The sequence below is a fragment of the Mycobacterium sp. NPDC004974 genome, assembly GCF_053600815.1.
The window spans coordinates 114,089-168,626 of record NZ_JBSGAQ010000009.1 but is presented as its reverse complement, the minus strand read 5'-3'; the positions used below and the strand labels follow the sequence as shown (position 1 = coordinate 168,626).

The 54,538-nt window shown below is 66.5% G+C and carries 60 protein-coding genes (2 of these 60 cut by a window edge); 28 read left to right on the top strand and 32 right to left on the bottom strand.

Annotation, left to right across the window (positions count from 1 at the left end; genetic code table 11):
* Positions 1–340: the 3' end of a DMT family transporter gene (locus tag ACWEFV_RS20770; protein ID WP_450071530.1), read on the top strand. The gene continues 587 nt to the left of window position 1, outside the view; only the last 340 of its 927 coding nucleotides appear in the window; its start codon lies off the left edge, out of view; the stop codon is at positions 338–340.
* A 9-nt stretch (positions 341–349) separates the two neighbouring features.
* Here ACWEFV_RS20770 and ACWEFV_RS20765 read toward each other — a convergent pair whose 3' ends face one another.
* The 3 genes from ACWEFV_RS20765 to ACWEFV_RS20755 all read right to left on the bottom strand — a co-directional run bounded on the left by ACWEFV_RS20765 (position 350) and on the right by ACWEFV_RS20755 (position 3,059).
* On the bottom strand, positions 350–1,501 hold the full coding sequence (locus ACWEFV_RS20765; protein WP_135460346.1) for an MCE family protein: 1,152 nt from the start codon (positions 1,499–1,501) through the stop codon (positions 350–352).
* Between the two features lie 232 nt (positions 1,502–1,733).
* The gene (locus ACWEFV_RS20760; RefSeq protein ID WP_450071529.1) at positions 1,734–2,441 is read right to left on the bottom strand and encodes an SDR family NAD(P)-dependent oxidoreductase; all 708 of its coding nucleotides are present in this window, start codon (positions 2,439–2,441) and stop codon (positions 1,734–1,736) included.
* A 42-nt stretch (positions 2,442–2,483) separates the two neighbouring features.
* The gene (locus ACWEFV_RS20755; protein WP_450071528.1) at positions 2,484–3,059 is read right to left on the bottom strand and encodes a TetR/AcrR family transcriptional regulator; all 576 of its coding nucleotides are present in this window, start codon (positions 3,057–3,059) and stop codon (positions 2,484–2,486) included.
* A 106-nt stretch (positions 3,060–3,165) separates the two neighbouring features.
* Between ACWEFV_RS20755 and ACWEFV_RS20750 the strand changes: the two genes are divergently transcribed.
* The 3 genes from ACWEFV_RS20750 to ACWEFV_RS20740 are packed head-to-tail and all read left to right on the top strand — an operon-like array spanning position 3,166 to position 5,187.
* On the top strand, positions 3,166–3,726 hold the full coding sequence (locus ACWEFV_RS20750; protein ID WP_450071527.1) for a carboxymuconolactone decarboxylase family protein: 561 nt from the start codon (positions 3,166–3,168) through the stop codon (positions 3,724–3,726).
* Position 3,727: 1 nt separating this feature from the next.
* Positions 3,728–5,002, top strand: coding sequence for a cytochrome P450 (locus ACWEFV_RS20745; RefSeq protein ID WP_450071526.1), 1,275 nt, complete (start codon positions 3,728–3,730; stop codon positions 5,000–5,002).
* Positions 4,999–5,187: a ferredoxin gene (locus ACWEFV_RS20740; protein WP_450071525.1), complete on the top strand. Its 189-nt coding sequence runs from the start codon at positions 4,999–5,001 to the stop codon at positions 5,185–5,187. Before ACWEFV_RS20745 ends, ACWEFV_RS20740 begins: the two co-directional genes overlap by 4 nt.
* Here the strand turns inward: ACWEFV_RS20740 and ACWEFV_RS20735 are convergent.
* Entirely contained in the window at positions 5,184–7,343 is a 2,160-nt protein-coding gene (locus tag ACWEFV_RS20735; protein ID WP_450071524.1) for an elongation factor G-like protein EF-G2, read from the bottom strand. The two genes, ACWEFV_RS20740 and ACWEFV_RS20735, sit on opposite strands and share 4 nt — an antisense overlap.
* Before the next feature lie 184 nt (positions 7,344–7,527).
* Here ACWEFV_RS20735 and ACWEFV_RS20730 point away from each other — a divergent pair, with 184 nt between their 5' ends.
* Positions 7,528–8,259: a hypothetical protein gene (locus tag ACWEFV_RS20730; protein WP_450071594.1), complete on the top strand. Its 732-nt coding sequence runs from the start codon at positions 7,528–7,530 to the stop codon at positions 8,257–8,259.
* A 48-nt stretch (positions 8,260–8,307) separates the two neighbouring features.
* Here the strand turns inward: ACWEFV_RS20730 and ACWEFV_RS20725 are convergent, their stop codons facing one another.
* The 5 genes from ACWEFV_RS20725 to ACWEFV_RS20705 form a co-directional block, all read right to left on the bottom strand.
* Positions 8,308–9,057 carry a hypothetical protein gene (locus ACWEFV_RS20725; RefSeq protein ID WP_450071523.1) on the bottom strand — a complete coding sequence of 250 codons (750 nt, stop codon included), beginning with the start codon at positions 9,055–9,057 and terminating at the stop codon, positions 8,308–8,310.
* Positions 9,054–10,211: a hypothetical protein gene (locus ACWEFV_RS20720; protein ID WP_450071522.1), complete on the bottom strand. Its 1,158-nt coding sequence runs from the start codon at positions 10,209–10,211 to the stop codon at positions 9,054–9,056. The genes ACWEFV_RS20725 and ACWEFV_RS20720 overlap by 4 nt, the downstream gene beginning before the upstream one ends.
* 132 nt (positions 10,212–10,343) lie before the next feature.
* Positions 10,344–10,628, bottom strand: a complete 285-nt coding sequence (locus ACWEFV_RS20715) for a WXG100 family type VII secretion target (RefSeq protein ID WP_450071521.1) — start codon at positions 10,626–10,628, stop codon at positions 10,344–10,346.
* Positions 10,629–10,725: 97 nt separating this feature from the next.
* Positions 10,726–11,154 (bottom strand): TIGR03668 family PPOX class F420-dependent oxidoreductase, encoded by a 429-nt coding sequence (locus ACWEFV_RS20710; protein WP_450071520.1) that lies wholly within the window; start codon positions 11,152–11,154, stop codon positions 10,726–10,728.
* A 34-nt stretch (positions 11,155–11,188) separates the two neighbouring features.
* On the bottom strand, positions 11,189–11,602 hold the full coding sequence (locus ACWEFV_RS20705; RefSeq protein ID WP_450071519.1) for a hypothetical protein: 414 nt from the start codon (positions 11,600–11,602) through the stop codon (positions 11,189–11,191).
* Positions 11,603–11,756: 154 nt separating this feature from the next.
* On the opposite strand from ACWEFV_RS20705, the gene ACWEFV_RS20700 reads away from it, so the two are divergent.
* Genes ACWEFV_RS20700 through ACWEFV_RS20685 form a run of 4 tightly spaced genes read left to right on the top strand, consistent with a single transcriptional unit; the run spans position 11,757 to position 15,584 of the window.
* The gene (locus ACWEFV_RS20700; RefSeq protein WP_135459520.1) at positions 11,757–12,896 is read left to right on the top strand and encodes an ABC transporter substrate-binding protein; all 1,140 of its coding nucleotides are present in this window, start codon (positions 11,757–11,759) and stop codon (positions 12,894–12,896) included.
* A gap of 8 nt (positions 12,897–12,904) precedes the next feature.
* Positions 12,905–13,777, top strand: a complete 873-nt coding sequence (locus ACWEFV_RS20695; protein ID WP_135459519.1) for an ABC transporter permease — start codon at positions 12,905–12,907, stop codon at positions 13,775–13,777.
* On the top strand, positions 13,774–14,547 hold the full coding sequence (locus tag ACWEFV_RS20690; RefSeq protein ID WP_135459518.1) for an ABC transporter permease: 774 nt from the start codon (positions 13,774–13,776) through the stop codon (positions 14,545–14,547). The genes ACWEFV_RS20695 and ACWEFV_RS20690 overlap by 4 nt, the downstream gene beginning before the upstream one ends.
* Positions 14,544–15,584, top strand: a complete 1,041-nt coding sequence (locus ACWEFV_RS20685; RefSeq protein ID WP_135459517.1) for an ABC transporter ATP-binding protein — start codon at positions 14,544–14,546, stop codon at positions 15,582–15,584. Before ACWEFV_RS20690 ends, ACWEFV_RS20685 begins: the two co-directional genes overlap by 4 nt.
* 105 nt (positions 15,585–15,689) lie before the next feature.
* Here the strand turns inward: ACWEFV_RS20685 and pyrE are convergent, their stop codons facing one another.
* Genes pyrE through ACWEFV_RS20670 form a run of 3 tightly spaced genes read right to left on the bottom strand, consistent with a single transcriptional unit; the run spans position 15,690 to position 17,512 of the window.
* Positions 15,690–16,259 (bottom strand): orotate phosphoribosyltransferase, encoded by a 570-nt coding sequence (pyrE, locus tag ACWEFV_RS20680; protein ID WP_135459516.1) that lies wholly within the window; start codon positions 16,257–16,259, stop codon positions 15,690–15,692.
* A 33-nt stretch (positions 16,260–16,292) separates the two neighbouring features.
* Entirely contained in the window at positions 16,293–17,090 is a 798-nt protein-coding gene (locus tag ACWEFV_RS20675; protein WP_450071518.1) for a HugZ family pyridoxamine 5'-phosphate oxidase, read from the bottom strand.
* A 32-nt stretch (positions 17,091–17,122) separates the two neighbouring features.
* Positions 17,123–17,512 carry a hypothetical protein gene (locus ACWEFV_RS20670; protein ID WP_135460345.1) on the bottom strand — a complete coding sequence of 130 codons (390 nt, stop codon included), beginning with the start codon at positions 17,510–17,512 and terminating at the stop codon, positions 17,123–17,125.
* A gap of 296 nt (positions 17,513–17,808) precedes the next feature.
* On the opposite strand from ACWEFV_RS20670, the gene treS reads away from it, so the two are divergent.
* From treS to ACWEFV_RS20655, 3 genes are read left to right on the top strand one after another with little or no spacing between them, the layout of a single operon-like run.
* Positions 17,809–19,557 carry a maltose alpha-D-glucosyltransferase gene (treS, locus tag ACWEFV_RS20665; protein ID WP_135459514.1) on the top strand — a complete coding sequence of 583 codons (1,749 nt, stop codon included), beginning with the start codon at positions 17,809–17,811 and terminating at the stop codon, positions 19,555–19,557.
* Complete coding sequence (locus tag ACWEFV_RS20660; protein WP_135459513.1) at positions 19,554–20,876, top strand: maltokinase N-terminal cap-like domain-containing protein; 1,323 nt, start codon at positions 19,554–19,556, stop codon at positions 20,874–20,876. Before treS ends, ACWEFV_RS20660 begins: the two co-directional genes overlap by 4 nt.
* 18 nt (positions 20,877–20,894) lie before the next feature.
* Positions 20,895–22,379 carry an MFS transporter gene (locus ACWEFV_RS20655; protein ID WP_450071517.1) on the top strand — a complete coding sequence of 495 codons (1,485 nt, stop codon included), beginning with the start codon at positions 20,895–20,897 and terminating at the stop codon, positions 22,377–22,379.
* Here ACWEFV_RS20655 and ACWEFV_RS20650 read toward each other — a convergent pair.
* The 6 genes from ACWEFV_RS20650 to glgX form a co-directional block, all read right to left on the bottom strand.
* Positions 22,329–23,429 (bottom strand): acyl-CoA dehydrogenase family protein, encoded by a 1,101-nt coding sequence (locus ACWEFV_RS20650; protein WP_450071516.1) that lies wholly within the window; start codon positions 23,427–23,429, stop codon positions 22,329–22,331. The genes ACWEFV_RS20655 and ACWEFV_RS20650 overlap by 51 nt on opposite strands.
* A gap of 8 nt (positions 23,430–23,437) precedes the next feature.
* Positions 23,438–24,595 carry an acyl-CoA dehydrogenase family protein gene (locus ACWEFV_RS20645; RefSeq protein WP_135459510.1) on the bottom strand — a complete coding sequence of 386 codons (1,158 nt, stop codon included), beginning with the start codon at positions 24,593–24,595 and terminating at the stop codon, positions 23,438–23,440.
* Between the two features lie 71 nt (positions 24,596–24,666).
* Positions 24,667–25,452, bottom strand: coding sequence for an ABC transporter permease (locus tag ACWEFV_RS20640; RefSeq protein ID WP_450071593.1), 786 nt, complete (start codon positions 25,450–25,452; stop codon positions 24,667–24,669).
* A 10-nt stretch (positions 25,453–25,462) separates the two neighbouring features.
* Positions 25,463–26,296 carry an ATP-binding cassette domain-containing protein gene (locus ACWEFV_RS20635; protein WP_450071515.1) on the bottom strand — a complete coding sequence of 278 codons (834 nt, stop codon included), beginning with the start codon at positions 26,294–26,296 and terminating at the stop codon, positions 25,463–25,465.
* Positions 26,293–26,754 (bottom strand): MarR family winged helix-turn-helix transcriptional regulator, encoded by a 462-nt coding sequence (locus tag ACWEFV_RS20630; RefSeq protein WP_450071514.1) that lies wholly within the window; start codon positions 26,752–26,754, stop codon positions 26,293–26,295. Before ACWEFV_RS20630 ends, ACWEFV_RS20635 begins: the two co-directional genes overlap by 4 nt.
* A gap of 301 nt (positions 26,755–27,055) precedes the next feature.
* Positions 27,056–29,173 (bottom strand): glycogen debranching protein GlgX, encoded by a 2,118-nt coding sequence (glgX, locus tag ACWEFV_RS20625; protein ID WP_450071592.1) that lies wholly within the window; start codon positions 29,171–29,173, stop codon positions 27,056–27,058.
* A gap of 70 nt (positions 29,174–29,243) precedes the next feature.
* Between glgX and ACWEFV_RS20620 the strand changes: the two genes are divergently transcribed.
* Positions 29,244–30,059: an enoyl-CoA hydratase/isomerase family protein gene (locus tag ACWEFV_RS20620; RefSeq protein WP_450071513.1), complete on the top strand. Its 816-nt coding sequence runs from the start codon at positions 29,244–29,246 to the stop codon at positions 30,057–30,059.
* On the opposite strand, the gene ACWEFV_RS20615 is transcribed toward ACWEFV_RS20620, so the two are convergent.
* From ACWEFV_RS20615 to ACWEFV_RS20585, 7 genes are all read right to left on the bottom strand, one after another.
* Positions 30,052–30,621: an isochorismatase family protein gene (locus tag ACWEFV_RS20615; protein WP_286175213.1), complete on the bottom strand. Its 570-nt coding sequence runs from the start codon at positions 30,619–30,621 to the stop codon at positions 30,052–30,054. The two genes, ACWEFV_RS20620 and ACWEFV_RS20615, sit on opposite strands and share 8 nt — an antisense overlap.
* A 10-nt stretch (positions 30,622–30,631) precedes the next feature.
* Entirely contained in the window at positions 30,632–31,918 is a 1,287-nt protein-coding gene (locus ACWEFV_RS20610; RefSeq protein ID WP_450071512.1) for a hypothetical protein, read from the bottom strand.
* Complete coding sequence (locus ACWEFV_RS20605) at positions 31,915–32,355, bottom strand: hypothetical protein (RefSeq protein WP_450071511.1); 441 nt, start codon at positions 32,353–32,355, stop codon at positions 31,915–31,917. Before ACWEFV_RS20605 ends, ACWEFV_RS20610 begins: the two co-directional genes overlap by 4 nt.
* Positions 32,352–32,537, bottom strand: a complete 186-nt coding sequence (locus ACWEFV_RS20600) for a hypothetical protein (RefSeq protein WP_135459504.1) — start codon at positions 32,535–32,537, stop codon at positions 32,352–32,354. The genes ACWEFV_RS20605 and ACWEFV_RS20600 overlap by 4 nt, the downstream gene beginning before the upstream one ends.
* Positions 32,534–34,363: a hypothetical protein gene (locus ACWEFV_RS20595; RefSeq protein WP_450071510.1), complete on the bottom strand. Its 1,830-nt coding sequence runs from the start codon at positions 34,361–34,363 to the stop codon at positions 32,534–32,536. The genes ACWEFV_RS20600 and ACWEFV_RS20595 overlap by 4 nt, the downstream gene beginning before the upstream one ends.
* 76 nt (positions 34,364–34,439) lie before the next feature.
* Positions 34,440–35,234 carry a DUF427 domain-containing protein gene (locus ACWEFV_RS20590; protein ID WP_450071509.1) on the bottom strand — a complete coding sequence of 265 codons (795 nt, stop codon included), beginning with the start codon at positions 35,232–35,234 and terminating at the stop codon, positions 34,440–34,442.
* Positions 35,235–35,270: 36 nt separating this feature from the next.
* On the bottom strand, positions 35,271–35,549 hold the full coding sequence (locus tag ACWEFV_RS20585) for a hypothetical protein (protein WP_450071591.1): 279 nt from the start codon (positions 35,547–35,549) through the stop codon (positions 35,271–35,273).
* Positions 35,550–35,730: 181 nt separating this feature from the next.
* Here ACWEFV_RS20585 and ACWEFV_RS20580 point away from each other — a divergent pair, with 181 nt between their 5' ends.
* The 4 genes from ACWEFV_RS20580 to ACWEFV_RS20565 all read left to right on the top strand — a co-directional run bounded on the left by ACWEFV_RS20580 (position 35,731) and on the right by ACWEFV_RS20565 (position 39,387).
* Complete coding sequence (locus ACWEFV_RS20580; RefSeq protein ID WP_135459501.1) at positions 35,731–36,186, top strand: PPOX class F420-dependent oxidoreductase; 456 nt, start codon at positions 35,731–35,733, stop codon at positions 36,184–36,186.
* A gap of 130 nt (positions 36,187–36,316) precedes the next feature.
* On the top strand, positions 36,317–37,564 hold the full coding sequence (locus tag ACWEFV_RS20575; RefSeq protein ID WP_450071508.1) for a glycosyltransferase family 4 protein: 1,248 nt from the start codon (positions 36,317–36,319) through the stop codon (positions 37,562–37,564).
* The gene (locus ACWEFV_RS20570) at positions 37,558–38,295 is read left to right on the top strand and encodes a class I SAM-dependent methyltransferase (RefSeq protein WP_450071507.1); all 738 of its coding nucleotides are present in this window, start codon (positions 37,558–37,560) and stop codon (positions 38,293–38,295) included. Before ACWEFV_RS20575 ends, ACWEFV_RS20570 begins: the two co-directional genes overlap by 7 nt.
* A gap of 33 nt (positions 38,296–38,328) precedes the next feature.
* Positions 38,329–39,387 carry a prenyltransferase gene (locus ACWEFV_RS20565; protein ID WP_450071506.1) on the top strand — a complete coding sequence of 353 codons (1,059 nt, stop codon included), beginning with the start codon at positions 38,329–38,331 and terminating at the stop codon, positions 39,385–39,387.
* Here the strand turns inward: ACWEFV_RS20565 and ACWEFV_RS20560 are convergent.
* Positions 39,384–40,055 (bottom strand): class I SAM-dependent methyltransferase, encoded by a 672-nt coding sequence (locus tag ACWEFV_RS20560; protein ID WP_450071505.1) that lies wholly within the window; start codon positions 40,053–40,055, stop codon positions 39,384–39,386. The two genes, ACWEFV_RS20565 and ACWEFV_RS20560, sit on opposite strands and share 4 nt — an antisense overlap.
* Before the next feature lie 54 nt (positions 40,056–40,109).
* On the opposite strand from ACWEFV_RS20560, the gene ACWEFV_RS20555 reads away from it, so the two are divergent.
* Positions 40,110–40,679: a TetR/AcrR family transcriptional regulator gene (locus ACWEFV_RS20555; protein WP_450071504.1), complete on the top strand. Its 570-nt coding sequence runs from the start codon at positions 40,110–40,112 to the stop codon at positions 40,677–40,679.
* Here the strand turns inward: ACWEFV_RS20555 and ACWEFV_RS20550 are convergent.
* Positions 40,666–41,277, bottom strand: a complete 612-nt coding sequence (locus tag ACWEFV_RS20550; RefSeq protein WP_450071503.1) for a TetR/AcrR family transcriptional regulator — start codon at positions 41,275–41,277, stop codon at positions 40,666–40,668. The two genes, ACWEFV_RS20555 and ACWEFV_RS20550, sit on opposite strands and share 14 nt — an antisense overlap.
* Before the next feature lie 92 nt (positions 41,278–41,369).
* Between ACWEFV_RS20550 and ACWEFV_RS20545 the strand changes: the two genes are divergently transcribed.
* Complete coding sequence (locus ACWEFV_RS20545) at positions 41,370–42,731, top strand: cytochrome P450 (RefSeq protein ID WP_450071502.1); 1,362 nt, start codon at positions 41,370–41,372, stop codon at positions 42,729–42,731.
* 6 nt (positions 42,732–42,737) lie between these two features.
* On the opposite strand, the gene msrA is transcribed toward ACWEFV_RS20545, so the two are convergent.
* Positions 42,738–43,250, bottom strand: coding sequence for a peptide-methionine (S)-S-oxide reductase MsrA (gene msrA / locus ACWEFV_RS20540; RefSeq protein ID WP_450071501.1), 513 nt, complete (start codon positions 43,248–43,250; stop codon positions 42,738–42,740).
* A gap of 35 nt (positions 43,251–43,285) precedes the next feature.
* Between msrA and ACWEFV_RS20535 the strand changes: the two genes are divergently transcribed.
* The 4 genes from ACWEFV_RS20535 to ACWEFV_RS20520 all read left to right on the top strand — a co-directional run bounded on the left by ACWEFV_RS20535 (position 43,286) and on the right by ACWEFV_RS20520 (position 46,137).
* Positions 43,286–43,690, top strand: a complete 405-nt coding sequence (locus ACWEFV_RS20535) for a hypothetical protein (protein ID WP_450071500.1) — start codon at positions 43,286–43,288, stop codon at positions 43,688–43,690.
* A 42-nt stretch (positions 43,691–43,732) separates the two neighbouring features.
* Positions 43,733–44,242: a nuclear transport factor 2 family protein gene (locus ACWEFV_RS20530; protein ID WP_450071499.1), complete on the top strand. Its 510-nt coding sequence runs from the start codon at positions 43,733–43,735 to the stop codon at positions 44,240–44,242.
* Entirely contained in the window at positions 44,239–45,255 is a 1,017-nt protein-coding gene (locus ACWEFV_RS20525) for an NAD-dependent epimerase/dehydratase family protein (RefSeq protein ID WP_450071498.1), read from the top strand. The genes ACWEFV_RS20530 and ACWEFV_RS20525 overlap by 4 nt, the downstream gene beginning before the upstream one ends.
* A 63-nt stretch (positions 45,256–45,318) precedes the next feature.
* Entirely contained in the window at positions 45,319–46,137 is an 819-nt protein-coding gene (locus ACWEFV_RS20520; RefSeq protein ID WP_135459491.1) for a class I SAM-dependent methyltransferase, read from the top strand.
* 3 nt (positions 46,138–46,140) lie between these two features.
* On the opposite strand, the gene ACWEFV_RS20515 is transcribed toward ACWEFV_RS20520, so the two are convergent.
* Positions 46,141–47,115: a quinone oxidoreductase family protein gene (locus tag ACWEFV_RS20515; RefSeq protein WP_450071497.1), complete on the bottom strand. Its 975-nt coding sequence runs from the start codon at positions 47,113–47,115 to the stop codon at positions 46,141–46,143.
* A gap of 142 nt (positions 47,116–47,257) precedes the next feature.
* Between ACWEFV_RS20515 and ACWEFV_RS20510 the strand changes: the two genes are divergently transcribed.
* Positions 47,258–48,274 (top strand): AraC family transcriptional regulator, encoded by a 1,017-nt coding sequence (locus tag ACWEFV_RS20510; RefSeq protein ID WP_450071496.1) that lies wholly within the window; start codon positions 47,258–47,260, stop codon positions 48,272–48,274.
* Between the two features lie 262 nt (positions 48,275–48,536).
* The gene (locus ACWEFV_RS20505) at positions 48,537–49,913 is read left to right on the top strand and encodes a hypothetical protein (RefSeq protein WP_450071495.1); all 1,377 of its coding nucleotides are present in this window, start codon (positions 48,537–48,539) and stop codon (positions 49,911–49,913) included.
* Positions 49,914–50,001: 88 nt separating this feature from the next.
* Here ACWEFV_RS20505 and ACWEFV_RS20500 read toward each other — a convergent pair whose 3' ends face one another.
* Positions 50,002–50,223 (bottom strand): hypothetical protein, encoded by a 222-nt coding sequence (locus tag ACWEFV_RS20500; RefSeq protein ID WP_450071494.1) that lies wholly within the window; start codon positions 50,221–50,223, stop codon positions 50,002–50,004.
* Between the two features lie 232 nt (positions 50,224–50,455).
* Between ACWEFV_RS20500 and ACWEFV_RS20495 the strand changes: the two genes are divergently transcribed.
* Positions 50,456–51,958, top strand: coding sequence for an HNH endonuclease signature motif containing protein (locus ACWEFV_RS20495; RefSeq protein ID WP_450071493.1), 1,503 nt, complete (start codon positions 50,456–50,458; stop codon positions 51,956–51,958).
* Between the two features lie 17 nt (positions 51,959–51,975).
* Here ACWEFV_RS20495 and ACWEFV_RS20490 read toward each other — a convergent pair whose 3' ends face one another.
* Together ACWEFV_RS20490 and ACWEFV_RS20485 are read right to left on the bottom strand one after the other, a co-directional pair.
* A complete protein-coding gene (locus tag ACWEFV_RS20490; protein WP_135459486.1) occupies positions 51,976–52,431 on the bottom strand; it encodes an SRPBCC family protein in 456 nt (151 codons plus the stop codon).
* A 20-nt stretch (positions 52,432–52,451) separates the two neighbouring features.
* On the bottom strand, positions 52,452–53,423 hold the full coding sequence (locus tag ACWEFV_RS20485) for an aldo/keto reductase (RefSeq protein ID WP_450071590.1): 972 nt from the start codon (positions 53,421–53,423) through the stop codon (positions 52,452–52,454).
* Between the two features lie 91 nt (positions 53,424–53,514).
* On the opposite strand from ACWEFV_RS20485, the gene ACWEFV_RS20480 reads away from it, so the two are divergent.
* Both ACWEFV_RS20480 and ACWEFV_RS20475 read left to right on the top strand, forming a co-directional pair.
* On the top strand, positions 53,515–53,874 hold the full coding sequence (locus ACWEFV_RS20480; RefSeq protein WP_450071492.1) for a DUF427 domain-containing protein: 360 nt from the start codon (positions 53,515–53,517) through the stop codon (positions 53,872–53,874).
* Between the two features lie 9 nt (positions 53,875–53,883).
* A protein-coding gene (locus ACWEFV_RS20475) for a DNA-3-methyladenine glycosylase family protein (protein WP_450071491.1) crosses the window boundary here: on the top strand, positions 53,884–54,538 show its 5' portion. Its footprint extends 245 nt past the window's final position; the window shows 655 of its 900 coding nt (coding positions 1–655); its start codon is at positions 53,884–53,886; its stop codon lies off the right edge, out of view.

Sequence of the window (54,538 nt, the reverse complement as noted above, 5' to 3'; positions counted from 1 at the left end):
TGTGCTGACCACGCCGGCCCTGTACCTGGTCGTGATCCTCGGGGTGGTCGCGACGCTGCTGCAGCAGTCGGCGTTCCACGCCGGATCGCTGCAGACCTCGGTGCCGACCATGCTGGTGCTCGAGCCGGTGGTGGCGGTGGTGCTCGGCTCGGTCGTCCTGGGCGAGCACCTGTCGATCACCGGTTGGGAACCGGTGGCCCTCTCGGTGGCGGTCGGCGCGATGGCCGCGGCCACGATTGCGCTGGGTCGTGACGAGGGCGCCTACGAAGAGACGCTCGAAGCCGAACTGGAAGTCAAGACGGCCGGACAGCCCATCCAGATAGCCGGCGAGGACCGCTAGGGGCAACCGCTACGGGTTGATCGTGTTCTCGCCGATCTGGCGGCCCCACACGTACTCGGTCATGAGAGGTTGGCCGAGTTCCAAGTGGTTGTACGGCGCGACCGACGCCCCGACGTCCAACACCAGATACGGAGCCGGCCACAGGTCCTTTGTGATCGGTTGCCAGCAGCCGGGCCGGCCCTCGGGCCCGCCGGTGGCGTTCACCCGGGGCAGGTTGTCCGGGTACACCCACGGGTTGCCCACGCCGACCACGAAGTTCTGCAGCTCGAACGCATAGCCGTTGCGAGTCTGCTGGGCGAACTTCGGTGAGGCCTCGGCGTAGTTGTGGATCATGCAGTACAGCGCGGGGCTGTTGCGGTCCAGCATCGCGCTGACCGGCACCAGATCCTGGGCGCCGCGGACCAGATACGGGCCGCCGCGCTCGAAGATGTCGCCGCCGGTGTTGCCGAAACCGACCGCGGCCACCAAGGCCTGGTCCAGATTTCCGCGCTGCTCGTTCAGGGTGCGGGCGGTGGTGACGGCGTTGGCCAGGCCGTCGAACAAATCCGGGGCCGCGTTGGCGTAGACCTCGCCCAGGTCGGCCAGTCCCGAGATGTCGCGGCGGATCTGGGGCATGCGCGGGTTCAGATCGGCCAGGATGTCGTTGCCGTTGACGATCGACTTGCCGAACTTGTCGCCCAGCCCGTCGAGGGCCTGGGCGGTGGCAGTCAGGGTTTCGTTGAGCTTGATCGGGTCGATCTGTTCGGAGATCGCGGTGATCGTCTCGAACAGGGTGTTGAACTCCGTCGTCACGCCCTTGGCGCGGATCGGCGTGCCCGGGGAGACCCGCTGCGGTGACGGATTGTCCGGTGCGACGAACGAGATGTACTTGTTGCCGAACACCGTGGTGGCCTTCAGCTCGGCGGTCACGTTCTCCGGGATCAGCTTCACGTATTGGGGCTTGACGTCCAGGGTCAGCTTGGCCTGCGGCTCGCCGTCGACCTCCGCCACGTCCACGGCGGTCAGCCGGCCGATGGGCACCCCGTTGAAGGTGACCTTCGAGCCCGGGTCCATCGACAGGCCCGAACGATTGGACAGCACGGTGAGCTGCGTCTTTTGCTCGAATGCACCCCGGAACTGCATCCACGTCAACGTCAGCACCGCGACCAGCAGAATGACCATCCCCGCGCACGCGGTCTTGTACGGCGGGTCGTACCGCCAGTGCTTGAACCGGTCCTGCCATGCCGCCGTGGATGAGGCCACGCGCAAACCTCCGAATTTATTGACGCAGCCAAAAACTCAAGTGAGCAAACCTTCCCAAACAACCAGAGACAAGTGCAACTAACAGGGCCCCGGTGCGGCGAATATCAAACCGCCGGTACCGGGTGAGCCCCGTCACAAGGGTAGGCCCTGATCAGGTATTTCGACCGCCGTTCACGCCCACGATCTGGCCGGTGATGTAGCCGGCTTCTTCTGAGATCAAGAATGAACACGTGGCAGCAATGTCCTCGGGCCTGCCCATTCGGCGCACCGGCGTGGCCTTGATGGTGTCGCGAATGTCGCCGAGCTCGCCCCGGGATTCGGCGGCACGGAGCATCGGGGTGTCGATGAAACCCGGCGGCACGGCGTTGACGGTGATCCCGGCCGGACCGAACTCCAGCGCCAAGGACTTGGTCAGGCCGTTGACGCCGGACTTGGCGGCCACGTAGTCGCACATGTACGGCACACCGGAGTGCGTGCTCGATGAGGAGATGTTGACGATGCGTCCCCAGCCGGCCTCGATCATGTCGGGCAGGGCGGCCTGCACGACGTGGAAGACGCCGTGGAGGTTGACGTCGATGACCTTCTGCCAACGTTCGAAGGTGAGCTCGGTGAACGGGGTGAAATCGCTGAGACCGGCTGAGTTGACCAGGATCGTGACGGGGCCCAGCTGCTCGCGGACCGCCTTGAAGACGGCGTCGACCTGGGACCGGTCGGTGACGTCGGCCGTGTAGGAGTGCTCGTTGTCAGTTGAGTTGAGGTCGAGGGTCGCCACCCGATACCCGTCGGCGGCGAGGCGGTCGGCGATCGCCTTGCCGATTCCGGATGCGCCTCCGGTCACCAATGCGGTTTTGACTGTCATGTCGATCCTTTCGGTAAAACACTTCGATTGCAACGCTTTTCGTCAGCGTCGGGGAGCGCGCAGGCCGAGTGTGCGGCGTGCCGCGTCGACCAGGTAGTGGGAGAGGTCCTCATCGGAGATGTCCGCGACGGCGACGCCCGCGCCCCCGGCGATGCCGGAGAACACCATGGCCGCCTTGACCGTCCCGGCCGGACCCGGATCGACATCGGCCAGCAGAGCCATCTGCCGGTTGATCACGCCGTCCCATTCCGGCCGGTTCCGCAGCGCCTCGTTCACGCTCGGATCGCTGGCCAGAACCGACACCAGGGCGCGGTTGTGGACCGCCAGGTCGGCGTAGCCGCGCACCATCTGATCCGCACGGGCGGACGCGCTGCGCTGGCGCTCGGCGTCTTCGATCACGGTCTGCAACCGGGCCAGGAACGGCTCGACGACCGCGCTCAACAACTGTTCGCGGGTGCGGAAGTGGTAGTAGATCGCGGCCTTGGTGAAACCCAGCTCGTCGGCGATCATCTGCAGCGATGTGCCGGCGAAGCCGTGCCGGGTGATCAGCCGGACGGCGGCTTCGACGAGCCGCTCGCGGGTGGCGCCAGTGCCTGCCGCGTCGTCGGCGTGGTCCATTCGGCCCTCACCTCCCGTGTGCATTCTTAGTGGATCTACTTTACGATCGTAAAGTACATTACTAGTCGATCGTAAAGCAGATCGACATGTTGGAAGGACTGTGCGGATGCTTACGCCGTTGCCGGCAGAGGATTGGGACGATCAGGCGCGCGGGGCGCTGGCCTCCACGGTGCCGCCGGAGCGGCGCAACCCCGACAACGCGGGCAATGCGCTCTCGACCCTGGTCCGCCATCCGGTCCTGGCCGGCGCGTTCCTGCCGTTCAACACCTACCTGCAGAAGGACTCCACGCTGCCCGAGCGGCTGCGTGAACTCGTGATCCTGCGTACCGCGTTCCACCACGGGTGCGTGTACGAGTGGGGACATCACAGCGCGATGGCCCTGCAGGCCGGACTGACCGAAGCTGATGTCGAGTCGACCCGAAGTGGTTCAGCAGCAGACGAATTCGACCAGGCCGTGCTCGATGCGGTGGACGAGTTGCACGCCACGTCGCGGATCTCCGCGCAGACCTGGGAGCGCCTTGGCCGGCGCCTCGACGACCGGCAGCGGATGGACCTGATGTTCACCTTCGGCGGTTACAGCACGCTGGCATTCGCCCTGAACACCTTCGACGTCCAACTCGAGGACGGCGCGGGCACCGACGAGTTCTACGCCTCATTGGGGAGCTGAGATGACTGATACCCGGGACTTTTTTCGCGACGAGAGCCTCGTACCGGACCCGTATCCATTCCTGGCCGGGCTGCGGGAGCGTTGTCCGGTGCAGCGGGAACCGCATCAGAACGTGGTGATGGTGACCGGTTACGACGAGGCCGTCGCGGTATGCGGCGACCCCGAGACCTTCTCCTCGGCCACCTCGGTGACCGGACCGTTTCCCGGATTCCCGGTCGCGTTGGAGGGACATTCCGATCAAGAGGTCAGCGACCTCATCGACCGGCACCGTGACGAACTGCCGATGAGCGACCAGATCACCACGTTCGACCCGCCCACCCACACCCAGCACCGCGCGCTGTTGATGGGGCTGATCACGCCGAAGCGCCTCAAGCAGAACGAGGACTTCATGTGGCGGCTGGCCGATCAGACGCTGGAGCCCTACCTGGCCCGCGGTGGCGGCGAGTTCATCTCCGAATTCGCCGGTCCGTTCACGCTTCTGGTGATCGCCGACCTGCTCGGTGTCCCAGAGGACGACCGCGACGAGTTCGCGGCCCGGATGGGTGGGCACGATCAGGCCGGCATCGGCAGCACCGCCGAGCAGTCCGTCCAACAGAATCCACTGGAGTACCTGTACGAGAAGTTCTCGGCCTACATCGCCGAGCGCCGGGCGAACCCGCGTGAGGACACCCTCACCGAGATGGCCGCCGCGAAGTTCCCGGACGGGTCGACCCCGGAGGTAATCGACGTGGTGCGGTTGGCCGCCAACCTCTATCTGGCCGGCCAGGAAACCACAGTGCGGCTGCTGAGTTCCGCGCTCAAACTGCTTGCCGAACGCCAGGAACTGCAGGATCTGCTGCGCGCCGAACCCGCCAGGATCCCGAACTTCATCGAGGAGGCGTTGCGGTGGGAGAGCCCTATCAAGGGCGACTTCCGGCTGGCACGCAGCGCCGCCACGATCGGCGGGGTCGACGTGCCGGCCGGGGCCACGCTGATGGTGTGCAACGGTGCGGCCAACCGGGACCCGCGCCAGTTCGAGAACCCGGACACCTTCGACGTCGACCGTCCGAATGCCCGCAGGCACATCGCCTTCGGCCGCGGCGTGCACTCCTGCCCGGGGGCGCCACTGGCCCGAGCCGAGGCCCGGGTGTGCCTGGAGCGAATCCTGGCCCGCACCACCCAGATCCGGCTGTCAGAAGCCGAACACGGCCCCGAGGGAGACCGCCGGTTCGACTACGTTCCGACATACATCCTGCGTGGCCTGACCGTGCTGCACCTCGAGGTCACCCCGCGATGAAGGTTCACGTCGACGACGACCGCTGCCGTGGGCACGGCGTCTGCGTGGCGGTGTGCCCGGACGTGTTCACCCTGACCGACGACGGTTATGCCGAGGCGCTGACGCCCGAGGTGGGTGACGAGTTGCGAGCTCCGGTCACCGAGGCGGTCGAAGGTTGCCCGGAGCACGCGATCACGCTTGATTAGACCGCCTTGCGCACCCGGGCGGCGGCTGCGTCGGGCATCGGCTCGTAACGGGCGAACGAGCGGGTGAACGCCCCGGCGCCGTGGGACAGCGACCGCAGGTCGATCGCATACCGGGTCAGCTCGACCTCGGGGATCTCCGCCTTCACCAGGGTTCGGTTCTCGTCGGCCTGGTCGGTACCCAGCACCCGGCCGCGCCGGCTGGCCAGATCGCTCATCACCGCGCCGACCAGATCGTCAGGCACCACCACGGTGACATCGTCGATCGGCTCGAGCAGGTTCACGCCGGCGGCCGCGGCGGCCTCTCGCAGCGCCAGCCCGCCGGCCATCTGGAACGCGAAATCCGACGAGTCGACGCTGTGCGCCTTCCCGTCGACCAGCGTCACCCGGATGTCGACGACGGGGTAGCCGGCCTCTCCGTGGTCACTGATCCCCTTCTCCATCTGGGCCCGCACGCCCTTCTCGACGCTCGGGATGAACTGGCGTGGCACAGCCCCGCCGACGACCTTGTCGACGAACTCGAATCCGCTGCCCTCGGGTAACGGCTCAACCTCGATATCGCAGACCGCGTACTGACCGTGCCCACCGGACTGCTTGACGTGCCTGCCGTGTCCTTTTGCCTTGCTGCCGAGCGTCTCTCGGAGCGGTACTCGCAACTCGACGGTGTCCACCGACACCCCATAACGTCGCGACAGCGCATCGAGTACCACCCCGGCATGCGCCTCACCCATGCACCACAGCACGATCTGGTGGGTTTCCGGGTTCTGTTCGATCCGCAGGGTCGGATCCTCGGCGGCCAACCGCTGCAACCCGACCGAGAGTTTGTCCTCGTCGGTCTTGGCGCGGGGCTGCACCGCGATGGGCAGCAGTGGGTCGGGCATCGTCCACGGGCGCAGCACCAACGGATCGGCCTTGTCGCTGAGGGTGTCCCCGGTCTCGGCCCGGCTGAGCCGGCCGATCGCACAGATGTCCCCGGCCACCACCGCCGGGGCCGGGCGCTGCTGCTTGCCCAGCGGGAAGGACAGGGTGCCGATGCGCTCGTCCTCATCGTGGTCGGCGTGGCCGTGCGAGCCCTCGGCTGCCACCGAGTCGTCGAAGGCAGAAAAATGGCCCGACACATGCACGGTGGCGTCGGGCCTGATGGTGCCGGAGAACACCCGGACCAGGCTGACCCTGCCGACGTAGGGATCCGACGTCGTCTTCACCACCTCGGCCAGCAGCGGCCCGGACGGATCGCAGGCCATCGGCTTGCGGGCGGCGCCACTGGCGGCGAACACCTCGGGTAGGCGGTGCTCGGGCGGTGACGGGAAGCCGCGCGTGGCGATCTCGAGTAGCTCCAGCGTGCCGACCCCGGATCCGCTGCACACCGGGATCACCGGGAAGAACGAGCCGCGGGCCACCGCCTTCTCCAGGTCGGCGATCAACACCGACTCATCGATCTCCTCGCCGCCGAGGTAACGCTCCATGAGCGACTCGTCCTCGGATTCCTCGATGATTCCCTCGATCAGGGAGCCGCGCAGTTCGGCGATCTGATCGTCGTAGGCGCCGTCGGGTGGCCGGGTGGTGCGGGTGCCGTCGTTGTAGCAGTAGTACGTCCGGGTGAGCAGCCCGATCACCCCATCGCCGGCCGGGAAGTACAGGGGCGCCACCTTGTCGCCGAAGGCCCGCTGGGCGCCGGCGAGTGCATTGGCGTAGTTGGCCCGGGCGTGGTCGAGCTTGGTGATGACGACGGCACGTGGCATGCCCACGGCCGCGCATTCCTGCCACAACGACTTCGTCGGCTCGTCGATGTTCTCGTTGGCCGCGATGACGAACAGTGCGCAGTCGGCGGCACGGAGCCCGGCGCGCAGCTCCCCGACGAAATCGGCGTATCCGGGGGTGTCGATCAGATTGACCTTGATCCCGTTGTGCTGCAACGGTGCCAGCGCCAGGCCGACAGAACGCTGCTGACTGATCTCGGCCTCGTCGAAATCGCACACCGTCGACCCGTCGACCACCGAACCCGCCCGGGTCAGCACGCCTGCGGCGACCAGGAGCGCCTCCACCAGGGTGGTCTTGCCCGCACCCGACGGGCCGACGAGCGCCACGTTGCGAATGGCAGTGGGACTGTCCGCGGTGGGAACAGCCCCGTTGCCGGCTGAGTGTGTCTTGTCCGCCATGGCATTCCTCCTGGTGTCCCCGGGGCGCCCCGCTACGGCCCGCCGGACCTGCACTCCACCATTCCCTGATGTGACCTACGACACAAGATGTGCCCGATCGGGCTGCAGGTGAACATTCCGAGGAAGCGCACAGCACGCTGTCAGAATGAGGTCCATGACGCATACGCCGAGTCTCGAGACGACAGTGCCCTTGGAACTGGTCGGCACAGCTGCGGTGGTCGACCTTGAGGCGGCGTGTGAGCTGTACGGCCGTGACATGTTGCCGTATCCGCTGGGCCGTAGCCGGCCGGTTGGGTCGGTGTGGCTTCTCACCAGAGAAGTGGGAGCGATCGAAAATCGCCTCAACGGTGGCGATCTTTTTGGTGTCCGAGCGTGGGTGGAAGCCTTTGTGCGGGCTGATGATTGCGTGGGATGCCGGGTGAGCTTCTCCGCTGAGGGCGCCCCGGATCTTCGTGTGAGCGGGTTGCGGGCCGCCGAGTCGGGCTTTGTTGCGGTGCAGCACAGTGACTCTGATGGCATCGACGTTGTTGATCTCTATGCGGTATCACCAGCGGATTTGGCTGCAGCCACAGCTGATTCGGTCGGCTTGGTCGGCGCCGGCTCTCATGCGCGTATTGCGGTCGTAGGCTTGGAGGATCGGCTTCCGGCCCCGACCGAGTTGGCCGACGAGTACGACGACCTGGGTTTCCCGATTCCACGTGCTGAGCCGGATGGTCCGGCAGTGCACGTTGTGGATGGGAGTGATGTCGCAGCGATCGGGACAGTGCAGTCGCTCTCCGGCTCGACTCGGTACTGGGTGCAGGTCGACGGTGATGGCGACTATCTATATGCGCCCGATGATGCCGGCTATGCCGAACCGCTTGATGCCGAGACGCTGCGTGCGTGCCTTGAGGTGTCACTCCGGTGGGGCGAGTGATGACAGCTCGCCGTCAACAACACATCCGGGGTACGCATCGCGGATTCATCAGACGGTGAACTTCTCGCCCTCAAGCCGCTGTAGGGCACGACCATCGGTCAGTTCGTTGCGGCAGTCGGGATGCAGCCAATAGAACCTCACCCACTCGCGGAGCGCGTCGCTGTTGGCGGTGATGGTGCCGGAGCCCAGCTTTGCGGTGCGTTTTTTGGGGAGGACGAAGACAATCAGTTCGGTGAATGATGTCTTGCCCTTGAGGGGGTGATCCAGGATCTGTTGAACATCTTCCCACGTTCCACGGGCGAATGAATTCCACTGACCGTCCCACACCTCGAAACCGTGCGGATCCAGGTATAGATGTTTCGCGGCCCGGTATTTGAAAATTCGATAGAGGACCGGCGCGCCGTAGATGACGTAGAAAATGAAACCGGCCGGCACAATCAGTCGGTTGGTGCTGGATGGAATGAAATCGACCATGTCGAATTGCGCGAAGATGAGAAATGCACCCGCAGACAAGACGCCCAATAAAAGGCCGATGCTGAATATCCGATCGGCATATCTCTGCGGACGGATTTTAGTGCCTTCAGGGCCGTACTCGCCCCTCGGATGGGCTCTCCCTGACAGTGGGTAGGAGAGGTGAAACAGCAAGCTGAAGAGCAAGAGCGATGCGCCGAGGCAGAGGGCTGCCGTCAAATAGCTGCCGCGGATGAACCAGATGACAGCCCAGGCAGTGACGAAACCGCCGCCGCCTATCAATATTGCGAAGATGGACGCCAGCCGGAGGTAACCGGAGGTCGTCATCGAGGACAGAAGGTGTTGCCGATCCAGTTGCCGAGGGCTTCGCCGCCGAGTGCTGCGGCCAGGCCGATCGGGATGGCGGCCGGACCTGTCTCTGAGGCCGCGATGCCCGCGAGCGTACCGGCGGTAACCGAGGTGACACCCTCAGCTGTGGCGACGCATTTCTGGAAACTCGTCTCTGCCACAGCGATGTCCCACAAGGAGGTGGCAATACTCACGCCCGGCCCGAAGTATTTCCCGGTAGCGCCGAGCGGGCTCAAAATGGGATGGTCGATGAGATTGATGGGGACGTCTGCCTGACGACCATCCGGCGTACGGACGTAGGCGGTTTCCTTGCCGTCCGGCCACTTCGTCACTTCGGCAATAGTGCCGTTCGCGTATTGGGTAGTGCTGATGGTCTTTCCGGCCATACCGTACTGAGCCCAGTCCTCGAAAGTGACCGTCGTTGTCCGGGAAACCTCGTTGCCGTTCTTGTCGATATGCACGTCGGTGGTGAGCGGCCCTCGATCTGAGAAATTTGGTTTGGCATCGACAGTGTGGACGTGCTTGCTGCCGTCCATCATGTATCTGGTCGTGGTTGTCCCGACCGGCTCTCCGGTGGCGGGGTTGTACTGGGTCTCGACCTTCGTTTCCCGGACCGTTTGCGACATGTCGGTGTCGCGGAGGACGCCCTGCTGCAGCATTCCGACCGTTGACAGCGGGTTCGGCACCTCGTCCCCGGGCTTCTGAATTCCGGGAAACAGACTGCCCAGGCCGCCCGGGTTGGGCACCTCGAATCCGTGCTGTTGTGCCGCGCTGGTCACTTTCCCGGCGACGCTCTCGTCAGCCGCACCCACCTTCGCCAGCAACAAGTTGACATTGACCTGCTCGGACTGAGCACGCTTCTCCAGCTCGGCAGCCTGTTCGACCGTCATCTGACCGCCGTGGATCAACACCACCCATTGATCGCTGACATGCAATTGGCCGGTTGCGTCGATCTCGTCGGCCTTGTTCAGCAGTGGGGTGCGGGCACCTCCGATGGTGCCGGCACCCTCTTTGAACGCATCGCCCACGGCGGTGGTGTATTTCGAGAAGTCGTCGGTCTGTTTCTTCGCCCGGTCGAACATCGACGTGGCCGCGTTGTGCGCATCACCTGACCATGCCTTGGTCTCCGGCATGGTCTTGAGGTTGGAGCTGATCCGGGATACCGCGTCACCGACGGCTGTACCGGAAGTCTTGATGGCTTCACCGGCGGGAGTCAGAGAGTCGGGATTCCAGCGTTCGAGACGGGGACGCGAGGGCAACACGGGTCAGAAGATCTTTCCGAAGCTGCCCGCCAGACCGCCGTCGGTGACCTCATAGCTGTTGCCCGCGCCGCGCACCGCGGTACCCATGTCGTTGACACTGGTGGCGATTTTCTCGGCCACCTGTTTGACGTGTGAGCCGACGAGCTGCGCTGCCCACTGCGTGGTCGATCCGTCCAAGCCGTCGGCCGCGGTGGAGACCTTTCTGCCGACGTCAGCCTCGCGGATCAGGCCCGACGCGATATCCACCTGACCGGCAAAGGCGCGCAGGACCTCGGGGTCAACCTCCATGACGGCCTCCGTTCAGCTGTTGCCTCGTTGCATCATCAATGATGTTAAGGCAGGTCGGGGACCCCGCTGAGCAGCAATTCGGCTGTTTGGCGCGCTGTCACACCTGCCAGGACGACCAGTGGGTGACCTCGACGGTGATCACCGGGCCGTTGAGCGCGATGCGCTCGTACTGTGGGTATTTCGCGCGTAACAGCCCGTAACCGGTGGCCATCGCATCACCGCTGTGATGGACCGTGGCCCGCCCGTCGGCGCGTACCCACCACAGGTGTGCCCACTCGTCGGTGTAGTGGTCCACGAGCAGGCTGACCCTGGAATCCCGCTCGATGTTGGCCAGCCGGCGCAGGCGTTGAGTGGATTTCGGTTTGGCGTCGACAGCGCTGTAGATGGTGGCCGCGGCGTCCGCGTCGGCAGGCATGTGGACCGCGAACACCACCGGCACCAGGTGCGGCGCGCCGTCGGAACCCAGCGTCGCGAGCACCGCGCAGGGTGCCGTGGCGAATCGCGTTGCGGCATCGAGATCGGCCATCACTCCAGACTATGTGGATGACGTCGGCAACGCCTCAGGGCGGCGGTACGTCTCCGGGCAGCCCGCCGTCATCTGGGAGTGGTGGCAGCTTCATCAGCTCGTCGTAGGTCAGGTCGTCACCCTCACCCGGTGGCGAGGGCTGGCTTGGCATGACGATCGTGGGCCGGTAGTCCTCTGGCGGATTCTCGACGGGCGCGACGCAGCCTACGCCGTAGGTGGTGTTGGCAGGCACGCCGGCGTAATCGACGCAGCAGGTCGTGGCGATGGTGTCCAAGTTCTGGTCGGGACCGGGTGCAGCCATCGAGGTACACGCCTCGTATCCCTGCACGTCGAAGGCCGCCGAGGCGGGTGCGATCGTCGCCTGACCTGCGGCGCAGACGGCCACGAAGATGGCAGCTGTGGTGAGCGGACGCCGCCGACGTGTGAGGCTGGTGCGGATGGGCGTCATGAGCGCCAACCCTAATCAGCCGGTATCGCCACCGTCCACTGCCGGGCGGCCCGCGGTGCGATTCGGGTCCAACGGATTTCGATGAGTCTCGCGTTCGCTGAGGTCGCGATAGGGTGCCGGTGCGCGCGCTTGGTGGCCAATGGAGGGTTTCGTAATGATCACGTCCCGGATCGTGACAGCATCTGCGGCTCTGGCCGCATCGACACTCGTCGCGGTGGGTCTGGCGGCGTGCGCACCGCCGCAGAAGGGCGCGGCCGGTGGTGACACCGATACCGGGGTGAAGGTCGCCGAAGCCAGGTCTGCCGGCGACTTCGGCGGGATGGACAAGCTCATCGAGGCGGCCAAGGCCGAAGGTGAGCTCAATGTGATTGCGTTGCCCCCGGATTGGGCAAATTACGGCGCCATCATCAAGGCCTTCTCGGACAAGTACGGCATCGAGGTGCACTCGGCGCTGCCCGACGGCTCCAGTCAGGAAGAGATCAACGCCGCCAACCAGCAGAAGGGCAAGAGCACCGCGCCCGACGTGTTCGACCTGGGGCAGTCGGTGGCGCTGGCGAATACGTCGATGTTCGCTCCCTACAAGGTGGCCACGTTCGACGACATCCCGGAGAAGCTCAAGGATCCTGACGGCACCTGGGTCAACGACTACGGCGGCTTCATGTCGATCGGGTTCGATTCGACCAAGGTTCCGCCGATCACGGCCATCGACGACCTGCTCAAACCCGAGTACCACGGCATGGTCGCGCTCAACGGCGACCCGACCCAGGCCGGAGCCGCGTTCGCCGGGGTACTGATGGCGGCGGTGTCTCAGGGCGGATCGGCCGATGACATCGCCCCCGGGGTCGAATTCTTCGCAAAGCTCAACGAGGTGGGCAACTTCCTGCCGCTGGACCCGACGCCGGCCACGATCGCATCGGGACAGACTCCCGTGGTGATCGACTGGAACTACCTCAACGGCACCGAAAGCCAGAAGGTCCCCGGCTGGCAGGTGATAGTTCCCCACGAGGCCCTGGTCGCCGGGTACTACTTCCAAGCGATCAACAAGGACGCGCCGCATCCGGCGGCGGCCCGGCTGTGGCAGGAATTCCTGTTCAGCGACGAGGGGCAGAACCTGTACGCCAAGGGCGGGGTGCGCCCGGTGCGCGCCGACAAGATGATCCTGGCCGGCACCGCCGACCGCGCGGCGTTCGGTCAGTTGCCCCCCATCGACGGCCCGGTGACCGTCGCGACCCAGGCCCAAACCGATACCGCCAACAAGTATCTGGCCGACAACTGGGCCAAGGCGATTGGCTGAGGTCGCCCATGCCGGTTAGGACTTCTCGCCGGGAACTGCGTGCGGACATCCGTGACGCCCTGCCATTGCTGCCGTTCGTGGCCGTGGTGACGGTGTTCCTGATCGTGCCCACGGTGACGGTGATCGTCATGGCGTTCTTCGCCGACGGATCGTTCTCGCTGGAGCGGATCGCCGCGCTGTTCTCCGGCACCGCCCTGGCGGCGCTGGCCAAGAGTATTGCGCTGTCCGCGAGTACGGCACTGATCGGCGCCGTACTCGGTGCGCTTCTGGCCTGGTTGATCTTCAGCAGCCCGCCGGAGTCGATGATTCGGCGTGGGGTCCTGGCGCTGTGCAGTGTGCTGGCTCAGTTCGGCGGCGTGGCACTGGCTTTCGCGTTCCTGGCCACCATCGGGCTCAACGGTGTGCTGACGTTGTGGGTCAAGGAACACCTCGGCTGGAACCTGGCCGGTTCCGGCTGGCTGTACGGACTGGCCGGGCTCATCCTGGTCTACACCTACTTCCAGATCCCGCTGATGGTGATCGTCTTCCTTCCCGCCCTCGAGGGATTGCGTGAACAGTGGCGCGAGGCCGCGGTGAGCCTCGGTGCGTCACAGTGGCAGTACCTGCGGGAGGTCGCCGTGCCGCTGCTGGCCCCGGCGTTCCTGGGATCGATGCTGTTGTTGTTCGCCAATGCTTTTGCCGCCTACGCCACCGCGGCCGCGCTGGTCAGCCAAGGCAGTCCGATCGTGCCGCTGCTGATCCGGGCCGCACTCACCAGCGAGGTCGTGCTGGGTCAGTCCGGCTTCGCCTATGCACTGGCGCTGGAGATGATCGTGGTGGTGGCCCTGGTGATGTTCGCCTACAACGCGCTGGTGCGCCGGACGGCGAGGTGGCTCAAATGAACCGGGTGTATCGGCCGGTTCTGTGGGTGCTGTTCGGCCTGTTCTTCCTGTTCCCGCTGTATGCCATGGCCGATTTCTCGACCCGTAACCTGATCGCCGGCGGGCGCACCGCCGCGGCCTGGCGCAATCTGGTGGCCGACGAGGAGTTGTATCACGCCATCCTGATCTCGCTGTTGCTCGCGGTGTTCACCGTCATCGCGATGCTGGCGCTGCTGGTGCCGACGATGATCTGGGTGCGGCTGCGGGCCCGCTGGGCCGGGCGGTTCGTCGAGTTTCTCTGCCTGCTGCCGCTGATCATCCCGGCCCTGGTGATCGTGGTGGGCCTGCGCAACGTGTACTTGTGGGTGACTTACCTTCTCGGCGAATCGGCGCTCACCCTGACATTCGTGTACGTGGTGCTGGTGCTGCCGTTCGCCTACCGGTCGATCGATTCCGCGCTGGCCGCGATCGACCTGCAGACGTTGTCGGAGGCCTCCAGATCATTGGGCGCGGGCTGGTGGTCGACGATCAGCCGGGTGATCGTGCCCAACATCTGGTCCGGGATCCTGTCCGCCGCGTTCATCTCCATCGCGGTGGTGCTCGGCGAGTACACCGTCGCCTCGCTCAGCGGCTTCCAGACGCTGCCGGTTCAGATCGTCGCGATCGGCAAGAGCGATGGCCCGACCTCGGTGGCGGCCTCGCTGGCCACCCTGCTGCTCGGATTCGCGTTGTTGGTGGTGTTGGCGGCCCTCACCCGTGGGCGCCGCAGAAGGTTAGGAGTCCAAGAGTGAGTGCGAGTGCCGGTGTGCGGGTTCAACTTCGTGAGCTCACGCGCACTTATGGCAACGTCAACGCGCTCGATGGGCTGAGCCTGACGATCGAGCCGGGCGAGTTGGTCGCGCTGCTCGGGCCATCGGGGTGCGGCAAGACCACGGCGATGCGGATCCTGGCCGGGTTGGAAGAGGCCACCTCCGGCGCCGTGCTGGTCGGCGGGCGGGACATCAGTTCGGTGCCGGCCAACAAGCGGGACATGGGCATGGTGTTCCAGGCCTACAGCCTGTTCCCGCACCTCACCGTGCTGGACAATGTCGCGTTCGGTTTGAAGATGCGCGGAAAATCCAAGCGGGACAGGCTGTTCCGAGCTGCAGACATGCTTGATCTGGTAGGCCTGGCCGCGCACAAAGGCAAGTTCGCCAGCGAGTTGTCCGGCGGTGAACAGCAGCGGGTGGCGCTGGCCCGGGCCCTGGCGATCGAGCCGAGGGTGCTGCTGCTCGATGAGCCGCTGTCGGCACTCGATGCCAAGGTGCGTTCTCAACTGCGCGACGAGATCCGCCGGGTGCAGCTGGAAGTGGGGACCACGACACTGTTCGTCACCCACGACCAGGAGGAGGCCCTGGCCGTTGCGGATCGGGTCGGGGTGATGAGTCACGGCAAACTTGAGCAGCTCGCAACTCCGGCCGTGCTCTACGCCCGTCCGTCGACCCCGTTCGTCGCCGAGTTCGTCGGTCTGCACAACAAGGTCCGCGCGCGGGTGGCGGGTGGACGGGCCCGACTGCTGGGCGCAGAGTTGCCGACCCTGCCCGGGTCGATCAGTGCGGGTGCCGGTACCGCGATGCTGCGTCCGGAATCGATCAGGGTGCGCGCCGATCCGGACGGGCCGGCCGTGGTGGAATCCGTCGCGTTCCTGGGGCCGACGTCCCATGTGTACCTGAGCCTGCCGGACGGTTCACTGATCCACGCGCAGCTGCCCAGCTCGCGGGCGCGTGTCTTCAGGCCCGGCGTTGCGGTGAGCCTCGCGCTGGAGCGGGCCCCGGTGCTGGTGATCTAGCTCGTAACGTCACGGCGAAAAATTTCGCCTGTGACCGCCATGGCGTTACGAACGTGACGCCACCGAAGTGTGACAGGGGTTTGTTACCCGGCTCAGGCGTCGGCCCTAGACATCTTTGACCGGTTCGATGCCCAGATCGCGGTAGGTGACCAGCGCCGCGAACGGCACGCCGCGCTTGGCGAACCGGCCCGTCGCGACGTCGCCGCGGTCGACCATCGGGATGACGCCGGTGACAACGGCCCCGACGGCGGTGACGCGTTCGTAGGCGATCTCGGTGGAGCCGCCGGTGCTGATCACGTCGTCGACCAGCAGTACGCGGGTGCCGGGCTCGAGCCGGGTGCCTTCGATCCACTGCTCGCGGCCGCGTGACTTCTGTTCCTTGCGCACCGAGAACCAGGCCTTGCCGGTCACCATCGCCACACCGTGGGCCAGTGGGTCGGCCCCCATGGTGAGCCCGCCCACGGCGTCGAACTCGATGCCGCTCGCCGCGGCCAGATCGGCGACCGCCCGGCTGACGATGGCCATCCGCTCGCCGGTGTCGATGGCGAACTTGCCGTCGATGTAGTCGTGGCTCATCTGCCCGCTGGCCAGACGGAACGGTTCCTCGCGGTGTTCGTACCCGCGGGTGCGGATCAGGTCGAAGGCGGCTTGCCAGGTCTCCGGGCGCTCAGGCATACCCGCGATCGTATTGCACGGGTCGGCGGGGTCTCAGCCCTGCCTGGCGCGCTGGGCCAACTCGACTGTGGCCGCCCGCAACTCGTTGTACGAGCTGATCGGCGCGGCGTAGCCGACCCGGATGTAGGCCATCCCGCGCTCGGTGGTGACCCGCAGATCCAGGCCGTAGCGGTCGGCGCCGGTGCACACTGCCGTGCTTGTGTCGGGATAGCCGCCGAGGGTGCGGGCCATATCGGCCAGCGAATCGGCGTGGTCGGCGTTGAGATGTTCGATCGCCGCTGCGGCGTGTGGCGAGACCGGATCGGGTTCGGCATGGGAGTAGGCCTCACCGGTGGTCGAGTCCATCCGGCCGTATCCGCCGACCCAGCGCACCCGCTGCACGCGCAGTACCCAGAGGGAGAAGTCGCTGTAATCGATGTAATAGCGGGCGGCAGCCACCGCGTCCAGGTGGGCCTGGCGGGCCGCGGCGAGCTCGTCGCCGGTGGGCCGCTCGGCGACCCCGGCCAGTGTGATGCGGCTGCTGGCCAACGGATCCGACCCGGCGTCGGGGGCGACGATGGAGATGCTGGCCCGAGGATCGCCTGCGAGGTTGCGGCCGTGCTCGGCCATGTTCGACACACACAGCACCGGTGCACCGGCCAGGAGCCCGTAGGTGATGAAGGACGCCCATGGGTCGCCGCCGGCGGTGAGCGAGGCCAGTGTGCCTGCGTTCGTCGACGCCGCGACCGTGCGGGCTTCCTCGGCCGCAGACGGACGTGCCCCCTCGATCACCTCCGTCAATGGGGGAGGAACCGAAGGGGCATCACCGGGGTCGCCATGATCGCGTGTCACGCAGCGACCCTATCGTTCGGGTGTCGGCCGGGTCAGCCGCCGAGGGCGGCGATCAGATCCTTGATCTGAGCGGTCTCGGCCTCGGTCGCGGGCTCCTCGGCCTCGACGGCCTCGATGAGGTCCTTGCGCAGGCCGACGCCATTGGCAGCTTCCTGAGTGGACAGCTTCGCGCGGCCACGCGCGACATAGAGACGCTGACCGAGCGTGGCGGCAGGGCCCTCGGACGCCGTCGTCATCAGCTCGTCGTAGCGGTGCCGCACACCGCTGAGCGCGACGATGACGGACGGGGTGACGCGGCTGCGTCCCGCCGCCTCCGACAGCGACGTCTGCAGCTTGCGCAGACCGCTGAGGACGACCGCGGCGCGGTCGGCGTACTCAGGGTCGCTGATCGGCGGTAGCGCGTCGATCGCTGCGATGTACATGTGCATCGCCGCATCAGACAGACCAACGATTACTGGTGCTTCACCGTCATTTGGTGCGGACTCACCCACAGGCCATCCCTCGTCGAATGTTCGTGATCGCCGGCCCATAGCCGACGAGGAGATCAAATGCGGGGAAAACGTAACCCGTCGCCGTCTCTTATTCAACCGTTAGTTTTTCCGCAAACATGCCCGCGCCGGCGAAAAACGTTGCTGCAGGATCGTTTCGGGGCGCCGTGGCCCGGCAGAGGTTCCGAGCGGGTGTCGAGGGCCGATGAAGTGGGTACCTTGGGAGGCTGATGGACAACGTTCAGGACGGCCACCAGGTGGTCGAGCATCCGACCGCCGAGGACTTCGGTCATGCCAGAACGCTGCCGACCGACCGGGACTGGTTCAAGAGGGCGGTGTTCTACGAGGTTCTGGTCCGTGCGTTCTATGACTCCAACGCCGACGGCGTGGGCGATCTGCAGGGCCTGACCCAACAGCTCGACTACCTGAAGTGGCTGGGCGTGGACTGCCTCTGGCTGCCGCCGTTCTACGATTCGCCGCTGCGCGACGGCGGCTATGACATCCGGGACTTCTACAAGGTCCTGCCCGAGTTCGGCACCGTGGACGACTTCGTCACGCTGCTCGACGGCGCCCACCGCAGGGGCATTCGCGTCATCACCGACCTGGTGATGAACCACACCTCCGATTCCCACGCGTGGTTCCAGGAGTCGCGGCACAACCCCGACGGTCCGTACGGCGACTTCTATGTCTGGAGCGACAGCAGCGACAAGTACGCCGACGCACGCATCATCTTCGTCGACACCGAGGAGTCGAACTGGACGTTCGACCCGGTGCGCCGGCAGTTCTACTGGCACCGGTTCTTCTCGCACCAGCCCGATCTGAACTACGACAACCCGGCCGTGCAGGAAGCGATGATCGACGTCCTGCGGTTCTGGCTGGATCTGGGCATCGACGGCTTCCGGCTCGACGCGGTGCCCTACCTGTTCGAGCGGGAGGGCACCAATTGCGAGAACCTGCCCGAGACCCACGCCTTCCTCAAACGCTGCCGCAAGGTGGTCGACGACGAGTTCCCCGGCCGGGTGCTGCTGGCCGAGGCCAATCAGTGGCCGGCCGACGTGGTGGAGTACTTCGGCGATCCGGACACCGGCGGCGACGAGTGCCACATGGCCTTCCACTTCCCGCTGATGCCGCGGATCTTCATGGCGGTGCGCCGGGAGTCGCGGTTCCCGATCTCGGAGATCCTGGCGCAGACGCCGGCGATCCCGGACATGGCGCACTGGGCGATCTTCCTGCGCAACCACGACGAGCTGACCCTGGAGATGGTCACCGACGACGAGCGTGACTACATGTACGCCGAGTACGCCAAGGATCCACGGATGAAGGCCAACGTCGGCATCCGGCGCCGGCTGGCCCCGCTCCTGGAGAACGACCGCAACCAGATCGAACTGTTCACCGCGCTGCTGCTGTCCCTGCCCGGGTCCCCGATGTTGTACTACGGAGACGAGATCGGGATGGGCGACATCATCTGGCTCGGCGATCGCGACAGTGTGCGCACGCCGATGCAATGGACGCCGGACCGCAACACCGGATTCTCCACGGCCAACCCGGGGCGGCTGTACCTGCCGCCGAACCAGGACGCGGTCTACGGGTACCAGTCGGTCAATGTCGAGGCCCAGCGGGACAGCTCGACGTCACTGCTGAACTGGACCCGAAGCATGCTGGCCATGCGGGGCCGCCACGAGGCATTCGCGGTCGGGGAGTTCCGCGAGCTCGGCGGTTCCAATCCGTCGGTGCTGGCGTATGTGCGGCAGATCGACGGGTCCGGGGATGCAGTGCTGTGCGTCAACAACCTGTCCAGGTTCCCGCAGCCCATCGAACTGAATCTGCAGGAGTGGAACGGGTATACACCTATCGAGATGTCCGGCTACGTGGAATTCCCCAGCATCGGCCAGCTGCCGTACCTGCTGACCCTGCCGGGGCACGGGTTCTACTGGTTCCAGCTCCGCGAGCCCGAGCATGACCCTGGAGCACAGCAATGAGTGTCGAATTCGGAGACTGGCTCGGCCAGCAACGGTGGTATGCCGGCCGCGGCCGCGAGTTGGTCTCCGCCGCACCGGGTTTGGTGGTCGAGCTCGGGCCCGACCTCGAACTCACGTTGCTGAAGGTGTCCTATGCCGACGGCGGCACCGAGCGGTACCAGGTGCTGGTGAAGTGGGATGCCGAACCGATGGAGGAATACAGCTCGGTGGCCACGATCGGTGGTGCCGACGGGCGGACCGCCTATGACGCCCTCTATGACCAGGACGCGGCGCAGCATCTGCTGCAGCTGATCGACCGTTCGGCCACGGTGGACGGGCTCAGGTGCGGCAAGGAGCCGGGGGCGATCCTGCCGCTGGATGCCCCGCCCCGGGTGTCGGCGGCCGAACAGAGCAACACCAGCGTGGTGTTCGGGCAGGATGCCGTGCTGAAGGTGTTCCGCCGGATCACCCCGGGCGTCAACCCCGACATCGAACTCAACCGGGTACTGGCGAGGGCGGGCAACCCGCACGTGGCGACACTGCTCGGATCGATGGATATCGACTGGAACGGTGAGACTTTCGCGCTGGGGATGGTGACTGAATTCGCCGACAACTCCGCTGAGGGTTGGGATATGGCCACCGCGAGCACCCGGGATCTGTTCGCCGAGGGGGACCTGTATGCCGACGAGGTGGGTGGTGACTTCGCGGCCGAGTCCTACCGCCTGGGCGAGGCGGTCGCCTCCGTGCACGCCTGCCTGGCGGAGCAACTCGGCACCGAGTCGGTGCCGTTCCCGGCAGACCTCATGTCTGCCCGCCTGGCGTCCGCCGCGGAGGCGGTACCCGCACTGCGCCAGCATGTTTCATTGATCGAAGACCGCTACCGCAAGCTGGCCGACGAGCACGTGAGCGTGCAGCGGATCCACGGCGATCTGCATCTGGGCCAGGTGTTGCGGACCCCGGAGCGCTGGCTGCTGATCGACTTCGAAGGGGAGCCCGGCCAGCCGCTGCAGCTGCGCCGCAGCCCGGATTCCCCGATGCGCGACGTCGCGGGCATGGTGCGGTCGTTCGAATACGCGGCGTATGCGCGGCTGGTGGAGTTGGCCGCCGACGATGACCGGGCCCGGCAGGTGGCTGCCAGGGCGCGGGAATGGGCCGACCGCAACAGTGCGGCGTTCTGTGACGGGTATGCCGCGGTGGCCGGCGCCGATCCGCGCGAGCATGCCGCCCTGTTGGCGGCCTATGAACTGGACAAGGCGGTGTACGAGGCGGCCTATGAGGCCCGGTACCGGCCGAGTTGGTTGCCCATCCCGCTGGGGTCGGTGGCGCGCCTGCTCAGCTAGTCACCTATCTTCATTAGTATGCCTAATCAGCCCACGCGCCGATCGGCGTCCGGTGGGCTGCTGATCGCGGTGCTCGCGGCCGCGGGCATCAGCGTCTCGCTCATGCAGACCCTGATGATCCCGCTCATCCCGCAATTGCCCGCGCTGCTCGACACCAGCCCGGCCAACGCGTCGTGGGCGATCACCGCGACCCTGCTGACCGGTGCCGTCGCCACGCCCGTGCTGGGCCGGCTCGGAGACATGTACGGCCCCAAACGGATCCTGGTGCTGTGCACCGCAATGCTGTTCGCCGGATCGGTCATCGCAGCCACCACCACGTCGCTCATCCCGTTGGTCATCGGGCGCGGCCTGCAGGGATTCGGCGCCCCGGTGATCCCGCTGGGCATCAGCGTGCTGCGCTCCGCCCTGCCCGCCGAGCGGGTGGCCTCGGCGATGGGTCTGATGAGCGCGTCGCTGGGCGTGGGCGGTGCGATGGGTCTGCCGCTGTCGGCGGTGATCGCCGAACACTTCAATTGGCATGCCCTGTTCTGGTGTTCGGCCTTTCTCGGCCTGGCCTCCGGAGTCCTGTTCGTCCTGCTGGTGCCCGACCTGGAGCCGGTGTCGTCGGATCACCGCTTCGATCCGATCGGTGCGCTGGCGCTGGGGGCCGGTCTGGTGATGCTGTTGCTGCCGATCTCCAAGGGCGGGATGTGGGGCTGGGGCAGTGTCACGACGCTGGGCCTGTTCGCGGCCGCGGCGGTGACGTTCGGGGTGTTCACCTGGTGGCAGTACCGCGCGCCGTCGCCGATCGTGGACATGCGGACCACGCTGAAACGCCCGGTGCTGCTGACGAATCTGTCGTCCATCGCGGTGGGCTTCGGCATGTTCGCGTTGTCGCTCGTCGGGCCTCAGCTGCTGGAGATGCCCCGGGAAACAGGATTCGGGTTGGGGCAGAGCATGATCGCCACCGGTCTGTGGATGGCGCCCGGCGGCCTGGCGATGATGGCGGCCGCACCCGTGGCCGCCCGGGTCGTGGCCGCGCGCGGACCGAAGATCGTGTTGGTGATCGGCAGCGCGATCATCGCCGCGGGCTACCTGGCCGGCACCGTCCTGCTCGGCACCCCGGTCGGGGTGATGGTGCTCGGCCTGATCGTCAGCTTCGGTGTCGGGTTCGCCTTCGCGGCCCTGCCCGCCCTGATCAATGCCGCGGTGCCCGTGTCGGAAACCGCGTCGGCCAACAGCATCAACTCACTGGCCCGCTCGCTGGGCACGTCGACGTCGAGTGCGGTGATGACCGCCGTGCTGGCCCAGATGACCGTCACGGTCGCCGGGCACGCGCTGCCGTCGTTGGGTGGATTCCGCGTCGCCCTGTTGATCGCCGCGGTCGCCGCGGCCGGTGCCGCCCTCATCGCCATGGCGATACCGAAGGGGCCCCGACCGGGTGAACCGGCAGGGGCCCCATCAGAACTGGCTTCAGAGGGTGGCGATCTCGTAGCTGTCGAGTTGACCCACCAGCGTCCGTAGCTGATCGGCCGACGAGCCCAGGGTGTGCTCGATCGCGGTCAGGCGGGCGGCGTAGTGGCCCACGGGGTACTCGGCGGTGACACCGATACCGCCGTGCAGCTGGATCGACTCCTGCGCGATGTGCCGGCCCGACCGCCCGATCTGCAGTTTGGCGCGTGCCGCGATCACCGGGTCGAGCTCACCATCGGCGATGGACATCGCCGCGTAGGTGCCCATGCTGCGGGCCAGCTCCAGCGACATGTACATGTCGGCAGCGCGCTGGGTCAGGGTCTGGAACTTGCTCAGCGTGACCCCGAACTGCTTGCGCTGCTTGAGGTAATCGGTGGTCAGGCGCAGCGACTCGTCCATCACGCCGACTGCCTCGGCGCACAGGCCCGCCGAGATCCGAACCAGTGCGTTGGTGATCGCGACGCCGGCATCGGCGGCCTCGCCGAGGGGCTCGGCGGGTGTGGAGTCCAGGGTGACCTGGGCGCCGCGCTGACCGTCGAAGGTGCGGTAGCCCTGACGCGTCACATTGGCGCCCTCGACCAGGAACAGTCCGGTGCCGCCGTCGGGCAGGGCCGCACTGACGATCAGCGTGTCGGCGACGTCGCCGGCCAGCACCGGGTTCTTGGTGCCGGACAGGGTCCACCCGTCGCCGCTGCGCGTCGCGGTGGTCGTCACACCGGCCGATCCGCGCACACCCGGTTCGGAGTGAGCGAAGGCCAGAATCCGCTGGCCGGAAGCGACTTCGTCGAGAAGGGCGCGCTGGGCGTCGGTGCCGGCCTCGGCGATGATCGCGCCGGGGCCGATCGCGCCGTGCAGTACCGGCTCGGGTGCCAGCCGGCGCCCGAGCTCGTTGAGCACCACCATGATCTCGATCTGGCCGCCGGAGTCCTCATCGAAACCCAGGCCCAGAACGCCGACCTCGGCGAGCTGTCCCCAGATCTGGCGGTCGTACCCGGGCTCGGACTCCACCACCTTGTTCCGCTTCTCGGTGTCGTAGCCCGACAACAGGTCGCGGGTGGTATCGGCCAGCAGGGTCTGTTCGTCAGTCAGCTGAAAGTCCATGGCTCAACTCACAATCCGAGAATGGTGGACGAGATGATGGTGCGCTGCACCTCGTTGCTACCGCCGTAGATCGAGGTCTTGCGGTAGTTGAGGTAGTGCGGGGCGGCGTTCTGGGCCCATTCGGGTGAGGCGATATCGCCGGCCTCATACGGCAGCGCGTCGGCGCCTGCGACCTCGACCAGCAGTTCGGTGGCGGTCTGCTGCAGCTGGCTGCCGCGCAGCTTCAGCACCGACGAGGCCGGGCTCGGCTTGCCGTCGGCAGAATCGGAGGTCACCCGCATCTGGGTGAGTTCCAGTGCCAGCACGTCGTTTTCGGCCTCGGCCAGCCGTGCGGCGAACAGCGGATCGGCCAGCAGGCCGTTGGCCGCGGCGCGTTCCTTGACCTCGGCGAGACGCACCTTGGTCCGGGCCACCTGGGCGATGCCGGTGCGCTCGTTGCCGAGCAGGAACTTGGCGTAGGTCCAGCCCTGGTTCTCCTCGCCGACGAGCTGGTCGGCGGGCACCCGGACGTCCTCGAAGAACACCTCGTTGACCTCGTAGCTGCCGTCGATCAGCTTGATCGGGCGCAGCGTGACACCGGGGGTGTCCATCTCGAACAGCAGGAATGAGATGCCGGCCTGCTTCTTGGGGGCCTGCGGATCGGTTCGGACCAGGCAGAAGATCCAGTCGGCGTGCTGCCCCAGCGTGGTCCAGGTCTTCTGGCCGTTGACCACGTAGCTGTCGCCGTCACGCACCGCGGTGGTGCGCAGCGAAGCCAGATCGGAACCGGCCTCGGGCTCGGAGAAGCCCTGGCACCACCAGATGTCCAGCGCCGCGGTCGGCGGCAGGAAGCGCTCCTTGACCGCCTGCGACCCGAACTCGGCGATCACCGGTCCGACCATCCGGGCGTTGAAGGTCAGCGGCTCGGGGACGCTGGCCAGCTGCATCTCGTCGAGCCAGATCTGGTGCTGGTTGGGGGTCCAGTCCTTGCCGCCCCACTCGACGGGCCAGTTGGGCACCGCAAGTCCGTGTTCATGGAGGATTTTGTGCGCCGTGACGATGCCCTCTTTGCCGATGGGCAACCCGAGCCGATTTCGTTCGCGAATCTCGGCGGGAATCTTCGTCGTGTAGAAGGTGCGCAGCTCATCGCGGAAAGCTGCTTCCTCCGGTGTGAGCGCCAGTTGCATGACCGTCTCCCTGTCGGTGGATCTGTCTGCACACTAAACCACCCGGTTGGTCGGGCGTATCGGGGCTGCTCCTAGCGAACCAGCCGGCGCAACAACGACGAGGCGACGGCCACGCCGACCACGGCGGCCGCGACCAACACACCGACGTCCAGCGCCCAATTGCTCGGAGTCCCGATCAACAACCCGCGCAACGCATTGACCTCATAACTGAGCGGGTTGACTGCGGACAGCCAGCGCAGCCAGGTCGGCATGATCTCGACGGGATAGAGCGCATTGGACGCGAAGAACAACGGCATGGTGATGGCCTGGCCGATTCCCATCAGCCGGTCCCGTTTGCGCACCAGCCCGGCCAGCGTCATCGACAGGCAGGCAAAAAACGCCGCACCCAGCGCCACCACGGCCATCGCGGCCAGGATGCGCAGCGGATTGACCGTCATCGCGATCCCCATCAGGTATGCCAGGAGCACGACGCCGAGGACCTGCACCACCGAGCGCACCCCGGCCGCGAACGCCTTGCCCGCCACCAGCGCCGACGCCGGAGCCGGGGTCACCATCAGCTTGGCCAGGATGCCGGCGTCGCGGTCCCAGATGATCTGGATGCCGTAGAAGATTGAGATGAACAGGGCCGACTGGGCGATGATGCCGGGCGCCAGAAAGGCCAGGTAAGGCACACCGCCGGTGTCGACCAGGTGCAACCGGCTGAACGTCTGGCCGAAGATCAACAGCCACAGCGCGGGCTGCACCATGCGGGTGAACAGCTCGGTCCGGTCGTGGCGCAGTTTCTGCAGTTCGACCAGGGCGAAGGCCGACATCCGCCGGGCCATGGCGCGGACCCGGGCCATTCCGCGCGGGGCCATGACCAGAACATCAGCTGACACGACGGGCCGTCCTGCGGGTCGCGCGCACCTCGCGCATGCCAGCGGGCCGTTGCCCGGCGTCGGTCAGGTCGGAACCGGCGTAATGGCGGAAGACGTCCTCCAGCGTGGCGTCCGCAGATGCGGTCGCCTTCAATACCCTGGCCTTCAGGTCGGCGGGCGTCCCGAGCGCCTGCAACCGGCCGTGGTGCATCAGGGCCACCCGGTCGCACAGCGCGTCGGCCTCACCCATGTAGTGCGTGGTGAGCAGCACGGTCATCCCGAACTCGGCCTGCATCCGGCCGACCTGGGTCCAGACGCTGTCGCGGGCGATGGGGTCCAGCCCGACCGTGGGCTCGTCGAGGATCAGCAGCAGTGGACGATTGACCAGTGCCTGGGCCAGCTCGAGGCGGCGCACCATGCCCCCGGAGTAGGTGCCGGCCACGGCGTCGGCGACGTCGAGCAGTTGCATCGATTCCAGCGCCTGGTTCACCCGATCTCTGCGTTCGGCGCGCGGCACGTCGTACAGGCGCGCGAACAACTCGACGTTCTGTCGGCCGGTCAGGGCGGCCTCGATCGAGAGTTGTTGTGGGACATAGCCGATGTTGTGCCGGATGTCCATGGTGTGCCGGCCGGTGTCGAGGCCGAAGATCCGCACCTCGCCCTGCTGCACCGGCGTCAGGGTGGTCAGCACCCGTACCGCGGTGGTCTTGCCGGCGCCGTTCGGGCCGAGCAGGCCCAGGGTCTCACCGCGATGGACTTGCAGGGTCAGATCGTCGACCGCGGTGAACGTGCCGTAGTGGTGGGTCAGGTGTCTGCAGTCGATGGCCGGGGTCTGCTCGGTCATGCTTCCCCCATTTCGTCCTCGTGGAGCAGCCGGGTCAGTTCGGTCATCACATCCAATCCGTTTGCCAGATCCGTGATCTGGCGGTCGTCGAGCTGTGTCAGCGCGGCCGCCAGCGCGGCCCGGCGGGCGGCCCGCGAGTCGTCGGCGATCGCCTGCGCGGGCGGGGTGAGCCGCAGGCGGACCACCCGGCGATCCGCGTCGTCGGTGGTCCGGGTCAGCAGTCCGTCGGCGACCAGACGTGACACAAGCGTGGACGCGGTGTTGGGCACCAGGCTTAGCTCGACGGCCGATTCCCGCACCGAGATGTCCGGCCTGCGCCCGACCAGGCGTAACAGTTCGCCCTGCGACTGGGTCAATCCGGTGGCGTCGAACCCGCCGCCGGTGGACCGGCGCAGCTGTCTGCGGAACCGGCCGACGACCGTGAAGAGCTCGCTGACGAGATCACGCTGGTCCTGCATGCTTCCGACAATACCTCTGTGACAGAGGTATTGCAGGAGAGTGACGGCCCCACGCGCGCTGAATGAATCAACGTGGTTGAGGTTGGAGGTACGGCGGCAAAGCCGTTCAGATGCCGCAGCCGTGGCCGCAGGGTAGTTGCCGCCGCTCTTCGGCTCGTACCCCCCAGCCCGCCCGGCCGGGGACATCGAAAAAAGCGCTCAATGTCTACTTAGGCGGCCACGGCTGCTACATGCTCAAGGTACCAGACTTCCTGGTTAGGGCAGGGACATCCGACCGATGAGCAACTCTTTGAATTGACGCTCAATCTGATTCTGATTGCAGCACCAGGACGGCGCGGGCGTCCACATTCACCGCGTCACCGGCAGCTGCCGCACCGCGTGTGGAGTTTGCCGAAGTGCTGATTGCCGGAACCCATCGGGCGCCGAATTGTGCCGGTGGTAAAACAAACTCGATCGGTTCGTAGTGCGCGTTGAAGCACAGCAGGAACGAGTCGTCCACCACGCGCTGGCCTCGGACATCGGGATCGGCGATGCCCTGTCCGTTCAAATACACGGCCACCGACTTGGCGTACCCGGTCTCCCAGTCCTCGGCCGTCATGTCGGAGCCGTCGGGTGCGAACCAGGCGATGTCGGGCGATCCGTCTGTGCCCGCCTCACGTACCGGCCGGCCGTCGAAGAACCTGCGACGCCGGAACACCGGGTGTGCCGCGCGCAGCGCCGATACCGAGCGGGTGAACTCGAGCAGATCGGAATCTGCGGTGGCCCAGTCGATCCAGGAGATGTCATTGTCCTGGCAGTACACGTTGTTGTTGCCGCGCTGCGTGCGTCCCAGCTCATCGCCGTGCGAGAGCATCGGAACGCCTTGGGAGAGCAGCAGAGTGGCCAGGAAGTTGCGCTGCTGGCGGGCGCGCAGCGTGTTGATCGCCGGATCGTCCGATGGACCTTCGGCGCCGCAGTTCCACGACTTGTTGTTGCTCTCCCCGTCGTGGTTGTCCTCGCCGTTGGCCTGATTGTGTTTTTCGTTGTAGGACACCAGGTCACGGAGCGTGAAGCCGTCATGGGCGGTGACGAAGTTGATCGAGGCGAACGGGCGACGGCCGGTCTGCTCATACAGATCGGCCGAGCCGGTCAGCCGATAGGCGAACTCGTCGAGGGTGGCCGGCTCGCCGCGCCAGTAGTCGCGCACGGTGTCGCGGAACTTGCCGTTCCACTCGGTCCACTGCGGCGGGAAGTTGCCCACCTGGTAGCCACCGGGCCCGACGTCCCACGGCTCGGCGATCAGCTTGACCTGGCTCACGATCGGATCCTGTTGCACCAGTTCGAAAAACGCGCTCAGCCGGTCGACGTCGTAGAACTCGCGGGCCAGCGTGGCGGCCAGGTCGAAGCGGAACCCGTCGACATGCATCTCGGTGACCCAGTACCGCAACGAGTCCATGATCAGTTGTAGTGAATGGGGATGGCCGACGTTGAGACTGTTGCCGGTGCCGGTGTAGTCCATGTAGTACTGCAAGTCGTCGTCGACCAGCCGGTAGTAGGCCGCGTTGTCGATACCGCGCATCGACAGCGTCGGCCCCAGGTGGTTGCCCTCGGCTGTGTGGTTGTAGACGACGTCGAGGATCACCTCGATGTCGTTGGCGTGCAGTTCGCGCACCATGGCCTTGAATTCCTGGACGTGACCGCCAGGGGTGCCGGCCGAACTGTAGCGGGGATCGGGTGCCAGGAACCCGATCGTGTTGTAGCCCCAGTAGTTCGACAAGCCCTTCTCGACGAGCGTGGAGTCATCCACGAAATGGTGCACCGGCATCAGCTCGATGGCGTTGACCCGCAGCGCTTTCAGATGGTCGATGATCACCGGGTGGGCGACGCCGGCGTAGGTTCCGCGCAACTGCTCGGGGATGTCCGGGTGGGTCTGGGTCAGTCCCTTGACGTGGGCCTCGTAGATCACGGTGTCGGCGTACTCGTGACTGGGCGGGTGGTCGACGCCCCAGTCGAAGTACGGGTTGATCACCACGGCCTTCGGCATGCCGGCCGCCGAATCGTCGTCGTTGCGGCTGTCCGGATCGGCGAAGTCGTAGGAGAACAGCGGCTGACCCCAGTCGAAGGTACCTTCGATGGCCTTGGCGTACGGGTCCAGCACGAGCTTGTTCGGGTTGCAGCGCTGACCGGACGCCGGGTCGTAGGGGCCGTGCACCCGGTAGCCGTAGCGCTGGCCGGGCTCGATTCCGGGAATGAAACCGTGCCAGACGAATCCGTCGACCTCGGGCAGCGTCACCCGGGTCTCCTGCAGTGCCCCGGATTCGTCCGGATCGAACAGGCACAGCTCGACCCGGTCGGCGACCTCACTGAACAACGCGAAGTTGGTGCCCGAGCCGTCGTAGGTGGCACCGAGCGGGTAGGCCTTGCCCCGCCACGTTTCCAAGGTCACAAATCGACCATACGGCGCTCAGGGGGCTGCGGCCGGGCGAACGGGCGGCGGTACGTTACCAGCTGTGACCACACGCTCTGAGCTGCCGGAGTACCGGACCCTGCGCGTCACAGTCGACAAGTCCGTTGCCATCATCACGTTGGACCGCCCGCAGCAACGCAATGCCTTCGGTGGTGGGATGCGCGAGGAACTGGCCGATGCCTACCTGCGGTGCGACGCCGACGACGCGATCCGGGTGATCGTGCTGACCGGTGCCCCGCCCGCGTTCTGCGCGGGCGCAGACCTGGGCGCGGGGGAGCAGACCTTCACCGAGCCCGGCAAGGAATTCAGCGCCGCGGGCCTGTCCGTGCCGGCGTGGACTCTCGGCAAGCCGGTGATCGCCGCGGTCAACGGACACGCCATCGGCATCGGCCTGACTCTCGCATTGCAGTGCGACATCCGGCTTTTCGCCGCGGGTGCGCGTTACGGCGTGGTGCAGGCCCGGCGCGGCATGGTCGGCGACGCGTACTCGCACTGGATCCTGCCCCGGCTGGTGGGTCTCGCCAACGCCGCGGAGATCCTGTTGACCGGAGCCACATTCGACGGGCACCGCGCCGTCGAACTCGGCCTGGGCAGCCGGGTGCTGCCGGCCGACCAGGTGCTGCCCGCCGCACTGGAACTCGCGCACGACATCGCGGTCAACACCGCGCCGATGTCGGTCGCGGCCAGCAAGCGGCTGCTGTGGGATTCGTATGACCTCGACCGGGCCGGTGTCGGCGCCCGGGAGACCGAGATCCACCTGCGCTTGATGGCGCACGACGATGCACGCGAAGGGGTGCGTGCCTACGTCGAGCGTCGGGAGCCGCGCTGGACAGGCCGGCCCGTCGACCCGACTAGCTGATTTCCACTCCGGCGCTGCGAAGTTCATCGATTGCCGCAGTGGAGCTCTCAGGTGCGACGCCGGCGGTCAGGCCGGTCAGCACGCGCGTGCGCAGCCCGGCCTTGACCGCGTCAGCAGCGGTGGCCGCGACACAGTAGTCGGTGGCGATGCCCACCACGTCCACAGCCTCGACGCCCCGCCGGCGCAGCCAGTCCGCAAGCGTCGTCCCGGAGTCGTCGACGCCCTCGAATCCGCTGTAGGCCGCCGAGTGGTGGCCCTTCTTGAACACCGCCTCGATCGCAGCCGGATCGAATTCGGGATGGAATGCCGCCCCCGGCGTATCGGCCACGCAGTGCCGCGGCCACGACGTCTTGTAGTCGGGGGTGTCGGAGAAATGCCCACCCGGGTCGATGTGGAAGTCCTTGGTGGCCACCACGTGGTCGTACCCGTGATCGGTGGCCAACAGAGCGGTGACGTCGCGCGCCACCGCAGCCCCACCGGCGACCGCCAGCGAGCCGCCTTCACAGAAGTCGCTCTGTACATCGACGACGATGAGTGCCCGAGTCTGCTTGGACATCTGCATGATCCCGACGCTACCCGCCGAACAGCAGGTACAACCCGGTGAAGGTGTAGCCGACCATCACCAGCATCGTCGCGAGCTGGCCGGTGAGCTGGTGTTGTTTCGGCAGCAGGAGCAGTGCCCGGTCGTGTGCCGCGATCACGCCGGCCACGTGACCGGCCAGCACGAATCCGACCTTCAGACTGGCCAAAAGCGTTGGGTGCACGGACAAGAAGTAGCTGACCCGCACATCCTGCAGTCCGAACAGCAGGATCACCGTCTGCTGGCCGCGCTCCACCAGATAGGACAGGTAGTGCGCGAACACGTAGCCGATGACGATGGGGATCAGCGAATGCGCCATCAGCCCGGGCAATTCGCGGCGCAGCCGGCGATCGACCCCGCCGGTGGTGCGGGTGGCGGCCCAGAATGTGACGGCCACCGTGGTGGCGAACACCAGTAGACCCGCGGTGCGGATCAGGCTAGAGCCCAGCGGGGATCCGGCGTGCGCGTCGACGAAGTTGCGCCACTGAGGCATGGCCGAGAAGCTGTCGAACGCCGTGGATCCCAACAGGACCGCCAGCACGGCGACGAGCCCAGGTCGCACCGGCATCGAGGGCAGGTGATCGAACGGATTGCCGAGCACGATCCGACCGTCATGGCGGCGCAACGGCGACAGTCTCGAAGCAACCGTGCTGTACACCTCGAACGGGTCGGCACTTTCCAGCCAGCGCTGCCCGCAGCACAATGCGCCGGCCAGAGTCACCGCCAGGTAGACCAACAGCCAGTTACGAATGGCCGCAACCGATCCCGAGTCCGGGCTGGCCAGTTCCAACCACACGAAGGCGAACAGCCCCGCGGCGGCCGGCCAGTAACCCAGCCGCTCGGGATAGCGCCACGGGGCCGCCTCGGGCAGGAACCGGTACAGCGCGCGGACAGGAGAGATCAGCCGCCACACCGGGCCCAACAACAGCGAGGCAGCGACGAGTCCCACCCACAGCAGGACATAGAAGACACCCGGCAGCGGATTGGCGCCCACCGGCCGGGTGACTGCGGTGTAGGCCACCCACCCGGTGAGGGCGAGTGAGAGCAGGCCCACCACCCAGCGCGTCACGGTGGAGTCGACGGCCGTCGTCACCCAGGACGGCAGTGGCAGGCCCGGCTTGTCCGGATCGAATCTGGGCCGTCGCCAGGCCAGTGCCACCACCGCGAAGGTGAACGTCAGCGTCCACGCCGCGCCGATCAGCGCGTAGGTGTAGGGGATCGGAAGATCGGTCGAACCGCCCAGACCATGAGCCAGTACCGCGGTCGACCGGGGCGTCACTGCTGCACTTGCACGCTGGCGATCGTGCGGTTCAGCTGATGCAACTCGATGTCGACGGTGCCGGGTACATCGACGGTGAACTGGAACTGCTGGCCGTTACGCGGCTCGATCTTGAAGCTGTGCTCGGGATTGGAGTGCACATGCAGCTCATCGGCGGCATCGCTGTTCACCCGCACCACGATGGGCTGGCCGACCTTGCCCTGCAGCGGCTGGTTGGTCGGGGTGACCTCGCCGCCCTTGATGGTGACGTCGATCAGCAGCCGGGTGGGCGCTTGCTGCTGGTTGGTCATGTCCGACGGATTGACCGTGGTGGCCGTGGGAGTGGCCGAACCGGCTGAGCCGTCGGTCTTCTGAGTCTCGTCGGAGCCGCCGCAACCGGCCGTCACCAGGGCGAGGGCGGACGCCAGGACGATGACACTGCTTTTGAGGTTGATCACGGTGAACCATCTTCGCCTGAGGAGTCCACCGATTCATCTCGAGGAGATTCGCTGCCCGCATTCTGCCGGCGGTCCCGCATGGCGACGTACACCACGACGCCCACCACGACGAGTGCCGGAGCGAAGGCCGGCAATGCCAGCAGCAACGTGTGGTCGGCCTGGTACTGGATCAGATACGTCATGGGAGCCCGGCGGGTTCACGTCCCGCGGCCAGCTCCCTGGCATTGATCCGCCCGGCACCCCAGGTCAACCCCGCGATCAGGATCAGCGTGCACACCAGGACCACCAGCGAAGCCACGTTGTACAGCCAGGACGGGTGGTTGAGGTTGCGTTCGCGCTGCAGGATCGTGATCTCCTGCACGAACTCACGGGTGCTCGTCGTCAGTGCCGGCGTCTCGCTGGCACCGATACCCGGATCGGCGGGCAGGAAGATCGGCACGCCGGCCATGGTGGTCCCGTCCTGCACGCGCAGCAGGGTCTTCCATTTTCCGGACACCGGGATGGGCTGCGTCGACCGGTAGTGACCCGGACCGACCTTCTCCAACGGGTTGACCACCAGACCGCGATCGTTGGCCAGACCGCCCTGCCACGCCAGGACCGACACCCACTCCGGGTTGTCGCTGACCAGGCCGGCCGGGGTGATCTGCACGTCCGCCGAGGTCATGCGCTGTCCGTCGTGAGCCGGGAGATCCGTCAAAGTGATGGTGGCGCTGGCATTTTGCGGAACCTCGGTGCGCAGCCCGTTGGCCACCGCACCGCCGATCACCAGCACGGTTGCCACCACGATGGAGATGCCCACCGCGGGCCGGGGGAGCGGCTGACCGGTGAGCACCAGCGCCAGCAGCGCGCCGCACAGGCCCATCGCGACGGCCACCGGGATCGCCATGGCCAGCGCCTCACCCCACATGCTCGTCGGCCACGGGTAGTGATAGACCGCACCGATCCACAACGATTCCAGCCACAGTCCGACGGTCGCCACGCCGAGACCGGCCACCGCGCCAAAAAGGATGGGCCGCTTGACAAGCGGGGTCAGTGCGATGAGTTCGACCACCAGTGCCGGGCCGAGGTAGAGCGCGAACCAGCTCGTCGGTGCACCGAGTACCGGGCCGACGATGAAGGCCACGGCCCCGCGCAGGGCTATCGCGAACCCGGCGGCGATCAAGGCCGCGCCCGGGCCGAGTACCAGCCGCGCCGCGACCGCGGCCAGCGCCGCCGCACCCGCGATCATCATCGGCTGCAGCACCAGCCGGAACTGCTCCACACCGAAGTCGTATTCGATCTGGAACACCGAGAGCCCGATGAACAGGCCGCCGAACGACAGGAAGTAGAGGAACTTGTTGAACTTGCTGTCCTCACCTACGCTGTCCGGGCCCATCGCGACCCGGCCCTCGTGCTCCAGCAGCAGCACGGCGATCAGTGACAACCCCGCACCGCCGATCAGCATCAAATGGGTTGGGCCCCAGAGGGTGACGTCCTGGCCGAAGATGCGGTGCCAGATGTCGTCGAGGGGGAACCCGATGAGGGCGTACAGCCCGCACAGCGCCATCAGGACTCCGCCGACAGGGGCGTACCAGGTGCGCGTGATCCGGATGGCGGCCGGGCCGGGCTTGTCGTAGGGCAGCACGATGGCCATCGAGCCGGCGATGAAAAGCAGGAACAGCCCGATCAGGATGAAGTAGTGCGCGGGGTTGGCCAGCGGTCCGGCGTCACGTCCCTTGCCGATGTGCAGGCTGACGTCCCAGATGAAACCGAACAGAGCGCAGATGATGGTCGCGGTGAACAGGAACACCTGCAACGCGACCCACGGTGGCCGGTGGAACTTGCGGCCCAGCCATTCGGCGAAGTTGTTCAGCCAGGTGATGCGCCGGTTGCGGTGCAGGTACCCGATCCACAGGAGTGCGACGGTGACGATCAGGGCGACCACCGACATGCCGATCACCTGATCGAGCGCGGCGCCACCGCCTTCAGTCCCGGCGGCCGCGGTGATCGTGACATCCGATGAGCCCATCATGACCTCCGGTCAACTGACAGTGCTGTCGGAGACAGATGTTGCCAGAACCGGGCGGCCCCAAACAGGGCTTCCGTCAGGACCAGGGGGTGACGGGACGATCCATGCGCTCACCGTCGACGAACACGTCGACCCGCTCGTCGAAGAAGCAGATGTGGTCGCGGACCTGCACCGCGTCGATCAACGGCTCGTGATAGGACCAGGCCAGATCGGCAGGACCACCGGGCAGTGAATAGTAGGTGGCCCGTCCCTTGTACGCGCAGTACGTGACGGTGTTGCTCACGTCGAGAACAGCGGTCAGATCTGCGCGCGGAAGATAGTGGCGGGTGGGCAGGCCGGTCTCGAATAACAGCATGGGACTGGAGGATTCGGCCAGCACCTGCCCGTCGAGCTCGATGCGGATGTGCCGTCGGCTGCGCCGGATGTCGATCCGGTGGAACGGATCGTGCGGGTGCGCGACGATCGGCTCGTCTTCCTCGCGCCATTCGAAGGTCGCGAAGTCCAGGATCAGGTAGTCGGCCAACTCCGGATCGTCTGGCCGGAACGCCGCGGCGGCGCCGGTTTCGTCACCGGCGATGACGTCGAAAGCCGTCCCCGGACACGTGTGCGCGGTGAACGGCACCGATGGGTCCAGGAACCCGGGGATCTCGTCGTCACCCACATCCCCGCCGGCCGGAACCAGTTGTGCCGTCAGTGCCGAACGCGGCACCGCATACGTCGGGACCACCCGCCGCGGCTCCCAGATCAGGACCGCCTCACCGGTGTCGGCGACCGGCTCGCCGCCCAGACAGATCCGAATTCGTTTGGCAGTGGGCTGGTATCGCAGGGCATCCAGCTTGCTGCCCAGCAGATCCTCCATTTTCACTGCCATCCGGTCATTATCGACTCCGATGGCAGTGCCTGTCTGCTACTTGACGTCGACGTACACCGTGCGTGTGGTGACGGCGCTCAGCGTGTCGGTGCGGCTGAAGTTCGGCCCGGGCCGTACGGCGACGACGGAAGCCTGATCCAGCGGTGACGATCCCAGGCGGTTGACGATCACGGTGTAGCCCTGGGACTGAAGTTGTCTGATCGTCTTCTCGGCATTGCTGGGGCCACTGGGTGCGGCCGCGGCGATGCCGGCCGATCCGATGACCACGGCCGCCAGACCACCGACGGCGGCGGCGATGATTCGTGACTTTCCGATCGTGTTTCGCACTGGAGCGTCCGTCCTGTTCTGGTTCGCGGCATTTCGACATGCTGCGGTATGTCCGGTAGAACCGGCAGCTCAGAAGCTTTAGTTCCGCTGGCAGAAATTGATCGACTCAATGACCGGATCTGGGTGAAGACAGCGAAATTGGCGGCCCTGCGGCTACTAATGTCGAGGCATGGCCCGGAAATACGCGACCGCCGAGACCGTGGGTATCGACGAACTCCTGGACTTCGTGCGCCCGAGACATCACATGGTGCTCACCACGTTCCGCGCCGACGGCTCGCTGCAGACCTCACCGGTGACGGGCGGGGTGGACGAGCGGGGTCGCATCGTGATCGCCAGCTATCCGCAGCGGGCGAAGGCCGTCAACCTCCGGCGCACGCCCCGGGCCAGCGTGACGGTGCTGTCCGAGGAGTTCAACGGCGCGTATGTGCAAGTCGACGGCGACGCCGAGGTGATCGGACTGCCCGACGCGGTGGAGCCGCTGGTCGATTACTTCCGCGCGGTCGCCGGTGAACACCCCGATTGGGATGAGTACCGGCAGGCGATGGTGGATCAGGGCAAGTGCCTGATCCGGATCACGCCGGTGCGTTGGGGTCCCGTTGCCACCGGGGGCTTCCCTCCGGCTTAGCCGCCGGCCGACGCGTTGCGTTGGCTAGCAGGTCAAACTATAGTCTGGACACATGTCCAGAGGGTTCGGAGTCGACGCGTGAGCGTGTATTCCCAGCTCAGCACGATTCCGGCCGTCGGGTGATCTGATTATGCGTATCGCGTTGCTGTCCTATCGGAGCAAGACTCATTGCGGTGGCCAGGGTGTCTACGTGCGCTATCTGAGCCGCGGGCTCGCTGAACTGGGCCACGACGTCGAGGTGTTCTCCGGCCAGCCGTATCCCGAAGGCCTGGACCCGCGGGTCAAGCTGACCAAGGTTCCGAGCCTGGACCTCTACCGTGAGCCGGACCCGTTCCGCGTGCCCAAGCCCAGCGAGATCCGCGACGGCATCGACGCCCTGGAACTGGCCACGATGTGGAGCGCCGGGTTCCCGGAGCCCCGGACGTTCACGATGCGCGTGGCCCGGATCCTGGCCGACCGCCGCGACGAGTTCGACGTGGTCCACGACAACCAGAGCCTGGGCTCGGCGCTGTTGAAGATCGCCCGCCTCGGCCTGCCGGTCGTGGCCACCGTGCACCACCCGATCACCCGCGACCGGGTGGTCGAGATCGCCGCTGCCACGTGGTGGCGCAAGCCGCTGGTGCGGCGCTGGTACGGGTTCGCCGAGATGCAGAAGAAGGTGGCTCGCAAGATCCCCGAGCTGCTCACCGTGTCGTCGTCCTCGGCCGCCGACATCGCCGAGGACTTCGGGGTGACACCGGATCAGCTGCACATCGTGCCGCTGGGCGTGGACACCGAACTGTTCAAGCCCGCCGAGCACCGGGTGAGCGGACGCATCATCGCGATCGCCAGTGCCGACGTTCCGCTCAAGGGCGTCAGCCATCTGCTCCATGCAGTGGCCCGGCTGCGGGTGGCACGTGACCTCGACGTGCAGTTGGTGTCCAAGCTCGAGCCGAACGGGCCGACCGAGAAACTCATTGCCGAGCTTGGCATTTCCGATATCGTGCACAGCTCCAGCGGGCTGAGCGACGAGGAACTCGCCGCGCTGCTGGCCTCCGCCGAGGTGGCGTGCATCCCGTCGCTGTACGAGGGGTTCTCACTGCCGGCCGTGGAAGCCATGGCCAGTGGCACCCCGATCGTGGCGAGTCGCGCGGGAGCACTGCCCGAGGTGGTCGGTGACGACGGCGCCTGCGCCCGGTTGGTGCGCCCGGCCGACGTCGACGAGTTGACCGCGGTGCTCGGCGAACTGCTCGACTCCCCGTCGGAGCGCCGCAAGCTCGGCGCCGCCGGGCGGCAGCGGGCGCTCGACGTGTTCAGTTGGGAATCGGTTGCCGCGCAGACGGTATCGGTGTACGAGATGGCCCGTGAGCGGGTAGGGAAGAAGGGGGCGTCATGCTGACCGTCGATTTCGACCGTCTCGGTGTCGGACCGGGCACCACGGTGATCGACGTCGGCTGCGGCGCGGGCCGGCACACGTTCGAGGCCTACCGGCGCGGAGCGAACGTCGTCGGCTTCGACCAGAGTGCGTCCGATCTCAACGATGTCGACACGATGCTGCAGGCCATGCGGGAAGCGGGCGAGGTTCCGCTGTCGGCCAAGGGCGAGGCCGTCAAGGGTGACGCGCTCGACCTTCCGTATCCCGACGCCAGCTTCGACTGCGTGATCGCCTCGGAGATCCTGGAGCACGTGCCGGAGGACGACCGGGCCATCGCCGAGTTGGTGCGTGTCCTCAAACCCGGTGGCGCGCTGGCCATCACGGTGCCTCGCTGGCTTCCGGAGAAGGTGTGCTGGCTGCTGTCGGACGAGTACCACGCCAACGAGGGCGGACACATCCGCATCTACAAAGCCGACGAGCTGCGCGACAAGGTCCTGGCGCACGGGCTCAGGCTCACGCATACGCACCACGAGCATGCGCTGCACTCGCCGTACTGGTGGCTCAAATGTCTTGTCGGCACCGAGAAGAACGACCACTTCGCGGTCAAGGCCTATCACCAGCTGCTGGTGTGGGACATGATGGGACGGCCCTGGCTCACCCGCACCACCGAGTCGCTGCTGAACCCGGTGATCGGCAAGAGCGTCGCGCTCTACTTCCGCAAGCCGGAATTCCGCGCGCCGGAAACGAACGGGTAGGCCCGGGCGGTGCTAGTGCCTGAGATCCCCGGTGTGCCCGGAGTTTTGACGCCGGACGACTGCCTGCAGACAGCGCGATCGATTGCCGCGACCCAGGAATCCTCGGGGGCGTTGCCGTGGTTCGACGGCGGCCACACCGACCCGTGGGATCACGTGGAAAACGCCATGGCGTTGACCGTGGCCGGGCTGATCGAACCGGCCCGCGCGGCATTCGACTGGTGCCGCACCGTGCAGCGCGCCGACGGGTCCTGGCCGATCCAGCTGCGCAACGGTGTCATCGAGGATGCCAACAGTGACAGCAACTTCTGCGCCTACGTGGCCACCGGCGTCTGGCACCACGTGCTGATCACCGGGGACCGGGCCTTCGCCGAGTTGATGTGGCCGGTGGTGACCCAGGCTCTCGACTTCGTACTGGGCCTGCAGGCCGCCGGCGGTGAGATCTACTGGGCAGCAAGCCCGTCCGGCCCGGTTGAAGAGGCGCTGCTGACCGGCTGCGCCAGCGTGTACCACAGCATCCGGTGCGGACTTGCGCTCGCCGACTACCTCGACGACCCCCAGCCGGAATGGGAGGTCGCTGTCGGGCGTCTCGGCCACGCGATCGCCGCTCACCCGGAGGCATTCTCCGCCAAGGACACCCACGCGATGGAGTGGTACTACCCGGTGCTCGGCGGCGCCCTGCGCGGGGCGGCCGCGCAAGCCCGGATCGACGACCGTTGGGACGACTTCGTGGTGCCCGGGCTGGGCATCCGGTGCGTGGACCACCGGCCCTGGGTTACCGGCGCGGAGACCTGCGAGCTGGTGATGGCCCTGGACACGATCGGTGACACCCGACGGGCCCGCGAGCAGTTCGCGGCCATGCAGCACCTGCGCGAGGACGACGGATCCTATTGGACCGGACTGGTTTTCGCCGACGGCAAACGCTGGCCCGAGGAACGCACCACCTGGACCGGCGCCGCCATGATCCTGGCCGCCGACGCGTTGTCCTCGACTACCGCGGCCAGCGGCATCTTCCGAGGCGTTGGACTGCCGCGCGGCCTGGAGGGCGAGTACGACTGCGAATGTGTGGCGGGCCGCAACGCCGGCGACCGCTAGTCCAGCTGCCCTGGCTCGCCGGAGGTCCGCTGGAGCACCCGCATCGAACCCATCGCGGCGACCTCGTCGAAGGCGCCGGTCGCCAGAGCGCGCTGGTAGATGTGGAACGGCGCCTGGCCGCCGTCATCGGGATCGGGGAACACGTCGTGGATGATCAGCGCACCGCCCACCTCGACCCAGCGGGCCCAGCCGTCGAAGTCCCGCTGCGCGGCCTCCTCGGTATGGCCGCCGTCGATGAACAACAGCCGCAACGGCATTCGCCATCCACGGGCCACTACGGGTGACTTTCCGACCACGGCCACCACATGCTCGTCCAGGCCGGCGGCGTCCAGCGTGTGGCGCATCGTGGGCAGGGTGTCGAACAGTCCGGTCACCGGATCGACCATGGTGGTGTCGTGGTACTCCCAGCCGACCTGATGCTCCTCCGAGCCGTGGTGATGGTCGACGGTGTACAGCACTGAGTCCGTCTCCTGTGCGGCCGCGCCCAACATCACCGTCGACTTGCCGCAGTAGGTGCCGATCTCGACCCCGACCCCGCCGTTGAGGTAACGCACGCCCGCGTCATAGAGGGCGCGGCCCTCATCGGCCGGCATGAAGCCGGTGACCTGCTCGGCGAGGGCGAACAGGCGCTCGGCGCGGGGCGGCAGGGCGGTGTCAGCGGTGCTCATGAATGCACAACCTACCGTTGCTGGCGAATGGTTGTTGTAGTAGCGTCCGGACACGTGTCTGATGCCGCTCTGGAGTCGACGCGTCGCCGCCTGAGTGCCCGGCAGGCCGACACTGTGGAACGCCTGGGGCAGGCCGCGTTGCAGTTGATCATCCGGGACGGATTCGCCGGGCTGACCGTGCGCCGTGTGGCTGCCGAGGCCGGGGTCGGGGCGGCGACGGCCTACACCTACTTCTCCTCCAAGGAACACCTCGTGGCCGAGGTGTTCTGGCGCCGGCTCTCGGCTGCGCCGCCGGCCGCTCACGAGTCGGCCGACCCGGCTACCCGGGTGGTCGAGGTGTTGCAGCACATCGCATCTCTGGTGGCCGATGAACCCGAATTCGCCGGTGCGGTGACCAACGCGCTGCTCGGCAAGGATCCGGATGTCGAGGCGCTGCGACAGCGCATCGGCAGCGACATCCGCGGCCGGCTGGCCGCCGCGCTCGGGCCCGATGTGGACGCCGATGTCATCGAATCGCTGGAGATGTTGTACTCCGGTGCGCTGGTGCGCGCCGGTATGGGCTATCAGAAATATCCGGATATCGCTCGGCGACTGGAGAAGTCGGCCCGGCTCATCCTGCGCTGACGGTTGTCCCGCCCAGGATGGCCATCGACGCGGCCACGGCGGGACCGTAGATGTCGTGGATATCGCCGCCGTCCTCGACGATCAGCGCGGTCAATTCGCGAAGGCCGCCCAGCAGGATGATGGCCATCGGCTCGGTGAGCCGGGGCAGTCCGGCGCGCCGGAAGCCGGCGCTGCCGCTCAGTTCGATCAGCAGATCGGTCAGATCCCGCAGGGCTTCGCGCTGCAGCGGGCGGGCCCTGCTGCCCAGCGCGGGCAGTTCGCGGATCCAGCTCAGCGTGATCGCCGGGGCGGATGCGATGTGGTCGACATAGGCGCCGACGGCCTGTCCGATCTGATCGGGCCAGGTTGCCTCGGGGTCGACGGCGGCCTGGATGCCGTGGACAAGGACGGCATTGTTGGCGCGCAACAGCTCGAGAAAGCCGTCCTCCTTGGTCCCGAACTGGTCGTAGAACGTGCGCTTGGAGGTACGGGCGTGGCGGACGATGTCGGCCACCGTGGTCTCGCGATAGCCCTTGTCGTTGATCGCCGCAGCGAGCCCGTCGAGCAGTCGGAGCCGGTAGGTGTCGGCAGGGGATTCGGCATGGCTGAGTGCGGTCATCGTGGCTGACCCCCTTGCGTTGCCTGGTACCTGGGGGTACCGTACCCCATAACCGATGGTACCGCGCGGTACCAGTACTTGCTGGAGATGGTATGACCGAGCTCGTAGCTGCTGAGAAGGCCACCGACGACCCCACCGGGAGCGCCGCGCCGGGCCGGGTACCGCCACCCGCGCGCGTTCCGAAGCCCTTGCAGGCCATCGGCTTCGCACTGGCCAGACGCTGGGTGGTCAAGCAGGTCGCCCGCCGGCAGGGCGACGTGTTCAGCCTCAAGCTCCCGATCTTCGGTCCCACCGTGATGATCGCCGATGCCCAGCTGGCCAAGCAGCTCTTCGCCGCCAACACCGACGACGTCGGCAACATCCAGCCCAACCTGAGCCGAATCCTCGGCTCCGGATCGGTGTTCGCCCTCGACGGCACCGATCACCGTCGCCGTCGCAAGCTGCTCACCCCGCCGTTCCACGGCAAGAGCATCAGGAACTATGAGCAGATCTTCGAAGAGGAGACGCTGCGGGAAACGGCGAACTGGCCCGAGGGGCAGCAGTTCGAGACGCTCGAACCGATGATGCGGATCACGCTCAACGCGATCCTGCGCGCGGTGTTCGGCGCCGATGGCGAACAACTCGACGAGTTGCGCCGCATCATCCCGCCCTGGGTCACCCTGGGCTCGCGGCTGGTGGTAGTGCCGACCCCGAAGCGGACCTACGGCCGGTTCAGCCCGTGGGGCCGGCTCGCCTCGTACCGTCGACGCTACGACGCCGTCATCGACCGGCTGATCGACCGGGTCGAAGCCGACCCCGACTTCGACCAGCGCGACGACATCCTGGCGCTGCTGTTGCGCAGCACGTACGAGGACGGATCGGCCATGTCCCGCAAGGACATCGGTGACGAGCTGCTGACCCTGCTGGCCGCCGGCCACGAGACCACGGCCTCGACCCTGGGCTGGGCCTTCGAGCGGATCAGCCGTCATCCACAGGTGCTGTCCGACCTGGTGGCCGAGGCTGCCACCGACAACAACGAATACCGTCAAGCCACCATCCTGGAGGTGCAGCGCAACCGGACCGTCATCGACTTTGCCGGCCGTCGCGTCTACGCACCGTCAATCAGGCTGGGGGAGTGGGAGATTCCGCGTGGGCACTCGATCATTGTGGCCATCTCGCAGATCCAGGAGGCCGAAAAGGAGTTCACCGATCCGGACCGGTTCGACCCGCAGCGATTCGTGGGCAAACGGCCGGGCCTGGGCTGGCTGCCGTACGGCGGCGGCACCCGGCGCTGCGTCGGGGCGGTGTTCGCCAACGTAGAGATGGATGTGGTGCTGCGAACGGTGCTGCGCCACTTCGTCATCGAGACCACCACCGCGCCGGGCGAGAAGGTGCACTCCCGCGGGGTGGCCTACACCCCCGCGGCGGGCGGGCGCATCGTGGTGCGCCGCCGTGCCACGCCGCTGGGGGCCTGACCGTCCCTAGCCGGCGGTCTGCCGCTTGGGCAGCTTCCAGCCCGCGCGCGGGAAGTGGCAGGTGTACCCGTTCGGGTAATGCACCAGGTAGTCCTGGTGCTCGGGCTCGGCCTCCCAAAAATCGCTCGCCGCGGTCACCTCGGTGACCACCTTTCCCGGCCACAGTCCCGACGCGTCCACATCGGCGATGGTGTCCAGCGCGACGCGCTTCTGCTCGTCATCGAGGTAGAAGATCGCCGACCGGTAGCTGGTGCCGGCGTCATTGCCCTGCCGGTCCTTGGTGGACGGATCGTGGATCTGGAAGAAGAACTCCAGCAGCGCACGGAAGTCGGTCTGCGTCGGGTCGTAGACGATCTCGACGGCCTCCGCGTGGCCCGGATGATTGCGGTACGTCGGGTGGTCGTTGCGGCCACCGGTGTAACCCACCCGGGTGGAGATCACGCCGGGCTGCTTGCGGATGAGGTCCTGCATGCCCCAGAAGCAGCCGCCCGCCAGGATCGCTGTCGAATAGTTACCCATGTGCCCCATTGTGCTCCGTGATTACCGTGGTGGTCATGCGTGTAGTTGCAACCGCCGCGCTCGCCGGTTTACTCCTGCTGGCCGGATGCCCCACCGCGGCGGCCGAACCGGCTCAGGTCGCGGTGCCTGAGGTGCCACCCGATCCCGCGCGCACCCTGTTCACCGACAACCCCGCGATCGTTGATCCCCACCTGACTTCGATCGAATCCTTCAGCCGCGACCAGGACCGCCTGTCGGTCAACTTCACCGCCGGTACCCCGGATTGCTTCGGAGTCCACCTGGTCACGCAGGAGACCGCCGACACGGTCACGATCGAGCTTCGCGGCGGAACGCCACCGGAGTCCGTCGGCCGCATGTGTATCGCCCTAGCGGTGCGTGGCACCGCGGAGGTCGCCCTGCAGGCCCCGCTGGGTTCCCGGCGGGTGCTGGCAGTGCAGTGACAGGTCTCGACAAAGACCGGTAGAACGTGTTCTAGTTTTGGGGTGACGAGCAGCCCTTTCAGCCGCGAGGAACTCGCCGCTGCCTTCGAAACGTTCGAGCAGACCGTCGACCGGGCCGCGCAGACCAAGAACTGGGATGTGTGGGCCGACCATTACACCGTCGACGTCGACTACATCGAGCACGCCGTGGGCACAATGAAGGGCCGCGAGCAGGTGCGGCCGTGGATCTGGAAGACCATGACCACCTTCCCCGGCAGCTACATGACGTCGTTCCCGTCGCTGTGGTCGGTGATCGACGAGCCCACCGGACGCATCATCTGCGAACTGGACAACCCCATGCGTGACCCGGGTGACGGCACCATCATCACCGCCACCAACATCTCGATCCTGACCTACGCCGGCGACGGCCTGTGGTCCCGTCAGGAAGACGTCTACAACCCCCTGCGGTTCGCCTCCGCGGCCCGCAAGTGGTGCCGCAAGGCCGCCGAACTCGGCACCCTTACCGACGAGGCCGAGGCGTGGCTCAAGAAGTTCGGGGGCGGGTCGCAGTGAGCGCCAAACTGGTCATCGGGGCCAACGGATTCCTGGGCTCGCATGTGCTGCGGCAACTGGTCGCTGCTGATGACGGGTCCGAGATCCGGGCGATGGTGCGGCCGAACGCCAGCACCATCGGGATCGATGACCTGCCGGTCAAGCGAGTGCTCGGCGATGTCTTCGACACCGAGGCCCTGCGCGAGGCGATGGCCGGTTGCGACGTCGTCTACCACTGCGTCGTCGACGCCCGTGGTTGGTTGCGCGACCCGGCACCGCTGTTCCGTACCAACGTCGAGGGCACCCGCAATGTGCTCGACGTGGCTGCCGAGTTCCCTGAGCTGCGCAAGTTCGTCTACACCAGCAGCTACGTCACCGTCGGACGCAAGCGCGGCAAGCGCTCCACCGAAGCCGACATCGTCGACGTGTCGAAGGTGACGCCCTACGTGCGCTCGCGGGTGCAGGCCGAAGATCTGGTGCTGCAATACGCGCGTGAGCGTGGTGTGCCTGCCGTCGCGATGTGCGTGTCGACCACCTACGGCAGCGGCGACTGGGGCCGGACCCCGCACGGCGCGATCATCGCCGGCGCCGCGTTCGGCAAGCTGCCGTTCGTGATGAGCGGAATCGACCTGGAAGCCGTCGGTATCGACGATGCGGCCAAGGCCATGCTCCTGGCCGCCGACCGGGGCACCCCGGGAGAGCGTTACCTGATCTCGGAGAAGATGATCAGCAACGCCGACGTGGCGCGCCTGGCCGCCGAGGCCGCCGGTGTCGCGCCGCCGCAGCGGTCGATTCCGCTGCCGGTGTCCTATGCGCTGGCCGCGGCGGGCACTATCAAGGGCAAGCTGCGTGGCACCGATGAGCGTTTGTCACTGGAATCCCTGCGACTCATGCGGGCCGAAGCCGAGCTCGATCACTCCAAGGCGGTACGTGAACTCGGTTGGCAGCCAAGGCCTGTCGAGGAATCGATCGCCGAGGCTGCGAAGTTCTGGGTGGGCCTGCGCGCCGCCAAACGCGCGCGCAACGGCAGCTGAACACCACGCCGAAGGGTGTTAAGCCACTGGGCGGCAAGCGTATTGCGGCCTAACCTGGCGAATATGACCGACAAGCTGAAAGTCGACCTGTCCGGGGCACCCCAGACCATGTTGGCGACGTTCTACGCCAAGGCGCTCGACGCCGGCATGCCCAACCCGATCCTGGGCGATCGGATGGCGAAAGAGATCGCCGACCGCATCGACTACGACTGGAGCCGCACCTCGATCACCGAGGCGACGTCACCGTCGGTGACGACTCGCAGCGCGCACTTCGACCGCTGGACCCGCCAGTTCCTGGCCGTGCACCCCGAGGCCGTCGTGCTGCATCTGGGCTGCGGCCTGGACGGCCGGTTCTTCCGGCTGCAGCCGGGACCCGGTGTCGAGTGGTACGACATCGACTACCCCGAAGTCGCGCACCTGCGCGAGCAGCTCTACCCGTCGGCCGAGCACTATCACGTGGTGGCCGCCTCGGTGACCGACCCGGCCTGGCTGCGCGACATCCCGGCCGACCGGCCGACCCTGATGATCGGTGAGGGGCTGACGATGTACCTCACCGAACACGACGGGGTGGCGCTGCTGCGGCGCATCGTCGACGGGTTCCCTTCCGGGGAACTGCAATTCGATGCGTTCAACACCTTCGGCATCAAATCGCAGTGGAGCAACACCGTGGTGCGCCGATCCGGAGCCAAGCTGCATTGGGCCGTCGACAAGCCGGAGGACATCTTGCGCGCGGTACCGGGCACCCGGCTGTTGGCCTGGACCTCGCCCTTCGAAGACAAGGTGTTCAACACACTGCCCTGGTACTACCGGATGATGCTGGCCATCATGAGGCCGGTGCCGGTGCTGCGGTACATGGCGCAGTATCACCGCTACGCATTCTGAGCGTCAGGGAACCAGAACCGACGATCCGATGCTGCGGCCCGATTCGAGTTCGCGGTGTGCGTGCGCGGCCTCGCTGAGGGGATATCGCTGGTTGATCTTGACCGCGATCCGGCCACTGGCGACATGCCCGAAGAACTCTCCGGCAAGCTCTTCACGTTCGGCGGGGTCGGCGATGTAGTCGGCCAGGGCGGGGCGGGTGACGAACAGTGATCCCTTGGCGGCCAACTGCATTGCGTCGATCGGCGGAATCGGACCCGACGCGGTGCCGAAGCAGACGAGGAGGCCCCGCCGCGCGAGACAGTCGATGGAACTGTCGAAAGTGGCGGCGCCGACGCTGTCATAGACGACGGGTACGCCGCGCCCGTCGGTCAGCTCGCGTACCCGATCGACAAGGTTCTCCCGGGTGTGCACGATCACCTCGTCGCAGCCGTGCGCCCGGGCCACGGATGCCTTCTCGTCCGAAGACACACTGCCAATCACCTTGATACCCAACAGATGTGCCCACTGGCAGAACAACAGCCCGACACCGCCGGCCGCGGCATGGAGCAGAACGGTGTCGCCGGACCGAAGCGGATAGATGCGTCTCAGGAGGTACGCGGCGGTCAATCCGCGCATCGTCGATGCCGCGGCGGTGTCGAAATCGACGTCATCGGGTAGGGCGATCAGATGCTCAGCGGGCATCACGCGTTCGGTGCTGTAGGCGCCCAACGGGCTTCCGGTGTAGGTGACTCGGTCGCCGGGGACGACATCTTGGACGCCTGCGCCTACGGCTTCGACAACACCAGCGGCCTCGACTCCGATGCCTGATGGGAGTGCTGCCGGGTACAGGCCGGTCCGGAAATAGGTATCCGCGAAGTTCAGACCGACCGTCACGTGACGAATCTGTACCTGTCCGGGACCGGGGTCGCCGACAGCGACATTTTCCCAGCGCAGCACCTCTGGGCCACCCGTCTCAGTGAATCGCACACCGTACGCCACCAGCTAGAACCCTTCCGCCGCCGCGTCCTTCCCGCGCTCATCGCCGGCTGCCAGGTGCCGATCCAGCTTTGACGATAGACCGGGGGTGGGTGGTAATACTTATCCCCAAGAGACATCTTTCTGATCATTTGGAGTCGTCGGCATGGAGAATCGTGAGCCCCTCGCGCGGTACGCCGCGTTCAATGGGTTCCTGGACCTCGCCGGCGAGATCGGGGTGGATGTCGAAGAGCTGTTCGCGCGATCCGGGCTCGATCCGATGGGCATGAGTCAGCCGGACCGGTGGGTCTCGGCCAGGGCGGTCGCCGATGTGCTCGAAGATGTAGCGGCATCTTCGGAGAGCGACGACGTCGGATTGCGTCTGGCTGAGAACCGGCACCTGGCCAATCTCGGACCACTGAGCCTGGTGATCAGGGACGAACCGCTTCTGCGCGACGCGATGCAGACCCTCATCCGGTACAACCACATGTACAACGAAGCCCTCCAGATTCGAGTGATCGAGGCCGACGAGGTCACCACGATCCGCCTTGAGCTGAACGTCGGGACCGGAAGGCCGCCAAGGCAATCCATCGAATTGGTTGCCGGATCTTTGGTCGGGATACTGACGGATCTCGCGGGAGATCACTGGCGCCCGGTGGCCACCTGCTTCAGCCATCCCCGGCCGTCGGACACGGGGCGGCATCGCCGAATGCTCGGCGACAATGTGAGCTTCGACTGCGATTTCAACGGCATCGTCCTGCGTTCGGCCGACCTCGACACCAGGAACGTCCTGGCGGATCCGAAGTTTCTGCCCTACGCCCAGCAACTCCTCAATCCGAGGAGTGACCCGACGGACGCGGTCATCGTCTCTCGCACACGTGAAGTCATCGAGTTGCTGTTGCCTGCAGGACGGTGCTCGATCGACCACGTCGCACGAAGCCTCGGTACCAACCGCCGAACCCTGCATCGTCAACTCCAAAGCGCCGGAACGACATTCACCGAGCTGCTCGATACCACCCGCGTTGACCTCGTCAAACACCTCCTGACCAATCCCAACAACTCGCTCACCGACATCTCGGTCATGCTCATGTTCTCCACGCCGGGGAACTTCACCCGCTGGTTCCGGCAGCGCTTCGGCGTCGCGCCGCGTACCTGGCGGCAACAGCGGGCCGCCCTGAAGTGACGTTGGTGGGGTTCATCGAGTTTGCTGGGAACTGAGGTTGGAGCGAGCGATCGGCCCATAGGTCGGCGCCGGCCGCCGAGCGGCATCCGCCCAGATCTGGCGAGTCTTTCCGAAATCAATTTTCGCTGACATTTTCAGCCGCCTGACCTGCCAAGATGCGCAATGGCGTAGATCGCCTTTCTGGATCCAAGTGTTACCGACCGGTAACTAGGGAGTATGTTGTCCCGGTCACATCCCCCCTCGGTCGGCAAGGAGCCGCTCAATGTACGTAGCTGTTCGACCCAACAGTTCAGGTCAACGCAACTCCAAGGGCATCGCCCTGGTCGGCGCAACTGCTATCGCCGCAGCATCCATCGGGTTGATGCCGCAGGCGGCTCAGCTCCCTGATCCCGTCAAGATGAGCACCGCAGCCACACAGCTTGTGGCGCAGGTGAATCCGTTCGAGACCCTGGTCGAGGCGCTGCAGGTGACCGCTGCCAACGTGCAGACCGTCGCCAACAACTGGCAGGCCCGGCCGGCCCCGCTCGTGCAACAGGTTGCCGCCAACTGGCTGAACTACGCCCAGATCATCACCAAGTCGATGACCTCCGAGATCACCACCATTGACCGGATCGGTGGTCAGCTGACCGACCCCGCCTTCATTGACGCCCTCCTCAGCAACCTTCAGCAGGGCAATATCAAGGCGGCGTGGACCTCGATCTTCAGCAAGCTGGTCTCCGCCGGATTCCTGTTGGTCGCACCGCTGACGAACATCGCCAACATCCCGGCGTACATGCTCACGAACATGGCCGCGACGGTGAAAGTACTGGCCAGTAGCGGTTTGAGCGCGGTCGGCACTGCGGCGCTTTCCGCATTCCTCGGCGCTGGGACGGCGATTGCTGACGGACTGCAGGGTGCGGTCGACTCCGCCAAGGAGGGTGATGCACTGGGTGTTCTGGAAAATGTGGCAAACATTCCCGGCCTGATGGTGGGCGATGTGCTGAACAACCCGACCGGGGGGCTCATGAGCCCGACCGGACTTCTCGGCCAGCTCACCACCCGCATTCCTCAGCTGATCGCGGCAGGCATCGTGGCGCCCGGAGCGCAGAACATTTTCAAGGGTGGAACCTTGGACGCGGGGTTCGCCTCCCTGACGGATAGCGTCAACAAGCTTGTCGCCGCGATCGGTGCCGGACTGGGCGTTCCGGCCGGCGCAACGGCCACGCTGGACACCGTGTCGGCTCCCAAGGCCCTCACCGCCAAGGCTCCCGCTGCCAACGCACCGTCGGATCCGGCATCGGTGCCCTCACTGACAACGTCAGCGACCAATGCGGTGACGCTCAACGTCAAGGCCGATACCGCCACCGACGCCGCGCCGGGCGTTGTCGCCAAGCTCGCAGCGGACCCGACGGACGATGCTGTCACCGTCAAATCGCCTGTCGCGAAGGTTGATTCGCCGGTCTCCGGTGCGGTTCGGTCGGCGCTCAAGCCGAACGTCAGTGCGATGCCGTCCAGCAAGTTGGCGGCCAAGTTGAAGGACACGGTGACGGCCAAGCTGAAGGGCAAGGCTGGTGACCGTACCGACTCCCCGGCTTCGGGCGCGTCGAGCAAGAAGCCGGCCGGCGCGGGTCAGGCCTCCGGGTCGCACGACAGCAAGTAGTCCTTACTGCGTAAGGGCGCCAAATCTGGGGGGATGAAAAGCGAAGAGGGGCAGCCCGTTCCGGGCTGCCCCTCTTTGTCTGCCGGTGTCAGCGGACGCCGCTGTGGCGAACAGTGTTGTCCACCTTGGGAACCATCGGCTTGGGGTGGATCTGGTCGAGCCAATCCAGGTGGTCGACACCCGCTGAGACGGTGACGGTGCTGGGGGCCGCGACGTGGGCGGGCTCGGCGGCCAGTGCCGGTGCGGCCAAGCCCAGAACCCCTGCGCTCAATCCACTGGCGGCGATGACGGCGAATCCGAACTTCTTCATTTCCTGCTTCTTCCTGCCTCGTCCGGCTGTCGATTTCTGGTGCGCTCTGTGCCGGTATGACTGTCCAAACCGAGAGGTCAGCCGGACAATTTCCGATGGCAGAAATTGACCGCCTCATGGCAGAAAGAAGCATGTTCAGCAGAATCCATCGGTGCCCGCGCCCCCGAGGGAGCGCAAATGCACTGCTGCGATCTGACCGATGTTGTCGGTGGGTGGTGGCATAATCGAACGTATGTTCGATATCGATTCCGATGCGGAGCTGATCGACAGGATCAGTGGTGCGGCGCGGGCGGAGTCGGTGGCGATCGCGGCACGGTTGGCCGCGATCGGGGCGTTGGACAGCCTGCGGGAACAGGAGTTGGTCGAGAGCATTTTGTGGCGGACCGATCCGTTCGAAGAAGTCGCCGCGGAGGTCTCGGCGGCGTTGCGGATCAGTCGGGGGCGGGCGGCGACTCAGGTTCATCATGCTCGGGTGTTGCGAGACAAGCTGCCGTTGGTGGCGGCGCGGTTCGCTGTCGGGGATATCGATTATCGGGTGGTGTGCACGATCATTGCCCGCACCGGCATCGTGGATCCTGCAGTCTGGGCCGGGCTGGATGCCGAACTGGCGGCGCGGGCACACCGATGGATGCGGTTTTCGCAGCGGCAGTTGCGGGACCGGGTGGATCAGTGGATCGCCAAACTGGATCCGAATGGGGTGCGGGTACCCCCGGATGTGGCTGAGGAGCGGTTCGTGCAGGTCGAGGCGGGCAGCCCGGGCAAGGCGACGGTGTGGGCCAACCTGGATGCCGCCGACGGGACCGCCTTGGATCAACGCCTGAACGCGCTGGCGGCGACGGTGTGTGAGCATGATCCACGCACTCGTGAGCAGCGTCGCGCGGATGCGGTGGGCCCGTTGGCCCGGTTGGAATCCCAACTGGCCTGCCGGTGTGGTCGTGACGAGTGCCCCGCGGCGCGGAAGCGGGCCGCGGCCGATGCGGCGGTGGTTCATGTGCTGGCCGATCGGGCCACCGTCGACGGCAGCTCGGATGATCCGGGATACCTGCCGGGGCACGGGATCCTGCCCGCCGAGTCGGTGCGCGACCTGGCCGCCACCGCGAAGATCAAGCCGCTGCACGTGCCCAACCAACCTGCAGAACCCAGCGAGTCGCCTGACGCGGCTGAGCCCACCGAAGCCACCGAGCCACCCCAACCCGCCGACTCCGATGCCGGTGAGCCCGGGTATCGCCCATCGGTGGCGCTCTCGGAGTTCATCCGCTGGCGGGACCTCACCTGTCGGTTCCCGGGCTGTGACGCCCCCGTCGAGCGCTGCGACATCGACCACACGATGCCCTACCCGCTGGGTCCGACGCATCCCTCGAACAACAAGCTCTACTGCCGCGCCCACCACTTGGTCAAGACCTTCTGCGCGGGCTGGTCGGACCGCCAATTCCCCGATGGCACTGTCGAATTCACCGCACCGACGGGGCACACCTACACCACTGAACCGCACGGGGCCGGCATGTTCCCGATGCTGGCTGAGCCGACCGGGGAGCTGAACCTCCCCGAACCGCCGGCCCACCACCCGAACCGGGGCGCGAGGATGCCGACCCGCCGCCAAACCCGCGAACAAGACCGCCGAGACCGGATCAACGCCGAACGACGGCTACGCGCCGAACTCAACAACGACCTCGAATTCGAACGCGACTACCAAGCCTGGCTCGCCGAAGAATACGGACCACCGCCACCCTTCTGAGGTAGGCGGGGTGGACATCAAGCCTCGGCGCGCTCCTTGAGCCGCTGCAGGGTGAGCTGGATGTGCTCGGCATTGGCACCATCGCGGTCGGGGACCCCGGTGGCCAGACCCGCGACCTTCTTGAACCAGCCCGCGCGGCGATCCCAGGTGGACTCGGTCACCGTGCACCCGCCTTCGGCAGCGACGATGTCGTAGCGCCAGTGCGCGACCGGGAACACCAGGGACTTCACGTCGAAGGCGAATGTCTTGCCCGGTTCGGCATCGGTAACGGTGCAGGTGGTGCTCCAGGCTTTGGAGCCATTGCGGTTGTGCCCCTTGAAAACCGAACCAGGAGTGGCGGAAGTGCCCTTCTGCCACTCCATCGCATGCGCCTCCTCGGCGAGCGCGGCCAGGGTGGACAGGTCGGTGATCAGTGCATACACCGCTGCGGGGTCGGCAGCGATCGACACGGTGGCTTTCACAGGCGCGGTCATGGGCCGATCGTAGTCCCGGGCTACCGGTCGATCATCCGCATCTGAGCCTCGCTGTGATGGGCACCGGCAGCCGGGGCGAGGTTGTCCAGCCTGGACAACTGCTCGGCGCTGAGCGTCACGGAATCGGCGGCGACGTTCTCCTCCAACCGCTCGATACGTTTGGTTCCGGGGATCGGCACGATATCGGGGCCGCGGGACAGCAGCCAGGCGAGCGCGACCTGACCCGGCGTCGCACCCGAGGCTTCGGCGATTGCCCGCACCTCGTCGGCGAGGCGCAGATTCGCCGCGAAGTTCTCACCGGTGAATCGGGGATTGTCCCGGCGGGTGTCGTCAGCGGCCAGATCGTCGATGGACCGGATCTGCCCGGTGAGGAAACCACGTCCCAGCGGTGAGTACGCGACAAAGCCGATACCGTTCTCGCGCAGCACATCCAGGATCCCGTCCTCGGGATCGCGGGTGAACAACGAGTACTCCGACTGCAGTGCGGCGATCGGATGGACCGCATGGGCCCGCCGGATGGTCTCGACGCCCACCTCGGACAACCCGATATGGCCCACCTTCCCCTCGGCGACGAGTTCGGCGAGCGCACCGACGGTCTCCTCGATCGGGGTGTCTCGGTCCAGTCGGTGCTGGTAATAGAGATCGATGTGATCGGTGCCGAGCCGGCGCAACGACCCCTCCACCGCGGTGCGGATATTGGCCGGGCTGCTGTCCGCCCCGTCGCGGCCGGTGTGGGAGATCACCCCGAACTTGGTGGCGAGCACCACCTTGTCGCGTCGGCCCTGCAGTGCCTGGCCAACCAACTCTTCGTTGACGTACGGGCCGTAGACCTCGGCGGTATCGATGAGGGTGACGCCGAGGTCGATCGCCCGATGAATGGTGCGGATGGACTCGGCGTCGTCGCGGCCCGCGCTGCCGTACGCGAACGACATGCCCATCGTGCCCAGACCGATCCGGGCCACCTCGAGCTCACCCAACTGCGCGTTCTGCAATGTTCCCATCACCCCAGTGAACCCGGCTCCTGCTGGGCTCGCCAGGAAGCCTGGTGGGAATCGGTGGCGGCACCTCGACGTTGTCACGCATATGACCGAGCGCCAGGTGCTGCAGCCCAGCGCAGCCCACCCCATCGCCATCACCCCGACCGGACGTCGGGTCACCGTCACCATCGGCGGCGCGATCGTCGCGCAGACCGATGACGCCCTGACCCTGCAGGAGTCGACCTACCCGGCGGTGTATTACATCCCCCGCGCCGACGCGGTGTCCGAGACACTGACCCGCAGTGCCACCACCACCTACTGTCCATTCAAGGGCGAGGCGAACTATTACCACGTCGGCGGGGTCGAGGACGCGGTCTGGACATATGAGCAGCCGTATCCGGCCGTCGCTGAAATCGCCGGTCACCTGGCGTTCTACCCGGACAAAGCGGACATCGCCCTGGCCTAATCTGGTGCGGTGCCCTCAACCAGCGTCGTATTCGAGGGTCCGGCCAGCCCGGGCCTGACGCTGGCCCCGTGGCGGCGCGGCGGCGGTGACCCGTGCAACCGGGTCGGTGCCGACGGTGCGATCTGGCACACCAGTGCGATGAATACCGGTCCGGTCACGGTGCGGATCACCAAATCGGCCCCCGATACCGTCGACGGCGAGGCGTGGGGTGCCGGCAGCGCAGAGTTTCTGGATGGATTCGCGGCGCTGGTGGGTGCAGACGATGACGCCACCGGTTTTGCCCCCGTCGAGCCGACGATCGCCGAGGCCCACCGGCGGGTGCCGCATCTGCGTCTCGGCCGCAGCGGCCGGGTACTTGAAGCCTTGGTGCCCGCGATCATCGAGCAGCGGGTCTCGGGCATGGACGCCTGGCGGGCCTGGCGGTGGTTGGTGACAAAGTACGGCGCCCCGGCCCCGGGACCGGCGCCGGTCGGGATGCGGGTGCCGCCCACCCCGGAGGCATGGCGGCGCATCCCGTCGTGGGAATTTCACCGGGCCAACGTGGATCCGGGCCGGGCCCGCACGATCGTCGGGTGCGCGCAGCGCGCCGACGCCCTCGAGCGGCTCACCGCCGAACGGGCTGTCACGGCGCTGCGGTCACTGCCCGGCGTCGGCGAATGGACGG

Bases quoted from the DNA above. Each gene is read 5' to 3' on its own strand.
- ACWEFV_RS20545 (WP_450071502.1), top strand. From the start codon at position 41,370: ATGACCGAGCTCGTAGCTGCTGAGAAGGCCACCGACGACCCCACCGGG.
- ACWEFV_RS20670 (WP_135460345.1), bottom strand. From the start codon at position 17,512: ATGTACATCGCAGCGATCGACGCGCTACCGCCGATCAGCGACCCTGAG.
- ACWEFV_RS20575 (WP_450071508.1), top strand. From the start codon at position 36,317: ATGCGTATCGCGTTGCTGTCCTATCGGAGCAAGACTCATTGCGGTGGC.
- ACWEFV_RS20590 (WP_450071509.1), bottom strand. From the start codon at position 35,234: ATGGCAGTGAAAATGGAGGATCTGCTGGGCAGCAAGCTGGATGCCCTG.
- ACWEFV_RS20570 (WP_450071507.1), top strand. From the start codon at position 37,558: ATGCTGACCGTCGATTTCGACCGTCTCGGTGTCGGACCGGGCACCACG.
- ACWEFV_RS20720 (WP_450071522.1), bottom strand. From the start codon at position 10,211: ATGCCGGAGACCAAGGCATGGTCAGGTGATGCGCACAACGCGGCCACG.
- ACWEFV_RS20560 (WP_450071505.1), bottom strand. From the start codon at position 40,055: ATGAGCACCGCTGACACCGCCCTGCCGCCCCGCGCCGAGCGCCTGTTC.
- ACWEFV_RS20520 (WP_135459491.1), top strand. From the start codon at position 45,319: ATGACCGACAAGCTGAAAGTCGACCTGTCCGGGGCACCCCAGACCATG.
- ACWEFV_RS20480 (WP_450071492.1), top strand. From the start codon at position 53,515: ATGACCGAGCGCCAGGTGCTGCAGCCCAGCGCAGCCCACCCCATCGCC.
- ACWEFV_RS20635 (WP_450071515.1), bottom strand. From the start codon at position 26,296: ATGACCGAGCAGACCCCGGCCATCGACTGCAGACACCTGACCCACCAC.
- ACWEFV_RS20535 (WP_450071500.1), top strand. From the start codon at position 43,286: ATGCGTGTAGTTGCAACCGCCGCGCTCGCCGGTTTACTCCTGCTGGCC.
- ACWEFV_RS20500 (WP_450071494.1), bottom strand. From the start codon at position 50,223: ATGAAGAAGTTCGGATTCGCCGTCATCGCCGCCAGTGGATTGAGCGCA.
- ACWEFV_RS20745 (WP_450071526.1), top strand. From the start codon at position 3,728: ATGACTGATACCCGGGACTTTTTTCGCGACGAGAGCCTCGTACCGGAC.
- ACWEFV_RS20595 (WP_450071510.1), bottom strand. From the start codon at position 34,363: ATGGGCTCATCGGATGTCACGATCACCGCGGCCGCCGGGACTGAAGGC.
- ACWEFV_RS20765 (WP_135460346.1), bottom strand. From the start codon at position 1,501: ATGGTCATTCTGCTGGTCGCGGTGCTGACGTTGACGTGGATGCAGTTC.
- ACWEFV_RS20495 (WP_450071493.1), top strand. From the start codon at position 50,456: ATGTTCGATATCGATTCCGATGCGGAGCTGATCGACAGGATCAGTGGT.
- ACWEFV_RS20630 (WP_450071514.1), bottom strand. From the start codon at position 26,754: ATGCAGGACCAGCGTGATCTCGTCAGCGAGCTCTTCACGGTCGTCGGC.
- ACWEFV_RS20715 (WP_450071521.1), bottom strand. From the start codon at position 10,628: ATGGAGGTTGACCCCGAGGTCCTGCGCGCCTTTGCCGGTCAGGTGGAT.
- ACWEFV_RS20750 (WP_450071527.1), top strand. From the start codon at position 3,166: ATGCTTACGCCGTTGCCGGCAGAGGATTGGGACGATCAGGCGCGCGGG.
- ACWEFV_RS20735 (WP_450071524.1), bottom strand. From the start codon at position 7,343: ATGGCGGACAAGACACACTCAGCCGGCAACGGGGCTGTTCCCACCGCG.
- ACWEFV_RS20505 (WP_450071495.1), top strand. From the start codon at position 48,537: ATGTACGTAGCTGTTCGACCCAACAGTTCAGGTCAACGCAACTCCAAG.
- pyrE (WP_135459516.1), bottom strand. From the start codon at position 16,259: ATGCCTGAGCGCCCGGAGACCTGGCAAGCCGCCTTCGACCTGATCCGC.
- ACWEFV_RS20660 (WP_135459513.1), top strand. From the start codon at position 19,554: ATGAGTGTCGAATTCGGAGACTGGCTCGGCCAGCAACGGTGGTATGCC.
- ACWEFV_RS20580 (WP_135459501.1), top strand. From the start codon at position 35,731: ATGGCCCGGAAATACGCGACCGCCGAGACCGTGGGTATCGACGAACTC.
- ACWEFV_RS20655 (WP_450071517.1), top strand. From the start codon at position 20,895: ATGCCTAATCAGCCCACGCGCCGATCGGCGTCCGGTGGGCTGCTGATC.
- ACWEFV_RS20650 (WP_450071516.1), bottom strand. From the start codon at position 23,429: ATGGACTTTCAGCTGACTGACGAACAGACCCTGCTGGCCGATACCACC.
- ACWEFV_RS20695 (WP_135459519.1), top strand. From the start codon at position 12,905: ATGCCGGTTAGGACTTCTCGCCGGGAACTGCGTGCGGACATCCGTGAC.
- ACWEFV_RS20710 (WP_450071520.1), bottom strand. From the start codon at position 11,154: ATGGCCGATCTCGATGCCGCAACGCGATTCGCCACGGCACCCTGCGCG.
- ACWEFV_RS20755 (WP_450071528.1), bottom strand. From the start codon at position 3,059: ATGGACCACGCCGACGACGCGGCAGGCACTGGCGCCACCCGCGAGCGG.
- ACWEFV_RS20490 (WP_135459486.1), bottom strand. From the start codon at position 52,431: ATGACCGCGCCTGTGAAAGCCACCGTGTCGATCGCTGCCGACCCCGCA.
- ACWEFV_RS20510 (WP_450071496.1), top strand. From the start codon at position 47,258: ATGGAGAATCGTGAGCCCCTCGCGCGGTACGCCGCGTTCAATGGGTTC.
- ACWEFV_RS20645 (WP_135459510.1), bottom strand. From the start codon at position 24,595: ATGCAACTGGCGCTCACACCGGAGGAAGCAGCTTTCCGCGATGAGCTG.
- msrA (WP_450071501.1), bottom strand. From the start codon at position 43,250: ATGGGTAACTATTCGACAGCGATCCTGGCGGGCGGCTGCTTCTGGGGC.
- ACWEFV_RS20550 (WP_450071503.1), bottom strand. From the start codon at position 41,277: ATGACCGCACTCAGCCATGCCGAATCCCCTGCCGACACCTACCGGCTC.
- ACWEFV_RS20705 (WP_450071519.1), bottom strand. From the start codon at position 11,602: ATGACGCCCATCCGCACCAGCCTCACACGTCGGCGGCGTCCGCTCACC.
- ACWEFV_RS20700 (WP_135459520.1), top strand. From the start codon at position 11,757: ATGATCACGTCCCGGATCGTGACAGCATCTGCGGCTCTGGCCGCATCG.
- ACWEFV_RS20600 (WP_135459504.1), bottom strand. From the start codon at position 32,537: ATGACGTATCTGATCCAGTACCAGGCCGACCACACGTTGCTGCTGGCA.
- ACWEFV_RS20615 (WP_286175213.1), bottom strand. From the start codon at position 30,621: ATGCAGATGTCCAAGCAGACTCGGGCACTCATCGTCGTCGATGTACAG.
- ACWEFV_RS20640 (WP_450071593.1), bottom strand. From the start codon at position 25,452: ATGGCCCCGCGCGGAATGGCCCGGGTCCGCGCCATGGCCCGGCGGATG.
- ACWEFV_RS20740 (WP_450071525.1), top strand. From the start codon at position 4,999: ATGAAGGTTCACGTCGACGACGACCGCTGCCGTGGGCACGGCGTCTGC.
- ACWEFV_RS20760 (WP_450071529.1), bottom strand. From the start codon at position 2,441: ATGACAGTCAAAACCGCATTGGTGACCGGAGGCGCATCCGGAATCGGC.
- ACWEFV_RS20690 (WP_135459518.1), top strand. From the start codon at position 13,774: ATGAACCGGGTGTATCGGCCGGTTCTGTGGGTGCTGTTCGGCCTGTTC.
- treS (WP_135459514.1), top strand. From the start codon at position 17,809: ATGGACAACGTTCAGGACGGCCACCAGGTGGTCGAGCATCCGACCGCC.
- ACWEFV_RS20725 (WP_450071523.1), bottom strand. From the start codon at position 9,057: ATGACGACCTCCGGTTACCTCCGGCTGGCGTCCATCTTCGCAATATTG.